Origin of the sequence: Herbaspirillum sp. C9C3 (assembly GCF_013359625.1) — a bacterium.
Classification (GTDB): Bacteria; Pseudomonadota; Gammaproteobacteria; order Burkholderiales; family Burkholderiaceae_D; genus Herbaspirillum.
In genome coordinates this window covers 1-55695 of sequence record NZ_JABFMQ010000009.1, presented here as the reverse complement: position 1 = coordinate 55695, position 55695 = coordinate 1, and the positions used below count along the sequence as shown (strand labels likewise).

Genomic DNA, 55695 nt, shown 5'->3' with positions numbered 1-55695 from the left:
GACCCTGCAGATCACCATCATCTGGTTCTCCCTGTTCACCTTCCTGAGCGCGTTCGCCCAGAGTTATCCGCAATTGCTGGTGCTCAAAGCCTTGCAGGGCTTCGGTTTCGGCGGCGAATGGGCGGCCGGTGCGGTGCTGATGGCCGAGACCATCCGCGCCGAACATCGCGGTCGTGCCATGGGTACCGTGCAGAGTGCCTGGGCCGTAGGCTGGGGCGGTGCAGTGCTGCTGTTCTCGGTGCTCTTCACCATGCTGCCGCAGGAAATGGCCTGGCGCGCGATGTTCATCATCGGCCTGCTGCCCGCGCTGCTGGTGGTCTACGTGCGGCGTTCGGTGCCCGAGACCGATGCCTTCCTGGCCGGTCGCAAGGCAGCTGCCGGCAAGCCCGCCGCCAGCACGCTGCTGGGTATCTTCCGCCCCGATGTGCTGCGCCTGACCCTCATCGGCAGCCTGCTGGGCGTGGGTGCGCACGGCGGCTACTACGCACTGATGACCTGGCTGCCGACCTACCTCAAGACCGAGAAGCACCTGTCGGTGCTCTCTACCGGCGGCTACCTGGCCGTCATCATCATCGCCTTCTGGTGCGGCTGCATCGTCAGTGCGCAATTGCTGGATCGCATCGGCCGTCGTCGTACCGTGGCCAGCTTCGCCCTGTGCTGCGTAGCCACTGTCCTGTGCTACATCTTCCTGCCCCTGAGCAACACCCAGATGCTGGTATGCGGCTTCCCGCTCGGCTTCTTCGCCGCCGGTATCCCGGCCAGCCTGGGGGCGCTCTTCAATGAGCTGTACCCCAGCGGCATTCGCGGTACCGGCGTGGGCTTCTGCTACAACTTCGGACGCGTGGCCTCGGCCGGTTTCCCGGTCCTGGTCGGCCACATGAGCGACTCCATGCCGCTGGGCCAGGCCATTGGCATCGATGCCGCCATCGCTTATTCGCTGGTCGTGATCGCCGTGCTGATGCTGCCGGAAACCCGGGGCCGCCAGATGGAAACCGGCGCATGAGTTTCCCCGCCGTGCCCCCAGCCGCGCTGCGCATCGATACTCACGCGCACGTCTTTGCGCGCGGCCTGCCGATGGCCGACGTACGCCGTTACACGCCGGCCTATGACGTCACGGTCGATGAATACCTGGCGCGGCTGGATGCACATGGCATGAGTCATGGCGTACTGGTGCAACCGAGTTTCCTGGGCAGCGACAACGATTATCTGCTGCAAGCCATCGCCCGCGCCCCGCAACGCCTGCGCGGCATCGCCATGGTCGACGCGGATGTCGGCCTGGCGCAGTTGCAGGCCCTGCAGCAGGGCGGCGTGGTCGGCATACGGCTGAACCTGGTGGGCGGTGCGCCGCTGCCGGATTTGCGCGGTGTCTGGCACGACACGCTCACGCATATTGCGGCCATGGGCTGGCAGGTCGAGATCCACCGCGAGGCCGCGGATTTGCCGCTGGTGCTGGAACCCTTGCTGGCACTGGGTTTGAACGTGGTGGTCGATCACTTCGGTCGGGTCGATGCGGCGCTGGGCGTGGATGACCCCGGCTTTGGCTACCTGCTGTCCATCGCCGCCTCGCGTCAGGTGTGGGTGAAATTGTCGGCGCAGTATCGCAACGGCGGCAGCGAGGGTGGTGCCCGTTTCGCGCGCCGGGCCTGGCCGCTGCTGCGCCGGCACTTCGGGGTCGATCGCCTGCTGTGGGGCAGCGACTGGCCGCATACCCAGCATGAAAGCGTGACCGACTACGGCGACAGCTGGCGACGCTTCGAGGCCCTGGTGAGTGATGAACAAGACCGCCGGCGCATCACCGGCGAGACGGCGGCGCAGTTATTCCGTTTCGGCTGAGCCTGTGCACCGCGGACAGGGAAGCAAAGAACCCGACGGGGATGGATGTACCGCTGCACTCACGCGGCAGCGGATCTGAGCCGGCATGGTTGGTGTTTTTCCTGCGGGATGCGATACTCTGCCGCGCCGCGCGGAAACAAATCATCGCCGAGCCTGTCCTATCGCGCAGGCCCGACAGCGTGTCGGCACCAGGGTGAACAAGCCGCCAGGGAAGCGGTGTCATGGACAATATTTCTTCGGGATAACATCTTGCCGGGTGGGGCGGCGGAAAGACTGCATTGAACAAACTGGTCAACCGACTTGGCCTGGGTCTCGTGGGCCTGGTCATCTTCTGGGCACTGGATCGCATCAGCACCAATGAACTGGCCAAGAGCGGCGTGCTCATGGCGACCGCCTTGCCGGGCATCGCCGGCCTGTTCCTGATATTGCCCTGGCTGCGCGAGCGGCCGCAGTGGTTCTCGCGCGCTACCCTGGCCGTGCTCGGGCTGTTCTTCCTCGATGCGGCCATCAAGGGTTTCCTGCGCGACTACTTCGGCCTGCGCCCCAATCCCATTCTGGTGCTGCAAGCCGTCTTCAACACCAACCCCGCCGAGAGCAGCGAATTCTTCCGTCATAACGGTGGCGACCTGGCCGAGGCGCTGGGCCTGCTGCTGCTGGCGTGGGGCGGCCTGTGGCTGGGCGAGCGCTGGCTGCGACGCCGCGAGCAGGCCCGGCCCGCCGCACCCTGGCGCTGGCGTGGCCGGGCCGCCGTGGGCGCCTTGCTGGCCGTGTTCGTGGCCCTGCATTTCAATCCCACCATGGCCAAGGAAAACCCGCTGCTGTTCTGGCCCATCCGCTATCTCGACTATCGCGACCAACTGGCCCAGGCCGCCAGCATGGAAGCCGATGTGGCGCGCAACATGGCGCATCGCTCCGACTGGCAGGTACGTTACACGGGACCGGAACGCAACACGGTCGTGTGGATCATCGGCGAGAGCCTCAACCGCACCAACATGTCCCTGTATGGCTACGAGCGCCCGACCTCGCCCACCCTGGAAGCGATGCGCCAGGAGCTCATCGTGTTTCGTGACGTGGTCTCCTCGGAACCGGCCACCATGGCCTCGCTGATGAAGATGTTGACGCCCGCCGACCTCAACGATCCGCAGGCCTGGAACCGCAAGCCGGATGTTCTGATGCTGGCGCGCGAGGCGGGGTTCCTCATTCACTGGCTGTCCAACCAGCCCCCCAATGACGGCTGGCTGGGCCTGGTCTCGCGCCGTGCCGACGAGCAGGTATTCATCAACAAGGGGGCCGGGCGCGGTGAAAACAATTTCGACGGCAACCTCTTGCCGGCGCTGGAAACCGCCTTGCAGGACCCGGCCCCGAAGAAGCTGATTGTGGTGCATCTGCTGGGCGCGCACCCTACCTATGACATGCGCTATCCCAGCGAGTACGCGCGTTTCGACACCGTGCGCGACGGCGTGACGGAGAAACTGGAAGGTGCCGACCGCTCGGCTTGGATACGCCAGCTGCGCAATGAATACGACAACGCCATGACCTACAACGACTACGTGGTCGGCAGCATGCTCAGACTCACCATGAACGCGGCGCGGCAGGACAATGCCAGCCTGCTCTTCAGTTCCGACCATGCGCAGGAGGTGGGCCATACGCGCAATCACGCCGGTCAGTCGGTGAGCGACGCCACCGGTTATGAAATCCCGATGCTGGTATGGACCCGCTCCTTCACCGGCAAGAGTCCGGAAGACAAGGCCCAGCTCGAGTACCGTCCCTACCAGACCGACCAGCTGGAGCATACGGTCATGGGCCTGCTGGGCGTGCAGTCACGCTATTACGATGCGCGCCATGACATCCTCAGCGTGCAATTCGGCAGTGGCCATTTTCATCAGCAGCGGCGCATCAATGGCCAGCCCTATCTGCCGCGCACGGTGCTCTACAACCAGGCGCGGTGATCCTGCACGCGCCTGACGTCTGCGACCAGTTCTCGTATCATGCAGCTTTGCGTCGCACATCCCGCCATGTCCAGCTCCCCTGAGATCATCTTTCCCCGCCATGCCGTGATCATCGGCAGCGGTGCCGTCGGCCTCATGAGCGCCATCCATGCGCTCGACCAGGGCTTGCAGGTCACCCTGCTTGATTTCAATGCAGCCGGTAGTGAAGAAGCCTCCAGCTACGGCAATGCCGGCTGGTTGTCCTCGCATTCGGTGATCCCCCCGGTGGAGCCGGGCATGTGGAAGAAGGTGCCGGCTTACCTCATGGATCCGCTGGGGCCCTTGTCGATTCGCTGGCGTTACCTGCCGCGCCTCACTCCATGGCTGGTGCGCAACCTTGCCAGTGCGCGGCGTGATCGCATCCGTAGCACGGCGCGCGCCTTGCGCACCCTGGTGGCCGACGCCCGCAGCCTGCATCTGGAGGTAGCGCAGCGCGCCGGCGTGGCCCACCTGATCGATACTTCCGGCGTCCTGCACGTCTATCGTTCGCGCCGGCATTTCGACAACGACGCCTTCGGCTGGGGTGTGCGCCGCGAGCTGGGCATCCAGTGGCAGGAAGTGGAGGGCGCCGCCCTGCGTGCGCGTGAACCGGACCTGGACCCGGCCTTCGGCTTTGCAGTGCAGGTCGACGAGGCTGGTCACTGTCGCCATCCCGCCGCCTACCTGCAGGCCTTGCAGGCCTATGCACTGGCGCGCGGTGCGCATCGTGTCGATGGGCGCGCCACCGGTTTTCGCGTGGAGCAGGGACGGCTCAAGGCGGTGCTGACCGAACAGGGCGAACTCGCTTGCGATGCCGCCGTCATCTGCGCCGGTGCGCGTTCCAAGGCACTGGCCGCCGCCGCCGGCGATCAGGTGCAACTGGAGAGCGAGCGCGGCTACCACGCCGTCATCGGTGGGCACGACCACCAGGCGCGCGCCCGTACGCCCATGATGGTGTCGGAATTCAAGGTCATTGCGACCCAGATGGAGACCGGCTTGCGCATTGCCGGGCAGGTCGAGTTCGCCTCCTTCGAGGCGGCGCCGGACTGGCGACGCGGCGAGATCATGCGCGACATCGCGCTCAAACTTTTCCCCGGCCTGCCGCGCACGCTGCCGGTGGAGGACGTGAAATACTGGCTGGGTCGCCGTCCCAGCACGCCCGACGGCATGCCCTGCATCGGCCCGGCCAGCGCCAGTGCCGACATCATCCACGCCTATGGCCACGGTCACATCGGACTGGGTTGTTCAGCTCGCACTGGACGCATCGCCGCACAGTTGCTGGCGGGGCAGGCGCCGGAAATCGATCTGACGCCGTTCAGCCCGCAGCGGTTCTGAACGCCCCGGGCAGGATCAGAAGGCGACATCGCAGGCCGCCGTGATGGTAGCGCGCACGCCATACGCCCCCAGATTGGCCAGCGTAGCCTGATGATGTGCCACCACCTCTGGTACCGACAACACGCCATTGGGCGCGGTGGTGTGCGCTCCGGCGGCCAGCGTCACCGCAAAGCCCAGCGCCAGCGCGCGGCGCACGGTGGATTCCACGCAGAACTCGGTCTGCATGCCGCAGATCACCAGGCGCGTCACGCCGCGTTCGCGCAGCAGGGATTCCAGCGCGGTCTGGTGGAAAGCGTCCGAGCCGCGCTTGCGCAGGTAGAGGTCATCGGCCTGGTGATGCAGTCCGTGTGCAAGTTGCCATCCGTCACTGTCGTGCTGCAAGGAGCCGCCGTCTTCGTGTTGTACGAAGATCACCGGCACGCCCGCCGCACGCGCATTTGCCCGCAGCAGGTTGATGTTGGCAATGGTGGCGTCGCCGTCGGCAACGGCCTGCGCACCGGTGCAAAGGGCGCGTTGGACATCGATGATGAGCAGGGCAGTGGTCATGATGGCGAGGCGGCAAGTAGCGAAGGAACAATGCGTCAGGGTAACAGAGTACCCCGCACGGTGCGATGCAGGGATATTGCCAGCGTGACACTGCGGCAATTTGTCCCATTTCATCGGGCCGGGGCCTTGGCTACAATGAGGTCTCCCAAGTTTTTCCATTTCTGCATCTATCTCCATGACCGCCCTGTTTGACCGCGTCGAAGGCTTCCTGCGCAAGGCATCCGGACTGCACATCGTGCTGGCTCTGCTGCTGGTGTGCAGCCTGCTGTGCTGGGCCGTATGGGTATGGGCTACCGGCGAGGGCCGCACACCCTTCGCGATGATGCTGGACTTCTGCATCACGCCACCCGCCCGGTAAGAGGTCCCGTCACTGCCCATGCGTAATGCGCATGCGCAGGATGTCCAGCGGTTTCATCCGCGCTCCTGCACGCCTGGCGCTGAAGCGCCCTACAATGACTGCTTCCCCGTTCTTGCCCCGGTCGCATGTCCGCTTCGCATTCCTCCAGCGCATTCCATCCCCGCCTGACCCTGCAGACGCTCACCCGTGGTGACGGCTTGTTGGGCATGCGTGCGCATGGGCTGTTCGGGCCACGTGGCGGCATGGTGACGGTGGCGCAGATCGACTGGGTCTATGGTCAAGGCGCGCAGCGCTGGAGCACGCCGGCGCCCGTGGGCCATCCTGATGACGAGCTCACGTACACGCCAGCCCATGTTGTGCGTGACCTTGTTGCCGAGTCCAACGCGCTGGAGATCCTTCGAGAGATGGGCCTGCTGCCCTTGCGGGAAGATGCCCTGCAATGGCGTGCCGACAATCCCCTGCACGACGCCGGTCCCTTGTGGACTCTGATGCTGGAAGAAAGCTTCGGCGATTTCTGGGCCGACCAGGCGCCACGTCTGCAGCAGATGGGCTGGACTTTGCGCGTGCGTCCCGGCTTTGCACATGAGAGCGTCCCGATCACGGCATGGCGCTTCATCGTCAGCAGCGAGACCGGGGAGGTCAGCGCGCGCGAAGTGGCCGCACCCTTGCTGCCGCGCCCCTTCTCCAGCGAGATCTTCGACGGCCTGGACCCCAGTGGTCGCTGGCTGCTGTCGATGGGTATCGAGGTCGATGGCCAGACCCTGGATGTGGCGCCGATGGTGGCCGACCTGCTGCGCCGCGATCCGCGCTGGGCCGATGCCCAACAGGTAGAGCGCATGGACCCGCACGCCGTGATCTCCCTGCGCGCTCCCGGTGGTCGTCGCATCGATGCCATGGCCGGTCCGCTCAAGGCAGTGGTGCTGGCCCTGCTGGACCTGCTGGTCGACCTCAAGCGCAAGGAAGGTCCGCTGCCACTTTCGCCCTGGGATGCGCATCGTCTGGAGAGCCTGCAGACCGGTCTGCAGACGCTGGACGGTGGCGCGCCCTGGCACCTGAGTGGTGCCGGTGGCGTGCTGCAACTGGCCCGGCGCCTGCGCGCCGCCGGCAGTGTGCCGCCGGTGGCCGCGCCCGGGGGATTGGGTCTGACCCTGCGCGCTTACCAGTTGCAGGGCGTGGCCTGGATGCAGTACCTGCGCCAGCATGGCCTGGCCGGTATCCTGGCCGACGACATGGGCCTGGGCAAGACTGCGCAGCTGCTGGCCCATCTGCTCATCGAGCAACAACAGGGACGGCTCGACCTGCCTGCGCTGGTGGTAGTGCCGACCTCGCTGTTGTTCAACTGGCAGCAGGAAGCGCAGCGCATCGCCCCCACCCTGCGCGTGAGGGTGCTGCATGGCCAGCAGCGTGCGCAGCATGTCAGCGCCGTTGCCCAAGGACAGGCTGACCTGGTCCTGACCACCTATCCCTTGCTGTGGCGCGACCTCGACCTGTTGCTGTCGCTGCGCTTTCATCTGCTGGTGCTGGACGAGGCGCAGACCATCAAGAATGCCTCCGCCCGCAACACCGCCGCCGCGCGTCGTCTGCATGCGCGCCATCGTCTGTGCATGACCGGCACACCACTGGAAAATCACCTGGGCGAATTGTGGAGCCAGTTCCATTTCCTCATGCCGGGCTTTCTCGGCGATGCACGCAGCTTTGCGCGACTGTGGCGCAAGCCCATCGAGCAACAGGGAGAAACCGTGCGCGCGCGCCTGCTGGCCCAGCGCGTACGTCCCTTCATCCTGCGTCGGCGCAAGCAGGATGTGTTGCAGGAGCTGCCCGCCCGCATCGAGATCGTCGAGCGCCTGCAATTGCAGGGGCGCCAGCGCGACTTGTACGAGAGCGTACGCATTGCCGCCGACAAGCAGGTACGTCGCGCGCTGGAGCGGCGCGGTCTGGGCAGTAGCCAGGTCACGGTGATGGATGCGCTGCTCAAGTTGCGGCAGGTCTGCTGCGATCCCTATCTGTTGAAGCAGGGCCGCATGCCGCGCGGACTGGAACGCGCCAAGATCGAGTGGCTGTGCGATACCCTGCCGTCCTTGGTGGAGCAGGGGCGGCGCATCCTGGTCTTCTCGCAATTCACCAGCATGCTGACGTTGATCGAGGCGCAACTGCAGACGCTGCAACTGCCTTGCCTGATGCTCACCGGTGACACCGAGCCGGCCGCCCGCAGCGGTGTGATCGCCCGCTTCCAGCGCGGTGAGGTGCCGCTGATGCTGGTGAGCCTGAAGGTCGGCGGGGTCGGCCTGAACCTGACTGCCGCCGATACGGTGGTGCTGGCCGATCCGTGGTGGAATCCTGCCGTCGAAGAGCAGGCCATTGCCCGCGCGCACCGGCTCGGGCAGACGCGCCAGGTCGTGGTCTACAAGCTGGTCATCGAGGGCAGCATCGAAGAACGCCTGCTCGAACTGCAAACGCGCAAGTCCGCCTTGGCCGATGGCATGCTGGGCCGCGATGACACCGCCACCATCAAGTTCGGTGAAGAGGAATTGCAGGCCTTGCTGGCACCGCTGGGAGCGGGCATTGCGGAAAAAATCCTGTCATAAGCCCGGCTGATGACAGGATGGTTGTCTCATCAGCTCAGGTTTTCCATTCCGCCACCTCTTCGAGCGTGCGCCTTTCCGCATCCACCGCAAAGCGCAGCGCGCACCCCCCGGCCAGCAGCGCCAGACATGCGCCCAGCGCATAGCCTGCGGCCACCGCATGGCGGTCTCCACTGGCGATGAGCCAGCCCAGCAGCACCGGGGCAAGGAATCCGCCTACGCCGGTGCCGATGGCGTAGAAGATCGAGATGGCCATGGCACGCATGCGCAGCGGGAATACCTCGCTGGCGGTGAGGTAGGCCGAACTGGCCGCCGCCGAGGCGACGAAAAACACCGCACTCCAGCACAGCGCCAGCGAGCGCGCATCCAGCAGCCCGGCATTGAAGGCCCAGGCCGTGGCGGCCAGTCCGGCACCGGAGAGCAGATAGGTGGCCGCGATCATGCGGCGACGGCCGATGCTGTCGAACAGATGGCCCAGCAACAGCGGCCCGAGCACATTGCCCAGCGCAAAGGGAAAGATGTAGAGCGCCACGCGATGGTCCGGCACCTGGAAGAAGCGCGTGAGCACCAGCGAATATGTAAAGAAAATGGCGTTGTAGACGAAGGCCTGGGCCACCATCATCAGCGCCACCATCACGCTGCGTTGGCGATAGCGATGCAGCAGCACGTGGGCGATCTCGCGCCAGGGCAGCATGCCGCTACCTGCCGCGCCACCTTGGGCTGCTGCGCCGGGCGCGTGGTCCACGGCGGGCAGGGCTCCGTGTTGCTGCTCGACCTGCGCTTCGATGCTGCGCACCACGGCTTCGGCTTCGGCGTGGCGGCCGTGCATGAGCAGCCAGCGCGGGCTTTCCGGGACATGCCGGCGCACCAGCAGTACCGCCACCGCCAGCACCGCGCCCAGCAGGAAGCAGGCGCGCCAGCCCAGTGCGGGGCCCATCACCTGCGGGTCCAGGATTACCAGCGACAAGCCTGCACCCAGCGCCGCCCCGATCCAGAAACTGGCGTTGATGATGAGGTTCACCCGTCCACGCACACGCGCGGGCACCAGCTCATCGATAGCCGAATTGATGGCCGCATATTCGCCGCCGATGCCCAGGCCGGTCACGAAGCGGCACAGTGCCAGGAACAGAAAATCCTGCGCAAAGGCGGTGGCCAGGGTGGCCGCCATGTACAGCATCAGCGTAAGCATGAAGAGCCGCTTGCGTCCCAGGCGGTCGGTGAGGCGGCCGAAGATGAGTGCTCCCAGCACGGTACCGGCGATGTAGAGCGAGCCGGTCCAGCCGACCTGGGCCGCATCCAGCGCCAGGGTATCGCTGCGCTCCAGCACGCTGCCCAGCGAGCCGACCAGGGTCACTTCCAGCCCGTCCAGCACCCAGGCCACACCCAGGGCGATGACCACGCGCCAGTGCCAGCGCGACCACGGCAGGCGGTCGAGGCGGGCAGGGATGTTGGCGGACGGGGTGGCAATCATCGGGGGCTCCGTGGACGGGGAATACGGGTCGGGTGCATCCTGCAGCCCGGGCCTGAACGGCAGACCGTGTGCCGGCGGCGCCGGTTCCTGTGGATGAGCTTGGCCGCCTGTCGCGCCGGGTGTCTCAGACATTTCCTGATGGGCGCCTGCGAGGCCGCGCGCTACCATCGCCGCATGACCTGAGACAACGACGACGGGGAGGACATGGACTGGTTCGACGACATCATGCAGTACGCCATCTATGCCGCCCTTGTGCTGTGTTCGCTCGGGCTGGTCGCGGCCATTGCGCTGTTCATCGCGCTGGAACGCCGCTGGCAGGAGCGCGTGACGCAGGATGTGGAGGACCTTGCCGCCCGCTTGCAGTCCGGGCCCCGCGATGACAACCTGCCCATTCATCCCTGGGAGGAGTTGCGCAACCGCATCGGCGAGATGCAGATCGTGGACGAAGAGGCTGACCGGCCCAGTCCCTACAAGAACGTCGCCTGACGCTCCCGCGCGTTCTTTCCCGGCACCGGCCGGGCCCTAAGGCGTCCCTTTCTGCTGGCGGTAAGCCAGCTGTGCCCGCGTGATTCCCAACAGACGTGCCGCCGCAGAGAGGTTGCCTCCGGCGCGGGCGATGGCCTCGGCGATCAGGGTTTGCTCCAGTGCGGGCAGGGACAGTGGCGCATCGGTCTCCTTCTGTGTGCCGCGCCATTGCTGCACCGTCTCCAGCAGGCTGCCTGCGGGAGACGCTGAGGTCGATGCCGGATCGCGGCCCCGGCCATGCCGTCCCGCCAGCGTGCCCCGCTCGCTTTCGCCCTCACCCTGCAGGGCCAGGGACAGCACCTCGTCATTGAGCGTTTCGCCGCTGATGAACATGTGCGGCAAATCCAGTGGATGCCCTTGGGCCAGGATCACGCCGCGCTCGATCAGGTTCTGCAATTCCCGGATGTTGCCGGGAAAGCTGTAGTTGAGCAGGGCCTGCACTGCGCGTTGCGTGAAACCGCGCACTGCCACGGCATGGCGCTGACCGTAGAACTTGAGGAAGTGATTCATCAACAGCGGAATGTCGTCGCGTCGCTCGCGCAGCGGGGGCAGGTGGATCGGGAACACGTTGAGCCGGAAGAACAGATCCTGGCGGAAGCGTCCCTCACGTACCGCCAGCGCCAGGTCTTCGTTGGTGGCGGCCACCACGCGCACCTTGACCTTGAGTGGACGGCTCGAGCCGACGCGCTCGAATTCTCCCTCCTGCAACACGCGCAACAGCTTGCCTTGCGCCACCAGGCTCAAGGTCCCCACTTCATCGAGGAAGAGCGTACCGCCATCGGCCAGTTCGAAGCGGCCAGCGCGTGACTGCGTGGCCCCGGTGTAGGCGCCGCGTTCCACACCGAACAGTTCGGTTTCGATCAGAGTCTCGGGAATGGCGGCGCAATTGATGGCGACGAAGGGTTGGCGTTCGCGGCGACCGATCTGGTGCAGCATGCGCGCAAAGCGTTCCTTGCCCACGCCCGACTCCCCCGTGAAGAGCACCGTGGCATCGGTGGCGGCTACGCGATTGAGCAGGTGGCAGGCGGCGTTGAAGGCCGAGGACGTGCCCACCAGCGCGCGGGTCAGATCAGCCTCCATGGCCTCGATATCGGGCCCGGCTGTACCTTCGCCAGCCATCTCGCCATCGGTGGCCAGCATCCCGCTGCCGACGAAGTCCTGGGCATTGAGGTAGCGCAGGTCATCCTCTGCATCGCTCCACAGTTCGGCCGATTTGCCGATCACGCGGCAATGCGGCGTGCCCATGGCGCGACATTCGACCTCCCGGAAGATCACCAGATGCCCCAGCAGCGTGCTGACGTAGCCGATGGCATAGCCGATCTGCTGCCAGCAGGAAGGTGCGGTGGCCACACCATAGGCGGCCAGGTGTTCATCGGCTTCGCTGGAGTTGTGCCAGAGGAACTGGCCCTCGTAGCGGCCAGTCTCGGGGTCGTAGCTGAAGCTGACCGGGACCACCTTCACCACGCCCTCCAGGGTATGCAGCCGCGTCCCGGCCATGAGGATGGTGGAGGGGTCAGCCTCGGGCCAGCGTTCGCGCACCAGTTGCGCATCCCGCGCCCCCGAGATGTAGCCGGCGCGGGTCAGCAGGCCGCGCGCCTTGTCGATGCCGAGATTGTCGATCAGCTCGCGCCGCAGCGTGCCCATGCTGCGACTGTGGATGAGCAGCATGCGCTGGTCATTGAGCCAGATGCGGCCATCGCCCGGAGAGAAGAACAGGCATTCGCTCAGGTCCGACAGGGTCGGATGGGCATCCACGCTCCAGCGGTCGGTACTGGCCGAACTCAGCTGGACCGGGGACGCTGCCGTGCCCTGGCTGCGCACCATCTCGGCAAGGGAAATACGCTGGGATGGCGGCATGGACGGGCTCCTGGCAAGGGTTCGGCAAGCGCGCGCCGCGATGGCGCAGTTCATCAAATGATGAAATTCAGTGGGCTGATGGTTGGTGAATTTGTGCAAATGCGCAAGCTGCAGTGCATCAAGAAACCGCTTCCGACGCAGCAATTTTCCGCCCCGAAAAACCCATCCGACAGCAAGGGGTGCGGATGGATGAGCTTGCTGCAAAGCCGCATGCAGTGGCGTATCGCGCGGTGGCACAGGCTTTGCAGAATGGCCGCTGATCCGGATTGACCGGCCATTACCAAGGAGACCTGCATGTCCAAGCCATCCACCCCTTTGCTTGATCCTGCCCGCTGGCAGCGCCACCTGTTTCGTGGTCGCTGGGAAGAAACCGCCCACGGCACCACCGTCATCGAACCCGCGACCGGCGCGCCGCTGACCGACGTCGGCCTGGCCGGTGCCGACGATGTGGCCGTCTCGGTGCAGGCTGCCGCGGCGGCCCAGGCCGACTGGCTGGCGCGGCCGCCACGTGAGCGCGCCGAGATCTTCCGGCGTGCCGCTGCGCTGTTCCAGCAGCACTTCGATGAGCTGGCGCGCATGGTCGCGCGCGAGACCGGCGGCGTGCTCTTCAAGGGCGAGCACGAGGTACGCGAGGCCATCACCCTGTGCCATCTTGCCGCCGCCATGCCCTTGCAGGCCCAGGGCCAGCTGCTGCCCGGCAGTCCCGGACGACTGAGCATCGCGCGGCGCGCGCCGCTGGGCGTGATCGGGGTGATCTCGCCCTTCAATTTCCCGCTGATCCTGACCTTGCGCACGGTCGCGCCGGCGCTGGCGGCGGGCAACGCGGTGGTGGTCAAGCCGGATGTGCGTACGCCGATTTCCGGCGGTTTCATGCTGGCCCGCGTCTTCGAGGAAGCGGGTTTGCCCGCCGGACTGCTGCACGTTCTGCCCGGTGGCGCACAGGCGGGCGAGGCGCTGGTGACGGCGCCCCAGGTGGCGATGATCGCCTTCACCGGTTCGCCCGCCGTGGGCCGTCGCATCGGCGAACTGGCGGGGCGACATCTCAAGAAGGTCTCGCTGGAACTGGGCGGCGCCAATGCGCTGGTGATCCTCGACGACGCCGACCTCGATATCGCAGCCAGCAACGCCGCCTGGGGCGCCTGGCTGCACCAGGGCCAGATCTGCATGGCGGCCAATCGCATCCTGGTCCATGCCTCGCTGGCCCCGGCTTTGCTGGAGCGACTGGTAGACAAGGCGTGCCACCTGCCCGTGGGCGATGGCGCCGGCGGCCAGGTGGCCCTGGGTCCGCTGATCGATGCGCGCCAGCTGCAGCGCGTGCATGGACTGGTGCAGGACAGCGTGGCGGCAGGCGCGCGCTTGCTGGCTGGAGGCGCATATGAAGGTTTGTTCTATCAACCGACCGTCCTCTCCGGCGTACGACCGGGCATGCGCGTATTTGATGAAGAAATCTTTGGTCCGGTGGCCAGCGTCATCACCGTCGGTTCCGAGGACGAGGCCATCACCCTGGCCAACCAGAACCAGGGCGGACTGGCCGCCGGCGTGATCTCCGGTTCGCTGGCGCGGGCCATGCGGGTGGCCGCGCGGCTGCGCCAGGGCATGGTCCACGTCAACGATCAGACCGTCAACGACGAATGCGTCAATCCCTTCGGTGGCCCCGGCATCGCCGGCAATGGCACCAGCGTGGGCGGCCCGGCGGACTGGGAAGAATACACGCAATGGAAGTGGATCACGGTCAAGGAGCAGGCCACGCCGTATCCCTTCTGAAGCCATTGCATGGATGCAGCAGCAAGAAGTTGAACGATATAAATCATTATCCAAGGAGACCAGCATGACACTGCAAGACAAGACCATCGTCGTCACCGGCGTTTCTTCCGGCATCGGTGCCGAGACCGCCCGGCTGCTGCGGGGACAGGGCGCCCGCGTGATCGGGGTAGATCGCAATGCGCCCATGATCAGCATGGCAGCCTTCGTGCAGGCCGATCTCTCCAGCGCCGATGCCATCCATGACGTCGTCGCGCAACTGCCCGAGCAGATCGATGGCCTGTGCAACGTGGCCGGCGTGCCCGGCACCGCGCCGGTGGACTTGGTTGCGCGCGTGAACTATCTCGGCTTGCGTCATTTCACCGAACTGCTGATCCGTCGCATGCCGCCCGGCAGTGCCATCGTCAACGTGGCCTCCATCCTTGGTGCCGAGTGGCCCAAGCGGCTGGAACAGCACAAGGCGCTGGCCCAGACCGCTGGTTTTGCGGCGGGTGCCGAATGGCTGGCGCAGCATCCGGTCGCGCAGGAGAACTGCTACCAGTATTTCAAGGAGGCGCTCATCGTCTGGAGCATGGCTCAGGCCCAGCCCTGGTTCCTCCAGCATGAGATCCGCATGAACAGTGTCGCCCCCGGTCCGGTGCTCACCCCCATCCTGGGTGACTTCGTGACCATGCTCGGGCAGGAGCGCGTGCAGAAGGATGCCCACCGCATGAAGCGCCCGGCCTATCCGGACGAGATCGCCGCGGCCATCGTCTGGCTGTGCGATGACGGCAGCCGCTGGATCAATGGCGTGAACCTGCCGGTCGATGGCGGGTTGGCGTCGACCTATCTGTGAGTCGCTGCAACGGGGCCCGAACGACAACAACACAACAACACAAGGAGACAACATGAGCAACAAGCGACAACCCGCCCGCCGACGTGCGGCGTGGCTGGCACTGACCTTGAGCCTGCTGCCCGCGCTGGCCAGCGCCTACGACCAGCCCGCCGTCAACCTGGGCGGCACCAGCTTCTTCGATGGCGCACCGCTGCCCGGCGGTCCCGGTTTTTATTTCGTCGAATACCTCACCTACACCAAGGCCACCAGACTGCTGGACAACAACGGCAAGCGGCTGGGCCTTCCTGCCACCCAGGACATCAGCGTCTTCGCGCCCATCAGCCAGTTCATCTACGTGCCACCGGGAGCGAAATTCGGCAACAAGCAACTGGGCTTCCAGGTACTGGTGCCGTGGGTGGCCCATGCCAAGGTCGACGATGGCGCCAGCAATGCCATCCTTCGCGGCAATACCGGCGTGGGCGACATCAGCGCCGGCGTGTCCGTGCAGTTCGACCCCGTCATGGGGGCGCAAGGGCCGCGCTATGCGCAGCGTTTCGAACTCCAGTTCATCTTGCCGACCGGTGCCTATGACCGCAATGCCTCCGTCAATCCGGGCAGCAATGCCTGGTCCTTCGATCCTTACTGGGCCGGCACGCTGTGGGCCAGCCAGAACCTGAGTTTCAGCTGGCGCCTGCACTATCTCTGGAACGCCCGCAACAATTCGCCCAATGCGGCCTTTGGCAACAACGTCAGTTCCACCCAGGCGGGGCAGGCGGTGCATGCCAACTTCTCCGCCGAGTACGTGCTCAATCCGAATCTGACCATCGGTGCGGCGGGCTACTGGCTGCAGCAGATCACCGATACCCAGGTCAACGGCAGCGATGTGGCGGGGCGTCGCGAGCGCGTAGTCGGACTGGGGCCGGCAGCGATGGTGAAATTGTCTGATCGCGATCTGCTGTTCTTCAACGTGTACCAGGAATTTGCCGTACGCAACCGGGCCGAGAACAGCAAGTTCCAGATCCGTTACGATCACCATTTCTGATCCGGCGCATCTGGCTCCCTGGTCCGCTGCGGCTCTGCCTGCTTTCCTACAGCAGGCAGAGCCGTTGTCCGCTTAACGGCAAGCCTTTCCGGCGTGATACTGGTCTCGACAATGACAACGCGGCACGCTTGCTTGCCGCGACAAGACGGGAGATCCGCACCATGCCAGCCACCACCCCATCCACTACCGACCAGCCCGCGCGCCTGCGCAAGTCTCTCGGGGGTGGACGCCTGCCGCCGGTGGAGCGTCCGCCGCAGCTGCCCATGCCCCCTGCGCGGATATCCTCGCAGCCTGGCTCACCGACGTCCCGTACTGCGGCCGAGGCCGATCATGCCAAGCCCGTAGTCAGGCAAGCGCAGCACGAGGAATACACCCCACCCGGCCCCTGCGCGCAAGCCAGCGTCAGTGGACCTGATGTCGCGGCTTTGTTTCATTTCCGGACTATCGCTCTGATAGGCAATGACGATTGTTCCAGAACCCGGAACACTCAATTCTCTCCAGCATGGTTTTTCTCCTTCGCGCTCTTCCGTAGACTTCAGTCCATCGATGAACGACATCGCAACGCAAGAAACGATGCGCTTCTAGAGAGTGGTATCGGCCGACCGACATCCCGGCCAGGTGCTCACTGAACTGTAATGAACCTGACTCAAGTCCACTTAACGCATTCAAGGAGAAACATCATGTCCGCAAAGACCATCATCGCCGCTGTCCTGGCCCTGTCCGCTTCGTCGGTCGCTTTCGCTGAAGCCCAATACCCGGTCGACCAGCCTTTCGTTTCGCACACCACCCGCGCTGCAGTGAAGGCTGACCTGGCCCGCGCCCAGGCACAAGGCATCGCCAACCAGCCTGACTCGGTGTTCCCGGTTCTTGGCAACGGTCCCGTCAAGAGTGAAGTGCAGACTGCTGACAGCACCGCCGATTCGACCTACGCTGGTGCCTGATGCAGGGCCATCCGATGCGTGGGCCGGCTTGATCGGCCACGCATCGCGGTTCGCTGCATCGTCACTGGTGTGACGCAGGAACCCCGGCACGTAAAACAAGAAAGAGGAATTCATCATGCTGCATCAACTGTTCTCGCGTAGCCTCTCCGTGTATCCACGGATCTACCTGCAATTTGCCGCTCTGGTCGGTTTGCTCATTGCCGCCGAGTTCAGCTTGAGTACGCTATCCATGATGCTGACCCAGCGCGCCGTCTATCGCGTCTCGCAGCGCGTGCGCCACCGCCGTGAATTGCAGCGTCGTGAACGCTGTGCCGATACCGGCGGCAATTGCTGTGCCTGAGCCTGGCTCAAGAATTTCGCTATGAAAAAAGCGGCGCACCTGTTGTGGGTGCGCCGCTTTGTTTTTTGGCGCCGATGCCGATGGCGGTTTTCGGGGGGAGGGCTGTTGTCGATGGATGGGTTCTGGACATTCGCTCAGTGTGATTCGTCCCAATGCGGAGGCGGCGGCATTGACGAATGGCTGCATGTTCAAGAATCGAGCAACTTTTCAATATCGATTCCCGCGAATGGCAGTTCCGGCTCTGCGAACTGGCGGAGAATCGTCAGGTGCACGTTGGCATTCACCTTGACCAAATTTTCGAGGAGGATTTTTCCTCCTAGCACGATGGCAGGCTCGAATCCATAGATCTCATGCGGCTCAAGCGGGCCTAATTTGGATCTGGCGCGTTCGAAGAGCGGCTGTCCGTTCTCGTCTTCCATTTCAAACCGATCTGGATCGCTGAACGCAAAAAAACAGCGGATCGAAAAATCCAGGTCCTCCTTGGTTTTTTCCTTCAATTCATGTTCTAAAGCAGAGATCATATTGACGGCACAATCAATCGTGACGCTACGCCCCGTCTTCTCACCGCATAAATAGAGACCACCAAATGCAGACCTTGCAATCACGTGGAATGCGTCAATCTCGTCCAACCCTGTGTCTGCAAGCCACTCATCAACGAGGTCTTCATAGTCATCAGGGTCAACTGTGAAAAATAGACCATTTGCGTATTCGCACCATCCTTCTTGCTCCCAGTATGTCAATAACTTATCTGGCAGCTTACCGCGCCACTTTTCAAGGCTTGCGGCGGGTACCGGGGAGGTTTTGGTTGCTTCGCCAAAGTTACTAATAAAATATTCGAAGTCTTCGTCTCTCATCATCATCGCCTTGGCTTGATTCACTTCACCGCGGGAGTGGCTACAGCTATGAATGGCTGGATGTTGGCTTGCTCTCTCACCACGGTACGTTTCAAGAGTCGAGCAACTTTTCGATATCGATCCCAGAGAGTGGCAGTGATGGTTCTGCGAACTGGCGGAGAATCGTCAGGTGCACATGAGCATTCACTTTTACCAAATTATCGAGACGTATTTTTCCTCCGAGTACAATGGCGGGCTCGAATCCATAGATTTCATTCGGTTCAAGAGGGCCTAGTTTGGCTCTTGCGCGTTCGAAGAGTGGCTGTCCATTCTCGTCTTCCATGTCAAACTCGTCCGGCTCACTGTCCCCAAAGAAAAAACGGACAGAAAAATCCAGTTCATCCTTAGTTTGAGCGATTAAATCTGCGGGTAGAGCAGCGATCGAGTTAATCGGACATGCAATCGTGGCGCTGCATCCGGTCTTCTCACCACACACATAAAGATCGCCAAATGCAGTTCTTGCAATCACGTGAAACGCATCAATCTCATCCAATCCCGTGTCGGCGAGCCACTCATCAACGAGGTCTTCATAATCATCAGGGTCAACGGTACAAAACAGACCATCCTTATATTCGCACCATCCTTCTTGCTGCCAGTATGTCAGTAACTGTTCTGGCAGCTTATCCCGCCATTTTTCAAGGCTTGCGGCGGGCACCGCGGTGCGCTTGGTCGCCTCACCAAAATTTCTAATAAAAAATTCAAAGTCTTCGTCTCTCATCTTATTCCCTTGCCTCGGCAAGGCTCCAGTTTGACATTCATTTTTTGATCCCCGCGACCATTATCGATCGCATTCTTGGCTTCCCTATCCATCTCCTGCACCCTTGTCAGGGGTTTCTCTCCCGAGTTCCGGCTTCCGGGCGGCGTATAAGCTTGGTTCCAGCTTGCTCCAATTGACTTGTTCACGTCAGCGCGGCCTATACTCGGGGTTTCGTGCCGCATCCAACCTCCAGCGACCATGTCTGGCTCATGCAGCGCGGCTAATTTGCTCATCAACGCTTTTGCTTGAGATCCGGCCTGCAGTTTTGCATCTGCTTGGCTCATCCCTCGCTTACGTAGACTCTTGGTGATATTTTTCGTCATTCGCGCCAAGGCAGTTTTCCGTTCGCGTTCTTGCGCCTCGCCAGCAGCCGGGTTCCGGTTCATTTTTTTAAACGCATCCCTGGCCATCGCGTATTCGCTCGCTGTCAGACTATTGATGGCCTCCTCTTGACGTCTGAGCTGCTCCGCCATTTCTTTCAGAAACGCCTTTTGTTCCTCCTTGCTCATCCGCATGAATTGTTTCTTGTCATACGGATGGAAGCAAGGCACTTTGAACGGACGGGCCTTGACGGTGACATCCTTCTTCGGGTCCTTGGGCTTTTGGGGTCCAGGCGCAGCTTCTCTGGCGACCTTGGCTTCGCGGGCAACCCTGGCGGCTTCCTCTGCTTCCTTTGCCGACTTGGCCGCTTTGGCAAGTTCTTCTGCCTCATGCGCCCCCTTTCCGACTCGGGATGCCGTTCCTGCACCCTTTGCCATGCCAACTGCGCGTTTGGCGACCTTGCCAACGGTGGTGACCACCTTCCCGCCCGGGATCATGCTCGCCGCAGCAATCCCCGCTTCAACGTAGTCCCCCTCGGCGGTATAGATGGCCGCATCAATTGCACCCGTGATGACCGACAAGCCCGGAACGAAACTGGCCACGCCCAGCACACCGTGCACCCACGGACTGGACTTCTGCCAAAACGTTTTCTCGGCCGCAGTCTCTGCCTTGATGGCTGCGTTGGCTCCGCCACCGTGCGGCTCGATGTGCGTGAACGACCTGTCAGCCTGTTCGAGGATGACGCCTTTGGTCGTCATGACACTGCAGCCCGCGTCTTATCGACCGGGTTGCAGGGCAAGTCGTTGAATTCAAGCCAGGTCTGATCGGCCAAGCGCGCAAGAGCAAGCGCGAAGTCGCGTGACAAGCCCTCGCCGTCGTCAAGCTGGTTGACTAACGGTTCATTTTGGGAGACGGGTTGATACGGAAAAGCCCGCCGCAGAATGCGGGCGTAAGGATGGTCCGGAAGCAGCTGTTCCAGACCCGGGGATGCTTTGGGCATGCGAAGATCCTGTGCTCATCAAGTATCCCTCCCTGATGCAACACTGGCCCGCATTGTAATGTTTCCTTGTGGAAACGAGCAACTCCCGAATGATGACTGCGGCTACGAACTGCTGAAGATACGACCAATGAGCAGTCCACCCAGCGATGTCCCTGGGCCGCTCACGTTGCGGCTTGCCATCCTCAAAGCCCGCGCTCCAGCAACTGCAACTGTTCACGGAAGGCGGGCTTCAGGCGATACAGCTGCGCCGGACGATGCGCCCCGCTCTCGAACTGGCCATCGACCGGTTCGAGCATGTCCATCTCGGTCATCTTGCGGCGGAAGCTCACCTTGTTGATGCTCTCGCCCATCAGCACTTCATAGACCCGCTGCAACTGCGGCAAGCTGAAGACATCGCCCAGCAGATGGCAGGGCAGGGACGAGTACTGGCTCTTGCTGCGCAGGCGCGAGACCGCCATCTCGATGATGTCCCCATGATCAAAGGGCAGGGGCGGCAGCCGGTCCACGCTGTGCAGGCGAATCTCGTCCCGCTCGGCCTGGGCGATGGTGCTGGCCGGCACCAGCGCGTAATACGCGATCGATATCGACCAGCCACGCGGATCACGCGCCGCGCCGGAGAAGGTGGCCAGTTGTTCCAGATAGGGCGCGGCGATGCCGGTTTTGTCCAGCAGCACGCGGCGCGCGGCATCGCGCGCATCAACATCGGTACGCGCATGGATATAGCCGCCGGGCAGCGCCGCCACCCCCTTGAAGGGGGCATGTTCGCGCTTGAGCAGCGCCACTTCCAGCCCCTCGGCTGTGAGCGTGAGCAACGCCACATCGACTGTGCAGATCACCGGATCCATTTTTATCCTCGCCTTGTCCAAGTGGGGGAAGTCTAAAGGTACTTAGTGTCATTGTGAATCTATTTGTTGTAATTCGAATCATGGATGGCCTGTAAAGGCCATTTAGAGGGCAAATAAAGAAAATTCACGAAATCTTTGTTAGTTGCAAAAGTAAATTAAGTGGTCTACACTGGCCTCACCGTAACCCGACGCACTCCGAAAGGTGGACACCATGAAGCGCTCCCTGCATCTCCTCGTGATCGATCCGCAAAACGATTTCTGCGATCTGCCGGCGCACTGGTTGCCGGTGGACCCGGCCACCGGCGGGGTATTGCAACCAGCGCTGCCGGTGGCAGGCAGCCATGCCGACCTGCAACGCGTGGCGCGTCTGATCGACCAGGGCGGTGAGGGCCTCTCGGCCATCAGCATCACCCTCGATGCGCACCACAGGCTGGACATCGCCCACCCCACGTTCTGGCAGCAAGCCGATGGCGCGGCGGTCACGCCCTTCACCCAGATCGAGGCCGCGCAGGTGCGTGCCGGTACTTTCCTGCCACGCGATCCGCAAGCGCTGCCGCGCGCACTGGCCTATCTCGATGCACTGGAAACCGCCGGACGCTACCGCCTCATGGTCTGGCCGGTGCACTGCGAGATCGGCAGCTGGGGCGGTGCGGTCCACGCCGGTGTGCGCGCCGCCTACAACGGCTGGGAAGAGCGCACGCTGGGCGTGGTCACCAAGCTGGGCAAGGGCAGCAATCCGTGGACCGAGCACTATTCGGCCGTGATGGCCGAAGTACCGGATGAGGACGATCCCGCCACCCAGCTCAACCGTGGCTTCATCGCCACCCTGGGCGAGGCCGATACCGTCTACATCACCGGCGAGGCGGGCAGCCACTGCGTGCGCGCCACCACCGAGCACATCGCCGCCAACCTCGATGCCGCCGGCCGTGCCCGGCTGGTGCTGGTGACCGATTGCATGAGCCCGGTGGCCGGCTTCGAGGCGCAGTACCAGGATTTCCTGGCCGCCATGTCACAGGCCGGTGTGCGCCTGGCCACTTCCGAGCAGGTGCTGCAGGAACTGCAAGCCAACGCCTGATCCATTCACGTCTGAAAGGAGTGCCCATCATGGCACCCGTCGTTCGCAGTCTGCTGGAAACCGATCTCTACAAGTTCACCATGTGGCAGGCGCTGCTGCACAGCCATCCCGGTGCCCAGGCCGAGTACACCTTCGTGTGCCGCAACCAGCCGCAATTCCCGCTGGCCGAACTCAAGGCGGACGTGGAGCGCGAGCTGGATCACCTCTGCAGCCTGCGCTTTGGCAGCGATGAACTGGACTACCTCGCCCAGCTGCGCTACATGAAAAGTGACTTCATCGATTTCCTCGCCCTGTTTCGTTTCCAGCGCAAGTTCATCGAGGTCAGCACCGAGGGCGAGCGCCTGTGCATCGTGGCGCGCGGTCCGCAGGTGCATGTGATGGGCTTCGAGATCTTCGTGCTCTACATCGTCAACGAGCTGTATTTCCGCCGCGTCGGATCGGCTGCGGCGCTCGGGGAAGCAAGCCGCCGCCTGCGGGACAAGATCGGGCTGCTGCGGGCCTTCGCTGCCGAGCCGCCTCGCCGTCATCCCTTCGAGTTCTTCGACTTCGGCGTGCGCCGCCGCTACAGCGCTGCGTGGCAGGAGGAAGTGGTGGCCACGCTGGCGCGCGAGCTGCCGCAGTATTTCAAGGGCACTTCCAATGTCTGGCTCGCCAAAAAATATCAGCTGGTGCCCATCGGCACCATGGCCCACGAATACCTGCAGTCCTATCAGTCCTTCGGCGTGCGCTTGCGCGATTTCCAGAAGGCTGCGCTGGAAGACTGGGTGCAGGAATACCGCGGCGACCTCGGCGTGGCCCTGACCGACGTGGTCGGCATGGATGCCTTCCTGGCCGACTTCGACCTGTACTTCGCCAAGCTCTTCGACGGCCTGCGGCACGACTCCGGCGATCCCTTCGAATGGGGCGAGAAGGCGCTGGCGCACTATCGCAAGCTACGCCTGGATGCCAATACCAAGCGTCTGGTGTTCTCCGATGGTCTGGACCTGCCGCAGGCGCTGCGTTTGTATCGTCACTTTTCCGACCGTGCCATGACCGGTTTCGGCATCGGCACCAACTTGAGCAACGACACCGGCATCGCGCCGCTGAACATCGTCATGAAGCTCTCGTCCTGCAACGGCCAGTCCGTGGCCAAGCTGTCCGATTCGCCGGGCAAGACCCTGTGCAAGGACGAAACCTTCCTGGCCTATCTGCGCCAGCTGTTCGGCATCGCCGTGCCGGCCACCCCTGCCTGAGCCGCTGCGGCGGCAGAAAGGACACATCATGCTTCGCATTGCCATCGCCCAATGCAATCCCACCATCGGTGACTTCACCGGCAACCTGGCGCTCCATCTCGATGGCCTGCAACGGGCCGCCCAGACCGGTGCCGACCTGCTGGTCTTTCCCGAACTCTCGATCTGCGGCTACTACCCCGGCGACCTGCTGGAAGAACCGCGCTTTCTGGCGCAAGCCGAACTGGCGCTGCAAGAGCTGATAGACGCTACACGCCAGCTGCCGGGACTGACTGTCGTCATCGGCGCGCCGCGCCGCAATCCCGGCCCCGGCAAGCCGCTCTTCAATGCCTTGCTGGCCGTGCGCGAGGGTGCCATCGTGGCCGAGTATCACAAGCAATTGCTGCCCGTGTATGGCGTCTTCGATGATGGCCGCCATTTCGAGGCCGGTCCCGAGACCGCCTGTGTTTTGCCCATCAAGGGCCTGCGGGTCGGCTTCCTGATCTGTGAAGATGGCTGGAACGACGACCTGCGCAGCTACCGCGTCAATCCCTTCGAAAAGCTGGCCCAGGCCGATGCGCAACTGGTGGTCTCCATCAATGCCAGCCCGTCGGACGTGGGCAAGCGCAGCCAGCGCCACGCCCTGTTCCAGGCCGCCTGCCTGCGCCGTCAGATGGCGCTGCTCTACGTCAACCAGGTCGGCGGGCAGGACCAGCTGGTGTATGACGGCGGCTCCTTCGCCATGTCGCCGCTGCAGGGGCTGGCCTTCGAGGCGGCGCGCCTGGCCGAGGATTTCCAGATCATCGCCTTCGAGAGCGGACGCTTCCTGCGCAGCGACGGTGTGGGCGAACCGGTCCGGGAAGACCAGACCCTGGCCACGCCCGAATTCCAGCGCCGCCAGATCCTGCTGGGCCTGCGCGACTATGCGCGCCGCTGCGGCTTCGGCAAGGTAGTGGTGGGTTCTTCTGGGGGCATCGATTCGGCGCTCACCATCGCGCTGGCGGTTGAGGCACTGGGTGCGCAGAACGTGGTGGCGGTGACCATGCCGTCGATGTTCTCCAGCACCGGTTCGGTCGATGACTCCGAAGCGCTGTGCCAGGCCCTGGGCGTGACCCTGTTCCGCCACCCCATTGCCGACCTGGTGCGCGAATTCGAGGATGGCTTCGCCCGGGCCTTCGGCGCACCCCTGCGCGGGCTGCCGCTGGAAAACCTGCAGGCGCGCGTGCGCGGTGCCATCCTGATGGAATACTCCAACGGCTATGACGCCCTGCTGCTGACCACCGGCAACAAGAGCGAGATCTCGGTAGGCTACTGCACCCTGTACGGCGATACCAACGGTGGCCTGGGCCTGATCGGCGATCTCTACAAGACCGAGGTCTATGCCCTGGCGCGCCACCTCAACGCGCAGGCCGGTCGCGAGCTTATCCCTGCTGCCATCATCGACAAGGCGCCCTCGGCAGAACTGGCACCGGACCAGCGCGATACCGACAGCCTGCCGCCTTACGAGGTGCTCGACGAGATCCTCAAGTGGCACATCGAAGGCAGCCGCCTCCCTGTCGAGCAAGCGCAGGCCGCCGCCAGCGCGGTAGAACAGATCAGGGGAACCGACACCGGGGCGGCGCTGGTCGAACGCATCTGTCGCATGGTGGCGCGCAACGAATACAAGCGCCGCCAGTCGCCGCCGGTGATCCGCCTGCGCGCACGGGCCTTTGGCAGCGGGCGGCAGATTCCCATCGCGGTGCGCTATTGACTCGCACCGGCTGCGACGATGATCGGCAGCCTTTGATCCTGTTGTCAGCATCATCAAGGAAAGCACATGCCCATCCTGAATCCGCAATACGACGCCGCCGTGGTCATCGGTCGCTTCCAGCCCGTGCACAACGGCCACCTGCATCTGCTGCATCACGCGCTGGAGTGCGCTGCCACGGTCATCGTGGTACTGGGCTCGGCCTTCCATGCGCGCAACACCAAGAATCCCTTTACCTGGGAGGAACGCGCCGCCATGATCGCCGGGGCCATGCCGCCCGGGCAACGTGAACGCCTGCGCTTTGTCGCCACCCGTGATTACTACGACGACCGCCGCTGGTCAGCCGAGGTGCGCCGCCTGGTCGCCACCCGGACCGATCCCCAGGCCAGGGTGTTGCTGGTCGGTCATTTCAAGGATGCCTCCAGCTACTACCTGTACCACTTCCCGCAATGGCAGCTGGAAACCCTGCCACGCGCCGGTGACATCGATGCCACCGATATCCGCAAGGTCTGGTTCGAAGCCGAGGACCTGGAGGTCAGCCTCGACGTGCTGGCCCCGCTGGTACCGTCCAGCGTGCGCCACTATCTGCGTGCCTGGTCGCTGCTGCCGCATTACGCGGCGCTGGTGGAAGAACATCGCCAGCTGCGCAAGTATCATGCGGCCTGGGCGGCGGCACCCTATCCACCGGTCTTCACTACAGTCGATGCGGTCATCCGGGCGGCGGACCATGTACTGCTGGTGCAGCGCAAGGGCTTTCCGGGGCGCGGCCTGTGGGCCATTCCCGGTGGCTTCCTGGACCAGCGCGAGCGCCTGATGCAGGCGGCCCTGCGCGAACTGGCCGAGGAAACCAACCTGGCCGTGCTGGACGTGACGCTGGAAGAGGCGCTGGTGGACGTCAAGATCTTCGACCATCCTGACCGCAGCGCGCGCGGGCGCACCATCACCCACGCCTACTATTTCGACCTGCGGCTGGAGCACTTGCCGGAAGTGGAGGCCGCCGATGATGCAGCCCAGGCGGTGTGGACGCCCATCGACCAGCTGGCCGCGATGGAGGCGAGCTTCTTCGATGATCACTTCCATATCCTCGATACCTTCCTGGACCTGACCGGCGGGCATTGACCCTGGCGCTCGCTGCGGCAGCTGTTGCGCAGAGGAAAGCATTGCCTTTGCATCTTCATTTTCATCCTGTCGTGGCAGGCTCCATGCCAAAATGGCATGGGGCGCTGTCGATGCCGTTTCGGTATAGTGGCTGGCGTTCCAAGGGAGGGCGACCGCCACGCACAACATGGCCGGCGCCATAGACAAGCCGCCGGACCAGCGCGGCAAGCCAACGGGGTAGGGAAGATGGAAATCAAATGGGTGGAGGACTTCCTCTCGGTCGTCGATACGCTGAACTTCAGCCGTTCAGCCAAGCTGCGCAATGTCACGCAACCGGCCTTTGGCCGCCGCATCCGCTCGCTGGAGACCTGGCTGGGCGCAGAACTGTTCGACCGCTCGTCCTATCCCTGCACGCTCACGCCGGCCGGCGAGTCCTTCGTACCGATCGCCAAGGAAATGCTCAACCAGTCCATGCAGGCGCGGCTGGTACTGCGCGGCCAGCTGGCCGGTGCGCAGTCCTCGGTGCGTTTTGCCATGCCGCATACGCTGCTGCTGACGGTCTTCCCCAAGCTGCTGTCGGAAATCGAAAAGACCATCGGCGCCATCGCCACCACCGTCATGGCGGGCAATGTGCACGATGCGGTCATGGCACTGGTGGAGCGCAACTGCGACCTGCTGCTGTGCTATGACCATCGCCAGCAGGGCATCGCCCTCGATACCGAGCGCTATGACGTGCTCTCGCTGGGCAAGGAGCCGCTGCGCCCCTACGTCAAGACGCTGCCCGGCGGATTGCCCAAGTACGTCTTGCCGGGCACGCCCAATGATCCGCAACCCTTCCTGAGCTATTCCCCGTATTCCTCGCTCTCGCGCATCGTCGAGAAGGCCCTGCATTCCAGCCCGCGCCGCGTGCATCTGTTCCGTCGCTTCGAGACCGATCTCGCCGAGGGTTTGAAGAGCATGGCCGTCGAAGGCCATGGCATCGCCTGGCTGCCGGCCAGCGCGGTCGCGCGCGAGATCGCCGAGGGCAAGCTGACCCTGGCCATCGCCCCGAACGACAGTGAGGCGCTGGAACAAGGGCTGTGGTGCGACGAGATGGATATCCGCGTCTATCGCCGCCTCGATGGCGCCAATCCGGACATAGACCGGATTTGGAACTATCTCAAGGCCGAGCACGGTACGCCGTAATTACTCCTGCATTTTTTGAAGCCAAGGTCCCCAATGAAATTTCTTGCCAACCAGCAGGTCAGCGAACTGCTGACCACCGAAGACGCCATCGCCTCCATGCGCGAGGCCTTTGCCCACGCCGCCGAGGGCGCGCACCAGGGGCGCGTACGCACCAGTGCCGCCAATGGCGTGATGCTGTCGATGATGGGCGCGGTCATCCCCTCCGCCGGGATTGCCGGGGCCAAGGTCTACACCACCATCAAGGGTCAGTTCAAGTTCGTCATCCAGCTGTTCTCCAGCCAGACCGGCGCACCGCTGTGCACGCTGGAAGGCGATGCCATGACCGGCCTGCGCACTGCGGCCGCCACGGCGGTGGCCTGCGACGCGCTGGCCCGCAAGGATGCCGTCACCCTGGCCGTGATCGGTACCGGTGTGCAGGCGCGCTCGCACATTCCGGCGCTGCTGCAGGTGCGGCCCTTCAAGGAAGTGCTCATTGCCGGCTTGTCCGGCCGCGAAGCCCTGGCCGAGGAGGTCACGCGCAACCACGGTGTGTCGGCGCGCGTGGTGAGCATTGACGAAGCTGCGGCGGCAGCGGACGTGCTGGTCACCGTGACCCGCTCGGCCACGCCGCTCTTTGATGGCAAGCTGCTGCGCCCGGGCGCCTTCGTGGCGGCTGTCGGCGCCTCCAAGGCCAACGTGCGCGAGCTGGACGATACCGCCATCGGTCGTGCCGCCGCCCTGTTCGTGGAATGGAAGCCGCAGGCGCAGCAGGAGGCCGGCGACCTGGTGCAGTGTGCGCCGGGCGTGTTCGACTGGGAGCAGGTGATGGAACTGGCGCAGGCCGTCGATGGCAGCCTGCCGTACCAGCGCCGGGAAGAGGACATCGTCATTTACAAGGCCATCGGTATCGGCCTGGAAGATGTGGCGCTGGCGGGACTGGCGTATCGCAAGGCGTGCGCGCAGTACGGCTGGTAAGCCGGACCCGGGTGGCATGAAAAAAAGGCGCTGCGGATTTCCCCGCAGCGCCTTTTTATTTGGCCCAGCCTGGAATCAGGCCGCCACTTTCTTGTCACTGGCGGCGGCTGCCGGCTTGGCCCGCAAGGCGGTGGCGGTGGCGATGAGCACGATGGCGATGCCCGCCACGGTACCCGGGGTGACCGGTTCGTTCAGCAGCAGCCAGGCCCACAGTGAGGCCGTCATCGGCACCAGGAAGGTCACGGTGATGGCCTTGGTGGCACCTTCGGCGGCAATCAGTTGGAAGAACAGTGCATAAGCGATACCGGTACAGACCACGCCCAGCACCAGTACAGAGAGCAGGGCCGGCAGCGTACCCGCTTGCAAGGCATGCGGCATCGAGGGTGCGGCCAGCGGCAACAGACAGAGGGCTGCGGCGAACTGGCTGCCGGTGGCCATGGCGATGGGCGGGATGCCACCGGCGCGCATGCGCGTGAAGGTGGCGGCGAAACCATAGCTGACCGCCGCCCCCATGGCCGCCAGCACACCGGCGACCACCAGCGCGTCGACTGGCGCCGGACCGATGCCGACCAGCACTGCCACACCCACCAGACCCAGCACGAAGGCGCCGGTACGCAGCAGGCTCAGACGCTCGCCCAGCAGCAGGAAACCGAACATGGCCGTGAAGATCGGTGCCAGCGAATTCATGGTGGCCATGTAGGCCGAGGGAATGTGCAAGGCCGACCAGGCAAAGAGTGCAAAGGGCAGGGCGGTATTGAAGATGCCGATGACCAGGTAGGGCAGCCAGTTGCGCCGCCATTGCAGCGATACCCCGCGCATGCGCGCAAAGGCCAGCAGCGAGAGCGTGGCCAGCGAGGCGCGGCCGAAGGTGGTCAGCATGGGACCGAAGACCGGCGCGGCAATGCGCATGAGCATGAAGCTGGTGCCCCAGATGGCAGCCAGCAGCAACAGCTTGGCGATGTTGGAGGAGGACATGGAAGTGGGCGGTACCGCAATGCGGTGTCGGGATGGCCAGTCGGATGATGATTGTACGGCCACTTCCGAAAGCCGTCCCGGTACAGTTGGCAGCTTTGTACCGGGCCACTTGGCTGCAGCGCAACAGACACCGGGGAGAATGAGGAAGAACTGTGCATGGCACCGTACCGGGCCACTTGCTAGACTTGCCAGCCTGACACTTACTGTACAGGAGCCTGCATGCTGACGATTTACGGCCGTGACAATTCCATCAACGTACGCAAGGTCCTGTGGGCCTGTAGCGAGCTGGGCATTGCCTTTGAGCGGCAGGACTGGGGCATCGGTTTCAGGGCGACCAGCGAGCCGTCCTTCGTTGCCATGAATCCCAATGCGATGGTGCCGGTGATTGATGATGATGGCTTCGTGCTGTGGGAGTCCAACAGCATCTTGCGCTATCTCGCCGGGCAGTACGGCGGCACCGCGCTGTATCCGCAGGCGCCGCGCCTGCGTGCGCGCATCGACCAGTGGATGGACTGGCAGGCCAGTGACCTCAATCGCAGCTGGAGTTATGCCTTCATGGCGCTGGTGCGCAAGTCGCCCGAGCATGGCGACGCGCAGCAACTGGCGGCCTCCATCGCTGGCTGGACGCGCTTCATGCAGGTGCTGGAGCAACAGTTGCAGCACAGCGGCGCTTTCGTGGCGGGGCCGACATTCACGCTGGCCGATATTCCGGTCGGGTTGTCGGTCAATCGCTGGTTCGGCACGCCCTTGGACCATGCGCCCTTGCCGGCCGTGGCGGCGTATTACGAGCGCCTCAGCGAGCGGCCGGGCTTCCGTGCCTACGGCCGCAACGGCATGGCCTGATGGCGGCGGGCGCGGTACACTGCGGCCTTGCGCATGCGCCCATTTCCGTCTTGCAGGTTCACCATGGCCACCCGAAAGAAAAAACTGCTCTTCCTTGCCGCCTTCCTTGGCTGTCTGCTGCTGGCCAGCGTTCCCTTGTGGACTTTGCTGTTTTACTGATCTGTTTTGATCGCTTGCGCCTGCCTCGAAAAGGTATCAGGCGTTACTAAAAATACTTCCATAATTCGCTCTTCTTTTCTGCCCCATGCGGGCCGACGCGTCTTGCCCCGGCATGATGTGCGGCCTTGCTGCGGCACCGGCTGAAGGTTTTTCCGGATTCTCTTCTTCGCGCTGCGGCTGACGTCATCACTGCAGAGGAGGAGCGTATGCCACAAGCCTTCATCACCATCGGGGACAAGACCAGCCACGGCGGCACGGTCATCTCCGGCGATCTCACTTTCATGGTTCATGGCAAGCCGGTGGCACGCGTGGGCGACCAAACGGTCTGCCCCCGGTGCGAGGGGACCTTTGCCATCACTACCGGCGCAGGCGACATGTTCTCGCTCGGCGCGGCCGTTGCACGCCACGGTGACCGCACCGCCTGTGGCGCCACACTCATCGCCAGCCAGGCTACCAGCACGCATGCCGAGGGCCGGATCGCCAGTCCGGAATTCATGGCCGCTGCGGCCGAGCTGGCCAAGGCCGGTGCCGGGAATGCCGCATCCGTCGACTCCGGCATCTGCCTGAGCTGCATGCGCGATGCTGCCATCAGCGGCGCCACCCTGCTGGTGCGCAGCTGATGGCCGCCGACATCATGAAGCGACTGGCCGAGGCCAGGAAGACCATGCCGGCACTGAAGCTGTACGCCCTCGTGGACGGACTGCACTACGAGTCCTGCACGAATGCGGCGCTACGGGCGGCGCCGGGCGTCATTTCACTTTTTGCCGAGACTGTCGATGCGCATCTGGCCCCCGCCGGGCCCTGGCTGCTGGCGGCCGAGAAGCTGTCTCCAGCGTTGCTGGATCAGATCAGCCGTCTGGAAGCCATTGCTCCTGCGGTTTCCTGGATCATCGGCCCGCAGGATCTGCAGGGCCTGGCGCAACTATTGCGCTTGTGCATGCAGATGAGTTTGCCCGACGGACGCACTGCACTGCTGCGTTTTTGGGATCCGCGTGTGTTGGCCGCAGCAGCGCGTGACCTGAAGGCAGCGCAGCGCCATACGCTCTTCGGCCAGCTGTTTGAATGGCACCTGCTGCTCGACGGCCGCCGGGTTCACATCGGGAGGCCGACATGATCCGCCTCGATGAAGACGACCTGGCGCGCTTGCGTGCACGCGATACCGCACATTTCATTGCTGCCGTGGCCGACCAGTTTCTGGCCGAGCGTGCCGACCTGCAGCGCGTGCCGGGCCGCAGCGAGGTAATCCGGCGCATGCGCGAGGCCTATGAGCATGGTTTGTCGCTGGGCTTCGGTGCGCTGTCCCACCTGATCTACATGATGTATCTGTCGGCCGATTGGCCGGGTCTGTTCCGTCGTCCGGGCACCGTGCGCTATCTTCGCCGTCCGGGCGCCACGCCCGAACAAAGGCTCGATGACATGATCGCCGTCCTGCACAAGCTGGCTGCGCCGCAAGATGGGGAGCGCAAATCATGATCGCTCCCGTCGTGGCGGTACCGCTGCTCAGCAGCGAGATTCTTGGATGGATAGGGCTGGGTGCATCGGCGGCTGCAGCCGGTGCCGGGGCGGCCATTTACAGCAGTTCGCGCAGGGCTGAAGAGGCCAAGTCTTCTCCTTTGAGCCAGGCCGATGTGTTGAAGAAAGATCAGTCCTGCAAGCGCTGTCCGCCCGCAGCGGGGAGCCTGGTGCCACGCAACTGGCACATGTCTGAAGAGGCGCGGGCCTATCAGGCGCGCGTGACCGGGTTTGCGCCCTATACCGAGTGGGCCTTCGATGACATTGATTTCGATGGATTCCAGCTCGGCCCGTGTCTGCTGCAAGAGGCCAAGGCACGGTATGCGCAGTTTTTTGACCAGAAGACCAGCCGGCCAAAGTTTTTTTACCTCAACAAGGGATACCAGAACCTGCTCAGGCAGGCCAAGGCGCAGAGTGGCACCGTCTTGAAGTCGCCGCCGGCCCGTTTGCACTGGTATGTGCAAGACGAATTGGTCTTTCGTCACCTAAGCGAGGTGTTCATCCTTAACAGATTTCCCATCCACATTGTCCACTTACCCTGACCGTGAATCTCGATATCAAATTTGCTTTTGTTTCAGCACTGCATACGCTGCCGGACGGCTCGGAGCATTTTTCCATGCTGTGGAAAGTTGCACTTCTGCTCGAACCCATCGGCATGCCACTGGAAGATTGGTGCCCGCCTGCTGATACGCCAGAAGACGCTCGTCGTATCCAGGCATTTGAAAGAGAGGGCCCTACGCGCGCCGCACTGGCCATCGTCGCAGAGAATGAACGGCAAGAACCCGCCAGCCATTTCCGCTACCTGGGGACGTGGAACGGCTATGAGGAAGACGGCGGTGCGGCGATCCTTCTTGGCTTGACGCTGGCCGATGATCCTGGCAATTCGACGTTCCTCTTGCAGACGCAAGCGGTTCCTGCGCTTTGTCGGAAGGACAATCTGATCAAGGTGCTGACGGGGCTCTCGCTGCAATGGCAGCCTCCTTTTATCGCGGTCGATCCTGGCAACTATGGCACGCGCCACAAGGTCTTCGCCGATCGCCCCGGCGCCGGATGGCTGCTGTATCTGCCAGGCAGGATCACGCGTGCCCAGGTCCCCGAGGCCGCCGAGCTGCTGCCGGTATTGAACGAGGACGGACAGCAACGCGGCACCATCATCGTCTCAGTGGCGGGCGATGCGTTTGATGATGAAAATCCCGATCACATCCAGGCCGCCAACGCCATTGAAATTCGCCTGGCCGACCAGGACCTGTTGCCGCGCTACTCTGCCCTGTAAGGCCGGCGCAAAAAAAAATCCCCCGGGTCCGACGACCAGGGGGCCAACATCATTTCATCGCGATTCAGGCAGACACACACCAGGCGGCATCCACAGAGGAACCGTCCCGCTCGCTCAATACGGCAGCCGCCGGGGCGGCAGGCTGGCGCTGCGGGCCAGCGGATGATGCCGCCAGCGGGCTTCGGCCAACAGATAGATCCCCGTCGCCGATATCGCGACGACGACCAGGGTAGAGAGAACGGCAGTCAGCAGGAAGGTGGTGAACATGATGATCTCCTCAAGACGACTTCATCTTAGGAGAAAGCACCTTGCCTGGCTCTAGTGATTTTCCCTAGAAAACACACAAGCCGCTCAGGCAATCCCTGAGCGGCTTGCAGGCCGGCAATGCTGTCATGCTGCCAAGGCAGCGAGTCGCCGCATCAGCCCATCAATAACGTTCCAGCCAGTGCGCGTAAGGTGCCGGCAGCGTCCAGGAGGGGCGCTCCACGCCCAGTTCCTTGGCGGCCTGGTAAGTCCAGTGCGGATTGACCAGGTGCGAGCGGCCCACCATCACCAGGTCGAGCTGGCCCTCCTTGACGGCGCGCTCGGCCAGTTCCGGCGTGCCGAAGCCCCAGGCCGACGACACCGGCACGCCAGCTTCCTCGCGTACGCGCTTGGCGATTGGGCCGAGGAAGGCCGGCCCCCAGGGGATCTGCACTTCCGGGATCGTGAAGCCCATGGTCACGCTGATCATGTCCATGCCGATCTCCTTGAACTGGCGCACCACGCCGATGGAGTCAACCAGCGTCTGCTCGTCGCGGCCATCGTATTCCAGCACGCCGAAACGCACCGTCAGGGCCAGGTGTTCCGGCCACACTTCACGCACGGCACGCAGGGTTTCCAGCAGGAAGCGGGCACGGTTTTCGACGCTGCCGCCATAGATGTCGTCACGCTGGTTGGAATGCGCCGAGAAGAAACTCTGGCCCAGGTAGCCATGGGCGAAGTGCAGCTCCAGCCATTCGAAGCCGGCGTCGCGGGCGCGGATGGCGGCATCGACGAAGTTCTGGCGCACACGTGCGATGTCGTCCAGGCTCATGGCCTTGGGGACCTTGGGCAAGCCCTTGCCGAAAGCAATCGCGGAGGGGGCGATGGTGTCCCAGCCGCGGGCATCGTCGGCAGCGATATGGTCGTCGCCTTCCCAGGGACGATTGGCGCTGGCCTTGCGGCCGGCGTGACCGATCTGGATGCCCGGCGCGGCACCGGCTGCCTTGATGGCTTGCACGACCGGCACGAAGGCTTGCGCCAGTTCGTCCGACCAGATGCCGGTGCAGCCCGGCGTGATGCGGCCTTCCGGGGCAACGGCAGTGGCTTCCACAATCACCAGACCGGCACCGCCACGGGCGATGCTGGCGTAGTGCGACAGATGCCATTCGTTGGCCTTGCCATCCACTGCCATGTACTGGCACATGGGCGGGACGGCGATGCGGTTGCGCAGGTTCAGGTCCTTGAGCTTGAAGGGAGTAAAGAGAGCAGACATGGGTGGCTTCTTGTCAATGATGAAGATGAAATCAACAAGCGCTGCACTGGCACAGCACTCGCTTCGGTTGTTCGTAAATATTCGAACTATGGAAGGAGTATAACCCAAGGTGTATCATTCTGCAGATGCGTCCCTACAAACATCCCGAGATTGCCGAGTTCGTGCTGGAGCGCGTGCTCTACGCGCTGAGCGATTCGATCCGCCTGGAGATCGTGCGCCACCTGGCGCGCGTGGAATGTGCGACCTGCGGCGAGCTCGATGGCGGTCGTCCCAAGTCCACCGTCTCGCATCACTTCAAGGTCTTGCGCGAAGCCGGCCTGGTGCGCACCGAGAGCAATGGCACCACCCACATCAACACCTTGCGCAGCGCCGATATCGAGCAACGCTTTCCGGGTTTGCTGTCGGCCATCCTGGCCCAGCACGACAAGCTGCCGAGCCGCCGCAAGAAAGTGGCCTGAAGCTGGGCCATCCGCTCAGAGCTTGCCGGCCTTGACGTCGGCGTCCACTGCCACGAAGGCCGTGGCCATCGCATACTGTTCTGCCTCTACCGGGGTATTGCCGCGAAAGTCCTCACACACCACGCGCCGGAAAGCGACCGGGTTGTCATTGCGATGCAGCTGGTAACTACCGACCCAGGTGCCGTCGATCTGTTCCCTGCTGCTGACCCGGATGAAATAGCCGTGATGCTCGGCCACGTCATTGTCGAGCTGGGTATCGATCATCGCCCGTGCGTAACCCACGCCGGCCACTTGTGCCGATGCCACCGAAGCGAAGGGATTGCCGCGCAGGCCGGGGGCCGGTTCGCCGTCGATCTGCACGGTGCAAAGGACGTCGCCATCACGTTGCTGCGTGCAGGAGACGCTGATGTGCTTGCCGCGATAGGTGGCGCCATAAGTGGGGAGCATGCGTGCTTTCAAGAAGAAGTGCCTGGGCGCTATAGTGGCGCGATCGTTCATCGTGGTCAATCGTCGTGCGGCCGGCATGGCGTGAGCGCGGCGTAAAAAAGGCCCGCATGTTGCCATGCGAGCCTTCTCCTTCACAGCGGCAATGGGCTCAGGAAATCAGGACCCGTGCTTGGCGAGGCCTTCCCGCATCCGCTTCACTTCCTTCTCCGACACCGCCCCTGCCTGGTTGCTCCAGCCCTGGCGCACGAAGCTGGCCAGTTCTGCCGCTTCCTTGTCCGAGAGGCGATGGGCAAAGCCCGGCATGACCAGGATCGACGGTGCCTTCTCGGTGGAGGGCGTGCGCGCGCCAGCCAGGATCACGTGCAGCAATGCGCTGGGATTGTCGGCATTGACCACGGTCGCGCCATCGAGCACCGGGAAGATGCCCGGCGCGCCCTTGCCGTTGACGAAGTGGCAGGCCGCGCAATTGTCCAGGTACAGGCGCTCGCCCAGGCTCAGGTCCTTGGCGGCCGTGAGTTTCTTCGTGGTCGCCTCGGCCCCTTGCGGCGTGACGCGACCGCTGCTGGCGGAGGCCACCGGCGAGAGCGTCTTCAGATACGCCGCGATGGACTGCAGGTCTTCCGGCTTCAGGTGCGCGGTGCTGTGTTCCACCACCAGGCTCATCTCGCCGGCCACCGAGGCGGTCTTGTTGCGACCGGTCTGCAGGTAGTCGACGATGTCCTGCGCGCTCCAGTGCGGCATGCCGCGCAGCGACGGTACCGCCCAGCCGTTGAGGTCGCCGCCCGAGAGGAATTGCGCCTGACTGCTGTCGCTGGCCTTCTCGTTCATGGCGAACCCGCGCGGGGTGTGGCAGCTGCCGCAGTGGCCCAGGCCCTCGACCAGATAGGCACCACGCTTGATCTCGGCGCTCCAGCCGTCCTGCTCCTTGAAGGGTTTGTCATTGGCGAAGAAGACATTCCACAGCTTCATCCCCCAGCGGATGTTGAAGGGGAAGCTCATGCTGCTGGCCGGCGGCGTGGAGGCCACCGGCTTCACCCCTTGCATGAAGTAGGTGTAAAGGGCATGGATGTCCTCGTCACTCACCTTGGCATAGCTGGGGTAGGGCATGGCCGGATAGAGCTGCGTACCATCGGCACGCACGCCATGGCGCACGGCAGCGGCGAACTGTGCCTCGCTGTAGTTGCCGATGCCGTGTTCCTTGTCCGGCGTGATGTTGGTGGAATAGATGATGCCGTGGCCGCTGTCGATGGCCAGTCCGCCCGAATAGGCCGGCTTGCCGGCGGCGCTGTGGCAGGCCATGCAGTCGCCGGCGCGGGCCAGGTACTGGCCGCGCGCCACCGCGTCCTGGTCGGCCGCGTGCGCCGGATTGAGCGCACCCAGCGTACCCAGCGCAGCCAGCGACAGGACCAGGGCGGCAAACGATGAAGTCAGTTTTTTCATGTTCTCTCCCCCCTTACACCTGGACCAGCGGGCCGGGGTTCTTCAGGTACTGCGTCTTGATGGCTTGCGCCGCCATGAGCGTGATGGCGCCGATGGTGTCGGTCGGATTGGCCTGGAAGTTCTGCGGGAAGGCATTGCCGCCGGGGACGAAGACGTTGTGCACGTCCCAGGATTGCAGGTACTTGTTCAGGGCCGAGTCGCGCGGCGAATCACCCATGATGGCGCCGCCCACGTTGTGGGTGGAGACGTACTTGGTGATGTCCCAGTGCGAATCCAGGGCCAGGAAGCTTTCCGACATGTGATCGGGATTGAGCTCCTTGGCGATCTTGAGCACGATGTCGCGCAGGTAGCGCTGCAGCTTCAGTTCGTTCTGGCGCCAGTCGAAGGTCATGCGCAAGAGCGGCTGGCCCCAGGGGTCCTTGTAGTTCGGATCGAGGTCCAGGAAGTGGCCACGATAGGACATGCAGGTGGTGGTGATGCTGATCTTCATGGAATGGTCGTACCAGTCGATCATGCCCTCCTTCCAGCCGCGCCCCCAGCTCGGCGTACCCGGTGGCAGCGCCGTGCCGATCGGCGCGCCCGAGGCTTGCGAGCTGTGGATCTTGGCGCCGCCGATGAAGCCCAGCTTGATGCCATCGTCGAAGTTGCCCGGGGAGATATCGTTGAACATTTCGCCGCTGGCGCCGGCCGTGGCGAAGGAATTGAAGTGCTTGTCCTTGAAGAACAGCGTCGCGCCACCGTTGGAGAGGAAGGCATAGTTGCGGCCGATGACGCCGGTCTCGGTGATCGGGTCATAGGGCTTGCCGATCCCCGAGAGCAGCATCAGGCGCACGTTGGCAAACTGGAAGCCGGAGAGAATCACGATCTTGGCCGGCTGGAACACTTCCTTCATGTTCTCGTCGATGTAGGTCACCCCGCGCGCGGTCTTCTTGTCGGCGTGCAGATCCACGCGGATGACGTTGGCGTTGACCTTGTAGTCGAAGTTGGGCATGCGCTTGACCACATCCAGGATGGTGGTCTGCGGCGACGCCTTGGAGTAGTTCAGGCAGGGATACTTGCTGCAGAAGCCGCAGTAGTTGCAGGGGGCGATCTGCGCGCCATATGGATTGGTCCAGGCCTGCGAAACATTGGCCGAGGGATTGGGGAAGGGGTGGTAACCCATCTTGCGCGCCACGTCGGCGAACAGGCTGCTGTTGTAGGTGTCGTGCAGCGGTGGCAGCGGATAAGGGTTCGAGCGCGGTCCTTCGAAGGGATCACCGCCCGGCTGGATCTGGCCGCGCAGGTTGCCGGTCTTGCCCGACTGGCCGCACACCTTCTCGAAGAAATCGAAGTGCGGCTCGATCTCGTTCCAGGTGAACGGGAAATCCTTGATGCGCATCTCCGGATCGAGCTGGCCGTGCTTGTAGGCCTGGTCGGCGTAGGTCTTGAGCTTGAGGTCGGTGGGCGTGGGACGGATCAATACCGCCGTCCAGTGCAGGCCCGAGCCGCCCACGCCGGTGCCGGGCGCAAAGGCGCCCCACTTGCGGGTCGGCAGCGCCTGTTGCGCGGTGTTGTAGCGCACTGTCAGGGCAGCATCGCGCGGCATGGCGAAGACTTTGTTGCGGGTTGCGTAGCCATACTGGTCGGCTGGCTTGGGATAGGCGAAGTCCTCGGGCGGACGGTCCGGGCCGCGTTCGAGGGCGCGTACCTTCAGGCCGGCCTGGGCCAGTTCGATGGCCATGAGGGAGCCGGCCCAGCCGAGGCCGACGATGACGACGTCGACGTTGTCGTTGGTGATGTCAGGCATGGAGATCAATCAGTAAGAGGTTGCAGGCGAGGGCGTTGAGATGGCTGGCCGCACGCATCAGGCGCGCTTGCCCGACAGGCTCACGGGGCCCAGCGGATATTTCACGTTGTGCTGGTCCACCCATTCGGTATAGGCCGCACGCGCGCCTGGGAAGCCGATGGCGACCCAGGCTTTCATGTCCTTGTTGCCGCCATACATGGGATCGGCCAGATAGCCGTTCTTGGTATCGCCCAGCAACTGACCAAAGAATTGCGATGGCTTCATCGCCTTTTCGCCCAGCGCGCCAAAATCGACAGCGTTCTTTTGCAGTGCCGTCAGCAGGGCATCCTTGTCCCTGGCGTCCAGCTGCTCGAAGCGCTTGCCGTGCTGCTGCTGGCTGAGTTGCTGGGTCAGGTCGATGCCGATGCGATAGACCTGCTGCGGTGTGTAGGGAATCTGGAAACCCAGCGTTGCAGGCGCGTCCGTCTGATGCGGACCTTGCTGGTAGATGTCGTTGCCCAGGCCGGCGTGCAGTTGCTGGTCGATGAAGACCGGCACATTGGTTTCCAGCGCGCCCGGTCCACGCCCTTCGGCGGGGATCAGGCGGTCGCAGGCGGCCAGGATGAAGAGCCATTGCGCGGCATTGAAGAACACCGGCTGGTAGTGCTGCAGCTCGATGCCTTCCAGGCCATCGGCCCGGGCCTGCTTGAGTATTGGCAGCGAGACTAGCGGCACTGCCGCTGCGGTGGCCGCAAGGACGGCACGCCGCGAGGGACTGAACTTGGTGGTCATTATGGGAGCAAAGTGGAGTGGGTGGAAAACAGGCTGCACAAGGCGCCGGAGTCTGCGCGCACCGTGCAGGACCGCGCCCGCCGCCACCGAGGCCACCCCCGCGCGCAGGCACCGGCAGCGCCGGAAGCGGCTTGCGCAAGGTGTGATGTCGGGGCAATGGAATCGGTCATGGGTCGCAATCTCAGAGTGGGTCAACTCGTCTCCGATCTTGCGTCCAGCCTGCGGGGCTGGCATTTCTTGTCATTCCCGGTCCTGGCCATCATCAATCAGGCAAGGCGGGCGCTCTATGGATGAGCGCACGCATTCTAACACTTCTAGTTGTCAGATGTCTTAAGACGCTGCCGCAGGGCAAGATCATCCCGTCGCCGTCTTCGGCTACACTGCTCACCCTGATCGTTGTTGCCGTTGAACTTCATAACCGAGACCTGAGACCCGAGACACCATGCAGATTCGCGACGCCACTCCCGCCGACATCCCCGCCATCACCCTGATCTTCAACGACGCCGTGGTCAACACCACCGCCATCTGGAGCGACACGCTGGTGGACGACAAGAACCGCCAGGACTGGCTCGCTGCGCGGCGCCAGCTGGGCTATCCGGTACTGGTGGCCGTGGAGGATGACAAAGTGCTGGGTTATGCCAGCTTCGGTGACTGGCGGCCCTTCGATGGCTTCCGTCATTCGGTGGAGCATTCGGTCTATGTCCACAAGGATCATCGTGGCGCCGGACTGGGCATCGCCTTGATGGAGGCCCTGATCCCGCGTGCCCGCGCTGTCGGCAAGCACGTCATGGTGGCCGCCATCGATGCCAGCAATGTCGGCTCCATCGCCTTGCACAAGAAGCTGGGTTTCGAGCAGGTCGGCCACATGCCGCAGGTCGGTACCAAGTTCGGCAAGTGGCTGGATCTGGTCTTCCTGCAGCTGACGCTGGACCAGCGTACCGATCCGGATCGCATCGGTCGCTGATGGCCGTAGCGTCAAACACCAAGGGCCGCATTGCAGCGGCCCTTGGTGTTGGTGCTCAGCGATGACAGGGGGAGGGGTGACTTCAGCCGTTGTGCTTTTCTCGCTCTTGCTTCTCGCCTTCGTGTTTCTCGTTGGCATGCTTGTCCTGTTCGTGCCTGGCGGGCTCGTGCCTGGGTTCTGCGTGGGCTTGCTGTGCATGCGCCGCCGCTTTTTGCTCGTGCTGCTGCTGTTGCGCGCGGTCTTCATGCCGCGCTGTTGCAGGGGAATGCGCCGGCAGCGGAGGATGCGCATTTTCGTGCTTCATCGCCTCTGCCTTTCTTTCTTCGGCCTGCTCACGTTCATGCGCGGCCTGCTGTTCCTTCTGCACGTGCTGCTCCTGCTGTTGCTGCTGTTCGCGCCGGGCCTGCTGCGCCGCTTCCTGATGCTGGCGGGCGGCCTCGTCCTGCACGGCTTGCTGGTGCGCAGCGGCCCGGTTGGTCACCTCCATTTTTTGCTGCGCGGGCTGCGCGGGCTGCGCGTGCGGTGAGGGCATCGCACCGGGGCGGGCGTCGCTGGTCGTGAAGTACGGCATGCTCATGGCAGCGGGGGCTACCGCTTCGCGGTGATTGTCGATGCGGGTCTGGTTGTTGACATTGTGTTCGTCGACATTGCGCACGTTATTGACGTTATTGACGTTGTTCACATTGTTGTTCACCACCCGCGTATTGTTGACCGTCACATTGTTGTTGGTCACGCGATTGATCACCGTCGTCGAGCGGGAGACATAGGTGGTGTTCTTGTACACCACGGCTGGCCGCTGCCAGTTGCCCGAGGAGCCACCGTCACCACCGGAACCGCCCCAGTGCATGCCCCAGTCATGCCAGCCCCAGCCGGCATGGTGGCTGACGGCTTCACCCACGAACACGCCCACACCGAAGGACAGGGCGCCGACCACGACTTCATTGGCCACCGGGCTGGGCGGACGGTACGCATAGCCCGGATAGACCGGCACCGGCGGACCATAGACCACCGCCGGATTGTAGGCCGGCACATAGACCGTATCGGGCTGGCTGGATTCGATCACGATGGTCTGCGGCGGCGGCGGGATCACCGGAGCGCCGGCATAGACAGTGCGTGGCGCGGGTGCATTCTCCACGCGGACCGTCTCGCTGCTGCGTGCGGTACTCACCACCTTCAGCTGCGAGGACGTCTTGAGATTGCCGGCCTGCTGCGCGCGCAGACGCAGGGCCTGGATGGCATTGAACACATCGTTCGGGTCATTGACGAAGGCCTCGCCCAGCGAGCGGGTCCAGTCCACATTGGTGGCCATCTGCGAGAGCACCGTCGGGAACAGGGTGAGCGACTTCACGCTGACATCCCAGGGCTGCTTGTCCTCGGCCGCCTGCAGGATGTCGCCCTTGAGCGCGCCATTCTGACCCAGCCACTGGTTGGCCGCGACGATCTGGTCCGGATAGGTGGCCCCGGCCAATACCTGCGCCACCAACTTGTCCGGGAAGAGAGCGATGGGTGCCACCATCTGTGAGAGTTGTTGGGCCGTGGGCGGCGTATAGGGTGGGGTGGCCGGCGCCGCCGGCGCGGCCGCTGCCGTGGACGGAGCGGCATCCTGCTTCTGGCAGGCGGAGAGGGCCAGCACTGCACCCAGCAGCGAGGCGGAGAGGATGATGGCGGAAGATCTGTTTCTTGTTGTCATGATGTAAGTCCTCGATGCGTAGCGCAGCAGGGAAACGACGTGGCGATAGTCTGGCTAACGGCACATCGCGCTGCCCAGTTGACGTCGGAATTGTGATGGGATGTAACTGCGCGATGACTGGCTAGACGTCGTACAGTATTAGGATTCGAGCACGGACCTGCTGAAAGGTTCGAAACGGATGATCCGGCAGTGCGCACATCGCGGTATGCGGGAAGCTGACAAAGTACTGACCGGAAGTCCGCACCACAAAAGCCCATGCGGGCGATAGCCCTTGTCAGCAATTTGCAAGAAAGCGGTGCGCCGTCCGGAAAAGGAGCGCAGAGATTGATCGTCATGAAAAGAAAAAAACTTAGTTTTTAATGCGATGGAGAATGGCCTGACGATCATCCGAATCGACTTGCCAAGGCAAGATGTCGTCCAGATGCACACATGACATAAAATGATGGAATCACCACAAACCATGAGTTTGATTCAACATCATGCTGGACCGCATCCATCTCTCCATCGTGCAGGAAGTCGAGCGTCAGGGCTCGCTCACGGCTGCGGCCGGCGTACTGCATGTCACTCAATCTGCCCTGAGCCATAGCATGAAGAAGCTGGAGCAGCAGCTGGGCACCGACATCTGGCTGCGCGAAGGGCGCCACCTGCGTCTCACGCAGGCGGGCCAATACCTGCTGGCCGTGGCCAACCGCGTGCTGCCGCAACTGAGCCTGGCCGAGGAACGCCTGCGCCAGTTCGCCCAGGGCGAGCGCGGCGCGCTGCGCATCGGCATGGAATGTCACCCCTGTTACCAATGGCTGCTCAAAGTGGTGTCGCCCTATCTGGCTGCGTGGCCGGACGTGGATGTGGACGTGAAGCAGAAATTCCAGTTCGGTGGCATTGGCGCGTTGTTCGGTTACGAGATCGACCTGCTGGTCACGCCCGATCCGCTGGACAAGCCGGGCCTGGTCTTCGAGCCGGTGTTCGATTATGAACAGGTGCTGGTGGTGGCCGCCGATCATCCGCTGGCGCAGGCCGATTACGTCAAGCCCAGGCAGTTGAACAATGAAGTGCTGGTGACCTATCCGGTGCCGGTGGACCGACTGGACATCTATACCCAGTTCCTGGCCCCGGCAGGCGTCGTCCCCCGTCGCCACAAGACCATCGAGACGACCGACATCATGTTGCAGATGGTGGCCAGCGGACGCGGCGTGGCAGCGTTGCCGCGCTGGCTGGTACTGGAATACGCCGAGCAGATGGCGATCGTGCCGGTACGGCTGGGCAAGCACGGCATCGCCAAGCACATCTATCTGGGCGCGCGAGAAAGCGACGTGGAAACTGATTACCTGCGGGCTTTCATCGAAGAGGCGCGCCGGGCGCAGGCATGAGAGCTGCTCGGGCCGCACCGGCGTCAGGATGCCCGTTGCGTCACCACGTCTGTGGACAAGACAGGCAGGCCCAGGCGCAGTCCAGTCGCAAATTGCACAATGACAGTCACCCGGCTATAGTCTGTTCCGGTTTGGAGACAGCATCCCCCATGATAAAAACGAAACGGTCCGCGAATGTACGTGTCGGTCCGGCCCGCTGCGGGCTGGCCGTGCTGTGCCTGTTCGCGCTGACGCTGTGGCTGGGATTGCTGCCGGCCCGCGCGCAGTCGCAGTCGTCGTCGCCGGTGCCGCCCCCCGGTGGCGGCGGGTCGCTGCAGGTGCTGCACTGGTGGACCTCGGCCAGCGAACGCGAGGCCATCAACGTGGTGGTCAATCAGCTGGCCAGACAGGATATCCAGTGGCGCGACGTGGCCATTCCGGGCGGTGCCGGCATGGGGGCGGCCAAGGTCTTGAAGAGCATGGTGCTGGCCAATCGTGCACCCGAAGTGACGCAGTTGAATGGCGTGGTCTTCGGTGAATGGGCCGACCTCGGTCTGTTGCTGGCGCTGGACAATGTGGCCGCGCAGGGCAACTGGGAAAAGCTGATGTTCCCTACAGTCTGGTCGCTGCTCAACAATCACGGTCACGTGGTCGCTGCGCCTCTGGGTATCCACCGCATCAACTCGCTGTTCTACAACACGGCCATCTTCAAGCGCTACAAGCTCACACCGCCCAAGACCTGGGATGATTTCGACCAGATCGTCAAGAAGCTCCAGGGCACCGGCATCGTCCCGCTGGCACAGAGCGCCGAAGCCTGGCAACTGGCGTCCCTGTTCGAGAACCTGACGCTGGCCGAGAGCGGCCCCGCCTATTACCGCCGCCTGTTCGTGGACATGAACCCGGACGCCTATCTCGATGCGCGCATGCTGCACATCCTCCAGCGCCTGCGCAGCCTGGCCGCAGCCATGCCGCAACCCCTGCGCGAGCGACCCTGGACCGAAATGGCGCGCAGCATGGTCAGCGGCGAGGCGGCCATGCTCATCATGGGGGACTGGGCCAAGGGCGAGCTCAATGCCTGGGGCATGGAGGTGGACCAGCAGTTCGGCTGTGCGCCGGCACCGGGCACGGGCGAGTTCCACCTCTACAGTACCGATACCCTGGCCATGTTCGCCGGCAACCATGCGCACCAGTCGATGCAGGAAACGCTGGCGCGGCTGACCATGTCGCCGGCGGTGCAGTCCGAATACAATAGAATCAAGGGCTCGATTTCCGTGTTGCGCGCAGCCGATCCGCACATGGACCGCTGCGCACGCGATTCCTGGCGCACCTTCAGCAAGGGCCCGGCCTGGCAGGCCCCCAGCCTGGTGCATCGCATGGCCACCGACGATACGACCAAGGACGCCATCGTGGCCGAGGTGCAGCGCTTCTTCCTCGACCGCAACATCAGCGAAGAACAGACCCAGAAACGACTTGCGGCGATTGCGCGTACACTCGCCCGCAATCGTAACGATTAAGAATTTCGGAGATGGAGCAGCAACATGACGCGCAAGATATTGATCGTCGACGATGACCTGAAGACCCGTACCCTCTTGAAAGCCTATCTGGAGAAGAACCAGTACGAAGTGCGTCTGGCCGAGGATGGCGCGGCCTTCCTGAGCGAATTCCAGCGCTTTGCCGATGAGCTCTCGCTGGTCATCCTCGACGTGATGCTGCCCGACACCGACGGCTTCGCCCTGTGCAAGGCGGTGCGGCGCAAATCCAACGTCCCCGTCATCATGCTCACGGCCAGTTCGGACGAGACCGACCGGGTGGTGGGGCTGGAGCTGGGCGCGGACGACTACATCGCCAAGCCCTACAGCCCGCGCGAACTGCTGGCGCGGATCAAGGCCATCCATCGCCGCACCGGCATCGACAACAGCGCTGCACCGCGCTACTACCGCTTCGCCGGGTTCGCGCTCGATACGGTCGAACGCACCCTGACCGACAGCGCCGGCCAGATCGTGCCCCTGACCGGCATGGACTATCAGTTGCTGAAGTATTTCGTCGAACATCCCGGCGACGTGCTCGATCGCAACGTGCTCTGTGAAGAAACCCGCGGCCGCGACGCCGGTCCGCTGGACCGCTCGCTGGATGTGCAGATCAGCAAGCTGCGCCTGCGCCTCAATGACGGCGGTCGCCAGCCGCACCTGATCAAGACCGTGCGCGGTGCCGGTTATGTCTTCTCGGCCGACGTCAGTGCCGCAGCCGCCTGATACCGCGGCGCCGCCGCCGGCCCAGGCTGAGGCCAGCCGTCCATCCGGCCTGCGCCATCGCCTGGCGGCCCTGCTGGACTGGATGTTGCCGGATTCCCTGCTGGGTCGCCTGTCGGTGGTGATGATCTTCGGCGTGCTGGTCACGCAGGTGGCCGGTGGCCTGATCTGGTCCGTGCAGCTGCGCATCAAGTCCGAGGCCGAGACCCGCGTGGCCGCGCAGCATCTGGCCCATAGCGCCGCCTCGGCAATCCGCTACTTCATGACCCTGCCGCCCAACTATCGTCCGCTGATGATCCAGCAACTGCGCGAGATGGGCGGGACGCGCTTCTTCATCAACGCCAACAGCAGCGCCGTACCGGTCCGCTCCATCGGCGCCAGTCACCTGGCTGACCTGGCCATCGACGTGACCGCCCAGACCCTGCGCGAAGACCTGCCCTTCCTGCCGCAAGCGCGGCTCGCCTTCGCCTGGCCGGATGGCCTGCCGGTGGCCAGCGACGGTCTCACCGTCAACGACCTGCCCGACAACTGGGTGCAGCACATCCTGCTGACCAAGCCCAACTCGGCCCCGGTCCTGGTGATTCAGATGCCTGTCGAAAGCGGCCGCTGGATCTACCTGGCCGCGCTCATGCCCAACCCGTATTTCCTCGACAGTGACAATCCGTTGTGGCTGGACCGCCTGGTGCTGCAGGGCATGTCGCTGGCCGCCATTCTCTTGCTGACCATCCTCGTGGTGCGCTGGACCACCCGTCCCCTGGCCGCCCTGGCCGATGCCGCCGAAGCCTTCGGCAAGGGCGAGACCGTGCCCAGCCTGCCCGAGACCGGCAGCCGCGAATACGTCAAGACCGCGCGCGCCTTCTCCGGCATGCGCGAGCGCATCAAGCGTTATCTGGAAGATCGCGAGCGCCTCTTCGTCTCCATCTCGCATGACCTGCGTACGCCCATCACGCGCCTGAAATTGCGCACCGAGCTCATGGATGACGATGCCATGCGCACCGATTTCCATGACGATCTCGATGAGCTCGACATGATGGTCAAGGGCGCCCTGCAATCGGTGAAGGACAGCGACATCCACGAGAACCGTACCGAAGTGCGGCTCGATGCGCTGGTGCTGCGCATGATCCGCGATGCCCGCCTGGCCGGCCACGAGATCGCCTTCACGCCCTGCGGCATCAACGTCATGGCCAAGCCGCTGGCCTTGAAGCGCGCCATCGGCAACCTCTTCGACAACGCCCTCCATTACGGGCAGAAGGTCGAGATCAGTATCCGTCCCTCGGCCGGTGCCGGCGGCGACCTGGTGGAAATCGAGATCCGCGACCACGGCCCCGGTGTGCCCGAAGACGCCATGCGTACGCTGTTCCAGCCCTACGTGCGACTGGAACATGGTCGTGCCAGCAATAGCGGTGGCATGGGCCTGGGGCTGGGCATCTCGCGCAACATCGTGCAAGCCCACGGCGGCGAGCTGCTGTTGCGCAACCATCCGGAAGGCGGCCTGATCGCCACCATCATCCTGCCGGCACGATAAGCCAGTACCGGGAACGGGCCTGACGATTCATCTGTCAGACAGATCAATCGCATCAAAATTTTGCATTTAATGAATCAATGAGAGAAGCGTAGACTTCAGCACACCACCCAGGAAGTGGCTGTTCCAGCAGTTCCCCCTCGATTCTTCCCGCAGAACACTTCTCCAAGGAGACCCATGAGCTATATCGCCGAACCCTCCCGCTACGATGGCCGCATGCCGTATCGCCGCACCGGTCGCAGCGGCCTCTTGCTGCCCGCCGTCTCGCTGGGACTGTGGCAGAACTTCGGTGGCGTCGACAACTTCGAGACCGGCCGCGCCGTCCTGCGCCGCGCCTTCGACCGTGGCGTGACCCACTTTGACCTGGCCAACAACTACGGCCCGCCGGCCGGCTCGGCCGAGGAAAACTTCGGCCGCTGGATGGCCAAGGATTTCCTGCCTTACCGTGACGAGCTGGTCATCTCCAGCAAGGCCGGCTGGCAGATGTGGCCCGGTCCCTATGGCGGCCCCAGCGGCGCGCGCAAGCATCTCATCGCCAGCTGCGAGCAAAGCTTGAAGCGCATGGGCCTGGACTATGTGGATATCTTCTACTCGCACCGCGTCGATGCCGATACCCCGCTGGAAGAAACCATGGGCGCGCTGGCCCACCTGCATCGCCAGGGCAAGGCGCTGTACGTGGGGATCTCTTCCTACTCGCCCGAACTGACGCGCAAGGCGGCGGCCATCCTCAAGAGCGAGGGTGTGCCGCTGCTGATTCACCAGCCCAACTATTCCATGCTCAACCGTGCCATCGAAGGCGGCCTGCTGCCCGCGCTGGAAGAACTCGGTGTGGGCTGCATCGGCTTCTCGCCGCTGGCGCAGGGCCTCCTGACCAGCAAGTACCTGGGCGGCGTACCGGAAGGTACGCGCGTGACACGGGCGCCGTCGCTGCCGCAGCGCATGCTGTCGGACGACAATCTGGCACGCATCCGTGCATTGAACGAGATTGCCACCCGGCGTGGCCAGACGCTGGCACAGATGGCCATCGCCTGGGTACTGCGCGATGCCCGCGTGACGTCGGCGCTGATCGGTGCGCGCACCGTCGAGCAGCTCGATGATTCGCTGGATGCGGTCAGGAAGCTGGACTTCACGCAGGAGGAACTGGCCAGCATCGACAAGTACGCCACCGATGGTGATGTCGATCTGTGGAAGGTGTCATCCTCGATTACCTGAGGTCGCATGGAGGAGAAAGAGCCTGTACCGTGGTTGCCGGTACAGGCTTTTTTCATGAGCGCTCGCCCGGCTCGGCGTCTTCCACCCGTTCCGGGCGCGACCACATCCAGGCCGCACCGGCGGCCATGCCCAGCGTTGCCAGCACGATCACCCAGTGGCGCTTGACGGTAAAGAGCATGATGACCAGGCACAGGCTCATCATGAGGGAGGCACTGATCTTGGCGCGTCGTGCCACGACCCTGCCATGGCGCCAGTTGTGGATCATGGGGCCGAACAGGCGGTGCTGTTCCAGCCAGCGCTGCAGGCGCGGCGATCCCTTGCCGGCGGCCCAGGCGGAGAGCAGCACGAATTCGGTCGTGGGCAGGCCGGGAATGAAGATTGCCAGGATGCCGATGCCCAGGCTCGCATAGGCCAGCAGCAGCCACAGCCAGCGCGTGCGGCGCGGCGCCAGGCGGCTGGCTGGCACGTCATTGCACGGGCTCGCCAGGGGCGGCTTGCGTGGACCGTCCGTCATGGTTTCAGTCCAGAGCGAAGTGCCGTTTCAACAGCACCCCGAAGCGATGGAAGGCCGCGCTCGCACCGGCCACTACGGCATCCTGTTCCTGTGTCGACAGGCCGGGAGCGTCGAGGAAGCTGACGAAGCGGCGCCAGACCAGCGCGCGTCCTTCCGGATAGGCCGCCAGGTTGCGCGCACCGAAGGTTTCGGTCAGACCCAGCTTCTCCTTGACCTCCTTGAGCAGGAAGGCCGCGCCCAGCGTTGAGCCTTCCGACACGTAGAGCCAGCCCAGCGCCGCAGGCATGACGACGTCATGGGTCGCGACGGCGATGTCGCCCGGCACCGCATCGAGATCGGCGAAATCAGCGAGATCAGCGAGATCAGCCAGGGCAGCGGCTTCGCGGCCACGCACCTGCAGATCGGGCACGGCGGCCTGGATGGCCGGATCGTCGAAGAGATGTTCGACATCGCGCTGGAAGTGATACTGGGCCGTCACGAAGCGCAGGTATTGTGCGCGGCTGGCAAAGGGTTGCGCCTGTTCCATCAGGGCGTGCATCTGCTCGTGCAGGGGCGCCGTCTCATTCTTGAGGCGGGTCGAGAGCAGGGCGGGGGGATGGGGCAGAGGATTCATCATGGTCGGGACGGGTCATCGGGTTGCCACCCTGGAGATCCGGTGGACGCATCATGCAGATGGTCCAGGGGCGGCGCGGCTGGCAGACCCGTCCTGCGGGAGGACGGAAGAGGCTGACTGCGTCGGCCATTTTAACGCAAACGGCCCGGCCCGCTTGCGCGCGGCCGGGCCGTGAAGGTGCGGGGGAGGCCGACTACATCTTGAAGCCGCCGACCAGCACCGACAGGCGGTGTGCCTCGTCCTGCAAGGACTTGGCGGCCGCCGCCGCCTGTTCGACCAGCGCTGCATTCTGTTGCGTGCCTTCGTCGATATGCGTGATGGCCAGGTTCACTTCCTGGATGCCGCCATTCTGTTCGCCACTGGCGTGGGCGATCTCGCTGACGATGACGCTCACGTCACGGATGCTGGAGACGATCTGTTCCATGGTCTGCCCGGCCTTGGCCACCAGCACGCCGCCATCGGCCACCTTGGTGACCGAGTTGTCGATGAGCTGCTTGATTTCCTTGGCGGCCTGGGCGCTGCGCTGGGCCAGCGAACGCACTTCGGAGGCCACCACCGCGAAGCCGCGTCCCTGTTCGCCCGCGCGCGCCGCTTCCACGGCCGCGTTCAGGGCCAGAATGTTGGTCTGGAAGGCGATGCCGTCGATGACCGTGATGATGTCGGCGATCTGGCGCGACGAGGCATTGATGGCTTCCATGGTCGAGACCACGTTGCCCACCACTTCACCGCCCTGGGCCGCGATCCTGGAGGCGTTGCCGGCCAGTTCGTTGGCACGGCGCGCATTTTCCGAGTTCTGCTGCACGGTCGAGGTCAGCTGTTCCATGGCCGAGGCAGTCTCTTCCAGGGCACCGGCCTGCTGCTCGGTACGGGCCGAGAGGTCCTGGTTGCCGGTGGCGATCTCGGTGGACGAGATCTTGACGGTATCGCTGCTGCGGCGCACGTCCTGCAGGATGCCGGTGATCTGGTTGACGAACTGGTTGAAGGAGCGCGAGATCTGGGTCACTTCGTCGTGACCGTCCTCGGCCAGGCGCAGGGTCAGGTCGCCATTGCCGGAGGACAGGCTGTCCATGGCCCGACGCACCCGCGAGAGGCGCTGGAACACGGCCGTGGTGATCACGCTCATGATGCCTGCGGCCACCAGTGCCACCAGCACCAGGGCGATGAGCGCCGAGCGGGTGGCATTGCGCATGCCGGCGGTGACGTCGGCCTTGTCCATGGCCAGCATCAGGGTCCACTCGGTACCCTTGATGGGGATGCCCTTGATGAGCTTGGCTGCACCATCGAGTTCCAGTGCGCTGACCTTGTCATCGGCGCCCAGCGCTTGCAGGCGTTCCGGGGTCAGCTCGGCATTCCACTCCCGGGCCGGCTTGTTGACCCACTTGCCGTCGGGGTGAGCCAGCATCAGGCCGTCACGGTCCACCAGGAAGGCGTAGCTGGCCGGGGTCGGGTGAATGGCACGCACCACGTCGGAGACGCCGTCCAGAAACATGGCCGCCGCCACCACGCCCGCGCGCTGGCCGTTCTGCATCACCGGAGCGGTAAAGGACACCATCGGCTTCTTGGTGGCCACATCGGTATAGGGCTTGGTCAGCACCGGCTTGCCGGCCGCCACCGCCTGCTTGTACCAGGGCCGTGCGGTCGGGTCATAACCGGCCGGCAGACCCTGGGGGTCGGAGGTGAAGGCAGTCTTGTCCTCGCGCCCCAGGGTGGTGACGTAGAAGCCGCCACTCTGTTGCAGCATCTTGATGACGAATACCGGATCGGCACCCTGCACGCCTTCAGCGGCAGCGACCGTCATCGCCGTGCGGGTCGCCACCCATTCATCGATGGTGGAGCCGAAACCGCTTGCCACCGCCTGGGCGTTGCGCTCGATGGTGCTGTCGTTGTCGGTCTTGATGATGAAGAAGGAGACCGTCCCGACCACCGCCAGGCTGGCGACGAGCAGGAGGATCGTATAGAACAGGATGCGGGCCTTGATGGAGTTGAGCATGTGGAATCCCTGAAATCATTCTTGTTGGTGTTCTGTTCCAGCCCTGTTGACCCTGTGTGGACGGCATCCGGACCGGTGCATGAGTGTGGACCGCGCGGGCGTGTGGGAAACCGTCGAATACAGCGGGATTTCACCGTCTGATGCGGGCTTGGCCAATACCTGGGCGGTGGCGGGCCGACATGAAGAAAACTTAGTCCATGTCCGATCAGACCGCCCGCTATCCCTTGCAGACAGCAGCTTGATGTGAATGAAAATGAATTTTTACTAAGTTTTTCAAGATCCGGTCAGCGCTTCCTGACGAATTCATGACAGCAGTTCGTGCAGCAGATCCTTGCGCGGGCCGGCCTTGGGTTCGAAGGCCAGCGCCTGTTCCACATGCAGCAGGTGGTGCTCCATCAGTTCCACCGCCCGTTCGACATCACCGGCCCGGGCGGCGGCGATGAAGGCGCCGTGTTCCTCGCTGGAGCAGGCGGCGTCCCGGGTGGACTGGTAGAGCATGGTGATGAGGGCGCTGCGGCCGGCCAGCTTTTCCAGGATGTCGGTGAGCACGTCGTTGCCCACGATGCGCGCCAGCAGGATGTGGAAGTCGCTCAGCAGCGAAGAGCGCATCTGCATGTTGTCGTCCTTGACGGCCTGGCGTTCCTGTTCCAGATGCGCTTCCAGGCGGGCATAGTCCTCTTCGGTGGCACAGGCCACGAACTGGCGCACCATGGCCGCTTCCAGCGCGCGGCGCACGAAGAACAGGTTGCGCGTTTCTTCCACCGTGGGTTTGCTGACGAAGGCGCCCTTGTCGGGGACCAGGTCCACCAGCTTGTCCTTGGCCAGCATCACCAGCGCTGCACGGATCTTGGTGCGGCTGACCTGGTAGACCCGCGCCAGCGCTTCCTCGGGCAGCTTGGCGCCGGGCGGCAGGCGCTGCGCGGCGATATTGGCCGCGATATCGCTGGCGATGGCGTCGGAACTGTCGGGGGCGGGCGCGGAATCGGTCATGGTGTTGGGGGACGAGTGGCCAGGAAGCCGCCATGCGGCGGCGCCCTATTGTAACCAGTAGCCAGCTCAGCCATCGCCGTTTCCCGCGCGCCAGTCCTGCCGGTCAGGCCCGCCCCGGCTTGCCGGGCACGCCCAGCAGGTCCAGCGTGGGCAATTCCTCCACCAGCGGTGCCACGTGTTCACCATTGAGCACGGCGCGGGCACGTTGCTTGTCGATATCCTTTTCCCAACTGGCGATGACCACCGTGGCCACGCAATTGCCCAGCAGATTGCCCAGCGCGCGGGCGATGCCGATGAACCAGTCGATGGACAGCACCAGTACCAGCCCCACGACCGGAATGGCCGGAATGGTGGTCAGCGTGGCCGCCAGGATCACGATGGCCGACCCCGGCACCCCGTGCGCACCCTTGGAGGTGACCAGGGCGATGGCCAGGATCGCCGCCAGGTCGCCCCAGGACAGATGGGTATTGGTGGCCTGGGCGATGAACAGCGCCGCCATGGTCAGGTAGATCGAGAAGGCATCCAGGTTGAAGGAATAGCCGGTCGGGATCACCAGGCCGACCGTGGATTTCTTGATGCCCATGTGCTCGAGCTTGCGCATGATCTGCGGCAGCACGCTGTCCGAGGAAGTCGTGGCCAGCACCACCACCAGCTCTTCACGCAGGTAGCGGATCAGCTTGAAGATGGACAAGCCGCTGGCGCGCAGGATGCTGCCCAGCACGACCAGTACGAAGAACACCACCGCACCGTAGAACAGCAGTACCAGCAGGGCCAGTTGCTTCAAGGAGCCGATGCCGTACTTGCCGACCGTGAAGGCGATGGCGCCCAGCACGCCCAGCGGCGCCAGGCGGATGAAGAAGGACATGCACTTGAAGAAGGCATCCGACAGCGACGACACCAGCGCCACGACCGGCGCGCCTTTCTCGCCGATGAGCAACAGGGCGCAGCCGAAGGTCACAGAGATCAGCAGTACCTGCAGCACATCCCCGGAGGTAAAGGCGCTCACGGCGGTGGCCGGGATCAGCTTCATGATGAATTCGGCAAAGCCGGCTTCCCTGACCTTGCCGGCATTGGCCATGTAGCCCGACAGACTGCTGGCGTCCAGATTGCTGGGGTCGATGTTCATGCCCGCGCCGGGATGCACCACGATGGCCAGCACCAGGCCCAGCAGCAGGGCGATGGTGGTCACCACCTCGAAATAGATGATCGCCTTCACCCCCACGCTGCCGACCTTCTTGAGGTCGCTGGCCCCGCAGATGCCCTGCACCACCACGCAAAAGACGATGACCGGAATGATCATCTTGATCAGCTTGATAAAGCCGTCGCCCAAGGGCTTCAAGCTCTGGCCGAAGTCGGGCCACAGCAGGCCGATGACGATGCCGGCCACCAGCGCCAGTACCACCTGCCCGAACAGGGATTTGAATAGTTTGCTCACCGTTGTCTCCTTGACTTGTCTTATTGAAATGTTGCCAACGCTGGTGATCTTTTTTGTCGCGGTGGCGCCAGATCACTATATTGCATACAATTTTTGAATACAATAAAAAAGACGAAATTTTTCGAGTCCTGCTCCATCCCGGAGCCGGTCGAGCAGAGGAGACGCGATGAAAGCCATGGACCCGTCCAGCCAGCAGGCCGGCCAGCAAGCGATGCAGTGGGCCGAACTGCTGGCGCAGCACAGCGAGGCGCCCGGCATGCTGACCCGGACCTATCTCACGCCCACGCACCAGGCCGCCGCCGCCGAGCTGATGCGCTGGATGGAGCAATCCGGTCTGCGCGTGCGGCGTGACAACGCCGGCAACGTGATCGGGCGTTACGAGGCCGCGCCCGGCCATGAGCACCGACCGGCCCTGGTGACCGGTTCGCACTTCGATACCGTGCGCAATGCCGGCAAGTACGACGGCAACCTGGGCATCGTGCTGCCGCTGGCCTGCATTGCCCAATGGCATCGCGCGGGGCGGCGCTTTGCGTTTCCCATCGAGGTGATCGGTTTTGCCGAGGAGGAAGGTGTGCGCTTCAAGGCCACCTTGCTGGGCAGCCGCACCGTGGCCGGCACCTTTGACCAGGCCGTGCTGGAGAATCTTGATGCCGGGGGCATCAGCATGCGCCAGGCGATTGCGGCCGCCGGGCTGGACCCGGCGCGCATCGCCGGGGATGCGTGGTCGCCCGCCTCGGTGGCGGCCTTCGTCGAGGTCCATATCGAACAGGGGCCGCTATTGCTCAATGAGGGCTTGCCCGTGGGCGTGGTCACGGCGATTTCGGGTGCCAGTCGCTTCATGGCCGAGGTGCGCGGCCTGGCCGGACATGCCGGGACAGTGCCCATGCACCTGCGGCGTGACGCCGCCATGGCGGCCGCCGAGGTCGGTTTGTACATCGAGCGTCGCTGCGGCATCAAGCCGGGGCTGGTCGGCACCATGGGCATGCTGGAAGTGAACCAGGGCGCAGCGAACGTCGTGCCGGGGCTGGCGACCTTCTCCATCGACATCCGCGCCGAGGAAGATGCAGACCGCCTGGCCGCCGTGGCCGACGTGCGCGCCGAGATCGCGCGCATTGCCGCGCGACGTCAGGTGGAGATCGACCTGCGCCAGACCCACGAGGCCGCCAGCGTCCCCTGTGCCCCGCGTCTGCAGGCGGCGCTGGCCAAGGCCATCGAGACGGCCGGTTTGCCGGTACGCCACCTGCCTTCCGGAGCCGGTCACGACGCCATGGCCATGGCGCCGCTGGGCGAAGTGGCGATGCTCTTCGTCCGTTGTGGCAACGGCGGCATCAGCCATCACCCCGACGAAACCATGACCGTCGAAGACGCCTGCATCGCCGCCCGGGTCTTCGGCCATCTGGTCGAACAATTCCAGCCCTGAGTCCGCGCTCAGGCTTCTCACTGAAGGCTCATTGAAGGATTACGGAGTTTCCATGTCACTCATCACCATCGACGGCTTCAACCTCACCGCCGCGCAAGTCCTCAGCGTGGCCCGC

At 63.8% G+C, this 55695-nt stretch carries 55 protein-coding genes (1 of these 55 only partly in view); 33 read left to right on the top strand and 22 right to left on the bottom strand.

Annotated elements, in window-relative coordinates; genetic code table 11:
- From HNO82_RS11060 to HNO82_RS11045, 4 genes are all read left to right on the top strand, one after another.
- On the top strand, window positions 1–1003 hold the 3' portion of the coding sequence (locus tag HNO82_RS11060; RefSeq protein WP_008333429.1) for an MFS transporter. 239 nt of this gene lie to the left of the window's left edge; only the last 1003 of its 1242 coding nucleotides appear in the window; the start codon falls outside the window, past its left edge; it ends in the stop codon at window positions 1001–1003.
- On the top strand, window positions 1000–1833 hold the full coding sequence (locus tag HNO82_RS11055; RefSeq protein WP_175343740.1) for an amidohydrolase family protein: 834 nt from the start codon (window positions 1000–1002) through the stop codon (window positions 1831–1833). The genes HNO82_RS11060 and HNO82_RS11055 overlap by 4 nt, the downstream gene beginning before the upstream one ends.
- A gap of 278 nt (window positions 1834–2111) precedes the next feature.
- The gene (locus tag HNO82_RS11050; RefSeq protein WP_175343739.1) at window positions 2112–3782 is read left to right on the top strand and encodes a phosphoethanolamine transferase; all 1671 of its coding nucleotides are present in this window, start codon (window positions 2112–2114) and stop codon (window positions 3780–3782) included.
- 66 nt (window positions 3783–3848) lie between these two features.
- Complete coding sequence (locus tag HNO82_RS11045; protein WP_175343738.1) at window positions 3849–5135, top strand: NAD(P)/FAD-dependent oxidoreductase; 1287 nt, start codon at window positions 3849–3851, stop codon at window positions 5133–5135.
- A gap of 15 nt (window positions 5136–5150) precedes the next feature.
- On the opposite strand, the gene HNO82_RS11040 is transcribed toward HNO82_RS11045, so the two are convergent.
- On the bottom strand, window positions 5151–5681 hold the full coding sequence (locus HNO82_RS11040) for a cysteine hydrolase family protein (protein ID WP_175343737.1): 531 nt from the start codon (window positions 5679–5681) through the stop codon (window positions 5151–5153).
- Between the two features lie 175 nt (window positions 5682–5856).
- Between HNO82_RS11040 and HNO82_RS11035 the strand changes: the two genes are divergently transcribed.
- Both HNO82_RS11035 and HNO82_RS11030 read left to right on the top strand, forming a co-directional pair.
- The gene (locus tag HNO82_RS11035; RefSeq protein WP_008333409.1) at window positions 5857–6039 is read left to right on the top strand and encodes a hypothetical protein; all 183 of its coding nucleotides are present in this window, start codon (window positions 5857–5859) and stop codon (window positions 6037–6039) included.
- A 125-nt stretch (window positions 6040–6164) separates the two neighbouring features.
- Entirely contained in the window at window positions 6165–8624 is a 2460-nt protein-coding gene (locus tag HNO82_RS11030) for a DEAD/DEAH box helicase (RefSeq protein ID WP_175343736.1), read from the top strand.
- A 34-nt stretch (window positions 8625–8658) separates the two neighbouring features.
- On the opposite strand, the gene HNO82_RS11025 is transcribed toward HNO82_RS11030, so the two are convergent.
- Window positions 8659–10092: an MFS transporter gene (locus tag HNO82_RS11025; RefSeq protein WP_175343735.1), complete on the bottom strand. Its 1434-nt coding sequence runs from the start codon at window positions 10090–10092 to the stop codon at window positions 8659–8661.
- Window positions 10093–10296: 204 nt separating this feature from the next.
- On the opposite strand from HNO82_RS11025, the gene HNO82_RS11020 reads away from it, so the two are divergent.
- A complete protein-coding gene (locus tag HNO82_RS11020; protein WP_175343734.1) occupies window positions 10297–10578 on the top strand; it encodes a hypothetical protein in 282 nt (93 codons plus the stop codon).
- 36 nt (window positions 10579–10614) lie between these two features.
- On the opposite strand, the gene HNO82_RS11015 is transcribed toward HNO82_RS11020, so the two are convergent.
- Window positions 10615–12474, bottom strand: a complete 1860-nt coding sequence (locus HNO82_RS11015) for a sigma-54-dependent Fis family transcriptional regulator (RefSeq protein ID WP_175343733.1) — start codon at window positions 12472–12474, stop codon at window positions 10615–10617.
- A 57-nt stretch (window positions 12475–12531) separates the two neighbouring features.
- On the opposite strand from HNO82_RS11015, the gene HNO82_RS11010 reads away from it, so the two are divergent.
- From HNO82_RS11010 to HNO82_RS10995, 4 genes are all read left to right on the top strand, one after another.
- Window positions 12532–12744 (top strand): hypothetical protein, encoded by a 213-nt coding sequence (locus tag HNO82_RS11010; protein ID WP_175343732.1) that lies wholly within the window; start codon window positions 12532–12534, stop codon window positions 12742–12744.
- A gap of 24 nt (window positions 12745–12768) precedes the next feature.
- Window positions 12769–14238 (top strand): benzaldehyde dehydrogenase, encoded by a 1470-nt coding sequence (locus tag HNO82_RS11005; protein WP_175343731.1) that lies wholly within the window; start codon window positions 12769–12771, stop codon window positions 14236–14238.
- Window positions 14239–14302: 64 nt separating this feature from the next.
- Entirely contained in the window at window positions 14303–15070 is a 768-nt protein-coding gene (locus HNO82_RS11000; RefSeq protein WP_175343730.1) for a coniferyl-alcohol dehydrogenase, read from the top strand.
- Window positions 15071–15122: 52 nt separating this feature from the next.
- Window positions 15123–16091 carry a SphA family protein gene (locus HNO82_RS10995; RefSeq protein ID WP_175343729.1) on the top strand — a complete coding sequence of 323 codons (969 nt, stop codon included), beginning with the start codon at window positions 15123–15125 and terminating at the stop codon, window positions 16089–16091.
- 296 nt (window positions 16092–16387) lie between these two features.
- On the opposite strand, the gene HNO82_RS10990 is transcribed toward HNO82_RS10995, so the two are convergent.
- Window positions 16388–16648 (bottom strand): hypothetical protein, encoded by a 261-nt coding sequence (locus HNO82_RS10990; RefSeq protein WP_175343728.1) that lies wholly within the window; start codon window positions 16646–16648, stop codon window positions 16388–16390.
- A gap of 123 nt (window positions 16649–16771) precedes the next feature.
- On the opposite strand from HNO82_RS10990, the gene HNO82_RS10985 reads away from it, so the two are divergent.
- Together HNO82_RS10985 and HNO82_RS10980 are read left to right on the top strand one after the other, a co-directional pair.
- Complete coding sequence (locus tag HNO82_RS10985; RefSeq protein WP_008333395.1) at window positions 16772–17032, top strand: DUF4148 domain-containing protein; 261 nt, start codon at window positions 16772–16774, stop codon at window positions 17030–17032.
- Between the two features lie 115 nt (window positions 17033–17147).
- Window positions 17148–17372, top strand: coding sequence for a hypothetical protein (locus tag HNO82_RS10980; protein ID WP_154135013.1), 225 nt, complete (start codon window positions 17148–17150; stop codon window positions 17370–17372).
- Window positions 17373–17560: 188 nt separating this feature from the next.
- Here the strand turns inward: HNO82_RS10980 and HNO82_RS10975 are convergent, their stop codons facing one another.
- From HNO82_RS10975 to HNO82_RS10955, 5 genes are all read right to left on the bottom strand, one after another.
- Window positions 17561–18250 carry a GAD-like domain-containing protein gene (locus HNO82_RS10975; RefSeq protein WP_349627558.1) on the bottom strand — a complete coding sequence of 230 codons (690 nt, stop codon included), beginning with the start codon at window positions 18248–18250 and terminating at the stop codon, window positions 17561–17563.
- A gap of 67 nt (window positions 18251–18317) precedes the next feature.
- Window positions 18318–18983: a GAD-like domain-containing protein gene (locus HNO82_RS10970; RefSeq protein ID WP_175343727.1), complete on the bottom strand. Its 666-nt coding sequence runs from the start codon at window positions 18981–18983 to the stop codon at window positions 18318–18320.
- The gene (locus HNO82_RS10965) at window positions 18980–20101 is read right to left on the bottom strand and encodes a polymorphic toxin type 15 domain-containing protein (RefSeq protein ID WP_175343726.1); all 1122 of its coding nucleotides are present in this window, start codon (window positions 20099–20101) and stop codon (window positions 18980–18982) included. The genes HNO82_RS10970 and HNO82_RS10965 overlap by 4 nt, the downstream gene beginning before the upstream one ends.
- Window positions 20098–20343: a hypothetical protein gene (locus tag HNO82_RS10960; protein WP_175343725.1), complete on the bottom strand. Its 246-nt coding sequence runs from the start codon at window positions 20341–20343 to the stop codon at window positions 20098–20100. The genes HNO82_RS10965 and HNO82_RS10960 overlap by 4 nt, the downstream gene beginning before the upstream one ends.
- A 182-nt stretch (window positions 20344–20525) precedes the next feature.
- Complete coding sequence (locus tag HNO82_RS10955; RefSeq protein ID WP_008333388.1) at window positions 20526–21188, bottom strand: NUDIX hydrolase; 663 nt, start codon at window positions 21186–21188, stop codon at window positions 20526–20528.
- A 211-nt stretch (window positions 21189–21399) separates the two neighbouring features.
- Between HNO82_RS10955 and HNO82_RS10950 the strand changes: the two genes are divergently transcribed.
- The 6 genes from HNO82_RS10950 (at window position 21400) to HNO82_RS10925 (ending at window position 28455) form a co-directional block, all read left to right on the top strand.
- Window positions 21400–22263 (top strand): cysteine hydrolase family protein, encoded by an 864-nt coding sequence (locus tag HNO82_RS10950; RefSeq protein ID WP_175343724.1) that lies wholly within the window; start codon window positions 21400–21402, stop codon window positions 22261–22263.
- A gap of 29 nt (window positions 22264–22292) precedes the next feature.
- Window positions 22293–23495, top strand: a complete 1203-nt coding sequence (gene pncB / locus HNO82_RS10945; RefSeq protein ID WP_175343723.1) for a nicotinate phosphoribosyltransferase — start codon at window positions 22293–22295, stop codon at window positions 23493–23495.
- Window positions 23496–23523: 28 nt separating this feature from the next.
- Window positions 23524–25221: an NAD+ synthase gene (locus HNO82_RS10940; RefSeq protein ID WP_175343722.1), complete on the top strand. Its 1698-nt coding sequence runs from the start codon at window positions 23524–23526 to the stop codon at window positions 25219–25221.
- Window positions 25222–25287: 66 nt separating this feature from the next.
- Window positions 25288–26337 (top strand): bifunctional nicotinamide-nucleotide adenylyltransferase/Nudix hydroxylase, encoded by a 1050-nt coding sequence (locus HNO82_RS10935; RefSeq protein ID WP_175343721.1) that lies wholly within the window; start codon window positions 25288–25290, stop codon window positions 26335–26337.
- 225 nt (window positions 26338–26562) lie between these two features.
- Window positions 26563–27501 carry a LysR family transcriptional regulator gene (locus HNO82_RS10930; protein WP_008333379.1) on the top strand — a complete coding sequence of 313 codons (939 nt, stop codon included), beginning with the start codon at window positions 26563–26565 and terminating at the stop codon, window positions 27499–27501.
- A 33-nt stretch (window positions 27502–27534) separates the two neighbouring features.
- Complete coding sequence (locus tag HNO82_RS10925; protein WP_175343720.1) at window positions 27535–28455, top strand: ornithine cyclodeaminase family protein; 921 nt, start codon at window positions 27535–27537, stop codon at window positions 28453–28455.
- 75 nt (window positions 28456–28530) lie between these two features.
- Here the strand turns inward: HNO82_RS10925 and HNO82_RS10920 are convergent, their stop codons facing one another.
- Window positions 28531–29430 carry a DMT family transporter gene (locus HNO82_RS10920; protein ID WP_175343719.1) on the bottom strand — a complete coding sequence of 300 codons (900 nt, stop codon included), beginning with the start codon at window positions 29428–29430 and terminating at the stop codon, window positions 28531–28533.
- A gap of 219 nt (window positions 29431–29649) precedes the next feature.
- On the opposite strand from HNO82_RS10920, the gene HNO82_RS10915 reads away from it, so the two are divergent.
- From HNO82_RS10915 to HNO82_RS10890, 6 genes are all read left to right on the top strand, one after another.
- On the top strand, window positions 29650–30273 hold the full coding sequence (locus HNO82_RS10915; protein ID WP_175343718.1) for a glutathione S-transferase family protein: 624 nt from the start codon (window positions 29650–29652) through the stop codon (window positions 30271–30273).
- 365 nt (window positions 30274–30638) lie between these two features.
- On the top strand, window positions 30639–31052 hold the full coding sequence (locus HNO82_RS10910; protein WP_175343717.1) for a PAAR domain-containing protein: 414 nt from the start codon (window positions 30639–30641) through the stop codon (window positions 31050–31052).
- A complete protein-coding gene (locus HNO82_RS10905; RefSeq protein WP_175343716.1) occupies window positions 31052–31546 on the top strand; it encodes a DUF4123 domain-containing protein in 495 nt (164 codons plus the stop codon). The genes HNO82_RS10910 and HNO82_RS10905 overlap by 1 nt, the downstream gene beginning before the upstream one ends.
- Window positions 31543–31905 (top strand): hypothetical protein, encoded by a 363-nt coding sequence (locus HNO82_RS10900; protein ID WP_175343715.1) that lies wholly within the window; start codon window positions 31543–31545, stop codon window positions 31903–31905. The genes HNO82_RS10905 and HNO82_RS10900 overlap by 4 nt, the downstream gene beginning before the upstream one ends.
- A complete protein-coding gene (locus HNO82_RS10895; protein ID WP_175343714.1) occupies window positions 31902–32486 on the top strand; it encodes a restriction endonuclease fold toxin 5 domain-containing protein in 585 nt (194 codons plus the stop codon). The genes HNO82_RS10900 and HNO82_RS10895 overlap by 4 nt, the downstream gene beginning before the upstream one ends.
- A 2-nt stretch (window positions 32487–32488) precedes the next feature.
- Window positions 32489–33217, top strand: a complete 729-nt coding sequence (locus HNO82_RS10890; protein WP_349627557.1) for an Imm52 family immunity protein — start codon at window positions 32489–32491, stop codon at window positions 33215–33217.
- A 114-nt stretch (window positions 33218–33331) separates the two neighbouring features.
- Here the strand turns inward: HNO82_RS10890 and HNO82_RS10885 are convergent, their stop codons facing one another.
- The gene (locus tag HNO82_RS10885) at window positions 33332–33484 is read right to left on the bottom strand and encodes a hypothetical protein (protein WP_008333357.1); all 153 of its coding nucleotides are present in this window, start codon (window positions 33482–33484) and stop codon (window positions 33332–33334) included.
- Between the two features lie 160 nt (window positions 33485–33644).
- The gene (locus HNO82_RS10880; protein ID WP_175343713.1) at window positions 33645–34733 is read right to left on the bottom strand and encodes an NADH:flavin oxidoreductase/NADH oxidase; all 1089 of its coding nucleotides are present in this window, start codon (window positions 34731–34733) and stop codon (window positions 33645–33647) included.
- Between the two features lie 125 nt (window positions 34734–34858).
- Between HNO82_RS10880 and HNO82_RS10875 the strand changes: the two genes are divergently transcribed.
- Window positions 34859–35191 carry an ArsR/SmtB family transcription factor gene (locus HNO82_RS10875; protein WP_175343712.1) on the top strand — a complete coding sequence of 111 codons (333 nt, stop codon included), beginning with the start codon at window positions 34859–34861 and terminating at the stop codon, window positions 35189–35191.
- Window positions 35192–35206: 15 nt separating this feature from the next.
- Here the strand turns inward: HNO82_RS10875 and HNO82_RS22255 are convergent, their stop codons facing one another.
- From HNO82_RS22255 to HNO82_RS10855, 4 genes are all read right to left on the bottom strand, one after another.
- The gene (locus tag HNO82_RS22255) at window positions 35207–35638 is read right to left on the bottom strand and encodes a hypothetical protein (protein WP_008333348.1); all 432 of its coding nucleotides are present in this window, start codon (window positions 35636–35638) and stop codon (window positions 35207–35209) included.
- A gap of 156 nt (window positions 35639–35794) precedes the next feature.
- Window positions 35795–37078 carry a c-type cytochrome gene (locus HNO82_RS10865; RefSeq protein WP_175343711.1) on the bottom strand — a complete coding sequence of 428 codons (1284 nt, stop codon included), beginning with the start codon at window positions 37076–37078 and terminating at the stop codon, window positions 35795–35797.
- 13 nt (window positions 37079–37091) lie between these two features.
- Entirely contained in the window at window positions 37092–38864 is a 1773-nt protein-coding gene (locus HNO82_RS10860; RefSeq protein ID WP_008333344.1) for a GMC family oxidoreductase, read from the bottom strand.
- A 57-nt stretch (window positions 38865–38921) separates the two neighbouring features.
- Window positions 38922–39635, bottom strand: a complete 714-nt coding sequence (locus tag HNO82_RS10855) for a gluconate 2-dehydrogenase subunit 3 family protein (protein ID WP_008333343.1) — start codon at window positions 39633–39635, stop codon at window positions 38922–38924.
- A 442-nt stretch (window positions 39636–40077) separates the two neighbouring features.
- On the opposite strand from HNO82_RS10855, the gene HNO82_RS10850 reads away from it, so the two are divergent.
- The gene (locus HNO82_RS10850; RefSeq protein ID WP_008333341.1) at window positions 40078–40599 is read left to right on the top strand and encodes a GNAT family N-acetyltransferase; all 522 of its coding nucleotides are present in this window, start codon (window positions 40078–40080) and stop codon (window positions 40597–40599) included.
- Window positions 40600–40681: 82 nt separating this feature from the next.
- On the opposite strand, the gene HNO82_RS10845 is transcribed toward HNO82_RS10850, so the two are convergent.
- Window positions 40682–42289, bottom strand: a complete 1608-nt coding sequence (locus HNO82_RS10845; RefSeq protein ID WP_175343710.1) for a DUF3300 domain-containing protein — start codon at window positions 42287–42289, stop codon at window positions 40682–40684.
- A 479-nt stretch (window positions 42290–42768) separates the two neighbouring features.
- On the opposite strand from HNO82_RS10845, the gene HNO82_RS10840 reads away from it, so the two are divergent.
- The 5 genes from HNO82_RS10840 (at window position 42769) to mgrA (ending at window position 48618) form a co-directional block, all read left to right on the top strand.
- Window positions 42769–43656, top strand: a complete 888-nt coding sequence (locus tag HNO82_RS10840) for a LysR family transcriptional regulator (RefSeq protein ID WP_175343709.1) — start codon at window positions 42769–42771, stop codon at window positions 43654–43656.
- 149 nt (window positions 43657–43805) lie between these two features.
- Window positions 43806–45149 carry an ABC transporter substrate-binding protein gene (locus tag HNO82_RS10835; protein ID WP_175343708.1) on the top strand — a complete coding sequence of 448 codons (1344 nt, stop codon included), beginning with the start codon at window positions 43806–43808 and terminating at the stop codon, window positions 45147–45149.
- A gap of 24 nt (window positions 45150–45173) precedes the next feature.
- A complete protein-coding gene (locus HNO82_RS10830; RefSeq protein WP_008333332.1) occupies window positions 45174–45887 on the top strand; it encodes a response regulator in 714 nt (237 codons plus the stop codon).
- Entirely contained in the window at window positions 45850–47409 is a 1560-nt protein-coding gene (locus tag HNO82_RS10825) for an ATP-binding protein (RefSeq protein WP_217509882.1), read from the top strand. Before HNO82_RS10830 ends, HNO82_RS10825 begins: the two co-directional genes overlap by 38 nt.
- Window positions 47410–47583: 174 nt before the next feature.
- On the top strand, window positions 47584–48618 hold the full coding sequence (gene mgrA, locus HNO82_RS10820) for an L-glyceraldehyde 3-phosphate reductase (RefSeq protein ID WP_175343707.1): 1035 nt from the start codon (window positions 47584–47586) through the stop codon (window positions 48616–48618).
- 52 nt (window positions 48619–48670) lie between these two features.
- On the opposite strand, the gene HNO82_RS10815 is transcribed toward mgrA, so the two are convergent.
- From HNO82_RS10815 to HNO82_RS10795, 5 genes are all read right to left on the bottom strand, one after another.
- On the bottom strand, window positions 48671–49132 hold the full coding sequence (locus HNO82_RS10815; protein ID WP_034351473.1) for a YbaN family protein: 462 nt from the start codon (window positions 49130–49132) through the stop codon (window positions 48671–48673).
- 4 nt (window positions 49133–49136) lie between these two features.
- Window positions 49137–49748, bottom strand: coding sequence for a biliverdin-producing heme oxygenase (locus HNO82_RS10810; RefSeq protein WP_502709274.1), 612 nt, complete (start codon window positions 49746–49748; stop codon window positions 49137–49139).
- Window positions 49749–49938: 190 nt separating this feature from the next.
- Window positions 49939–51735 (bottom strand): methyl-accepting chemotaxis protein, encoded by a 1797-nt coding sequence (locus HNO82_RS10805; RefSeq protein WP_175343706.1) that lies wholly within the window; start codon window positions 51733–51735, stop codon window positions 49939–49941.
- Between the two features lie 303 nt (window positions 51736–52038).
- Window positions 52039–52725 carry a GntR family transcriptional regulator gene (locus HNO82_RS10800; protein WP_175343705.1) on the bottom strand — a complete coding sequence of 229 codons (687 nt, stop codon included), beginning with the start codon at window positions 52723–52725 and terminating at the stop codon, window positions 52039–52041.
- Between the two features lie 103 nt (window positions 52726–52828).
- Complete coding sequence (locus HNO82_RS10795) at window positions 52829–54160, bottom strand: C4-dicarboxylate transporter DctA (RefSeq protein ID WP_008333315.1); 1332 nt, start codon at window positions 54158–54160, stop codon at window positions 52829–52831.
- A 166-nt stretch (window positions 54161–54326) separates the two neighbouring features.
- Here HNO82_RS10795 and HNO82_RS10790 point away from each other — a divergent pair, with 166 nt between their 5' ends.
- Window positions 54327–55580: an allantoate amidohydrolase gene (locus HNO82_RS10790; RefSeq protein ID WP_175343704.1), complete on the top strand. Its 1254-nt coding sequence runs from the start codon at window positions 54327–54329 to the stop codon at window positions 55578–55580.
- The last annotated feature ends 115 nt before the right edge of the window (window positions 55581–55695 follow it).

Excerpts from the sequence above, each read along its gene's own strand:
- HNO82_RS11055 (WP_175343740.1), top strand. The coding sequence starts at position 1,000 with ATGAGTTTCCCCGCCGTGCCCCCAGCCGCGCTGCGCATCGATACTCAC.
- HNO82_RS11045 (WP_175343738.1), top strand. The coding sequence starts at position 3,849 with ATGTCCAGCTCCCCTGAGATCATCTTTCCCCGCCATGCCGTGATCATC.
- HNO82_RS11040 (WP_175343737.1), bottom strand. The coding sequence starts at position 5,681 with ATGACCACTGCCCTGCTCATCATCGATGTCCAACGCGCCCTTTGCACC.
- HNO82_RS11035 (WP_008333409.1), top strand. The coding sequence starts at position 5,857 with ATGACCGCCCTGTTTGACCGCGTCGAAGGCTTCCTGCGCAAGGCATCC.
- HNO82_RS11030 (WP_175343736.1), top strand. The coding sequence starts at position 6,165 with ATGTCCGCTTCGCATTCCTCCAGCGCATTCCATCCCCGCCTGACCCTG.
- HNO82_RS11025 (WP_175343735.1), bottom strand. The coding sequence starts at position 10,092 with ATGATTGCCACCCCGTCCGCCAACATCCCTGCCCGCCTCGACCGCCTG.
- HNO82_RS11020 (WP_175343734.1), top strand. The coding sequence starts at position 10,297 with ATGGACTGGTTCGACGACATCATGCAGTACGCCATCTATGCCGCCCTT.
- HNO82_RS11015 (WP_175343733.1), bottom strand. The coding sequence starts at position 12,474 with ATGCCGCCATCCCAGCGTATTTCCCTTGCCGAGATGGTGCGCAGCCAG.
- HNO82_RS11010 (WP_175343732.1), top strand. The coding sequence starts at position 12,532 with ATGATGAAATTCAGTGGGCTGATGGTTGGTGAATTTGTGCAAATGCGC.
- HNO82_RS11005 (WP_175343731.1), top strand. The coding sequence starts at position 12,769 with ATGTCCAAGCCATCCACCCCTTTGCTTGATCCTGCCCGCTGGCAGCGC.
- HNO82_RS11000 (WP_175343730.1), top strand. The coding sequence starts at position 14,303 with ATGACACTGCAAGACAAGACCATCGTCGTCACCGGCGTTTCTTCCGGC.
- HNO82_RS10995 (WP_175343729.1), top strand. The coding sequence starts at position 15,123 with ATGAGCAACAAGCGACAACCCGCCCGCCGACGTGCGGCGTGGCTGGCA.
- HNO82_RS10990 (WP_175343728.1), bottom strand. The coding sequence starts at position 16,648 with ATGTCGTTCATCGATGGACTGAAGTCTACGGAAGAGCGCGAAGGAGAA.
- HNO82_RS10985 (WP_008333395.1), top strand. The coding sequence starts at position 16,772 with ATGTCCGCAAAGACCATCATCGCCGCTGTCCTGGCCCTGTCCGCTTCG.
- HNO82_RS10980 (WP_154135013.1), top strand. The coding sequence starts at position 17,148 with ATGCTGCATCAACTGTTCTCGCGTAGCCTCTCCGTGTATCCACGGATC.
- HNO82_RS10970 (WP_175343727.1), bottom strand. The coding sequence starts at position 18,983 with ATGAGAGACGAAGACTTTGAATTTTTTATTAGAAATTTTGGTGAGGCG.
- HNO82_RS10965 (WP_175343726.1), bottom strand. The coding sequence starts at position 20,101 with ATGACGACCAAAGGCGTCATCCTCGAACAGGCTGACAGGTCGTTCACG.
- HNO82_RS10960 (WP_175343725.1), bottom strand. The coding sequence starts at position 20,343 with ATGCCCAAAGCATCCCCGGGTCTGGAACAGCTGCTTCCGGACCATCCT.
- HNO82_RS10955 (WP_008333388.1), bottom strand. The coding sequence starts at position 21,188 with ATGGATCCGGTGATCTGCACAGTCGATGTGGCGTTGCTCACGCTCACA.
- HNO82_RS10950 (WP_175343724.1), top strand. The coding sequence starts at position 21,400 with ATGAAGCGCTCCCTGCATCTCCTCGTGATCGATCCGCAAAACGATTTC.
- pncB (WP_175343723.1), top strand. The coding sequence starts at position 22,293 with ATGGCACCCGTCGTTCGCAGTCTGCTGGAAACCGATCTCTACAAGTTC.
- HNO82_RS10940 (WP_175343722.1), top strand. The coding sequence starts at position 23,524 with ATGCTTCGCATTGCCATCGCCCAATGCAATCCCACCATCGGTGACTTC.
- HNO82_RS10935 (WP_175343721.1), top strand. The coding sequence starts at position 25,288 with ATGCCCATCCTGAATCCGCAATACGACGCCGCCGTGGTCATCGGTCGC.
- HNO82_RS10930 (WP_008333379.1), top strand. The coding sequence starts at position 26,563 with ATGGAAATCAAATGGGTGGAGGACTTCCTCTCGGTCGTCGATACGCTG.
- HNO82_RS10925 (WP_175343720.1), top strand. The coding sequence starts at position 27,535 with ATGAAATTTCTTGCCAACCAGCAGGTCAGCGAACTGCTGACCACCGAA.
- HNO82_RS10920 (WP_175343719.1), bottom strand. The coding sequence starts at position 29,430 with ATGTCCTCCTCCAACATCGCCAAGCTGTTGCTGCTGGCTGCCATCTGG.
- HNO82_RS10915 (WP_175343718.1), top strand. The coding sequence starts at position 29,650 with ATGCTGACGATTTACGGCCGTGACAATTCCATCAACGTACGCAAGGTC.
- HNO82_RS10910 (WP_175343717.1), top strand. The coding sequence starts at position 30,639 with ATGCCACAAGCCTTCATCACCATCGGGGACAAGACCAGCCACGGCGGC.
- HNO82_RS10905 (WP_175343716.1), top strand. The coding sequence starts at position 31,052 with ATGGCCGCCGACATCATGAAGCGACTGGCCGAGGCCAGGAAGACCATG.
- HNO82_RS10900 (WP_175343715.1), top strand. The coding sequence starts at position 31,543 with ATGATCCGCCTCGATGAAGACGACCTGGCGCGCTTGCGTGCACGCGAT.
- HNO82_RS10895 (WP_175343714.1), top strand. The coding sequence starts at position 31,902 with ATGATCGCTCCCGTCGTGGCGGTACCGCTGCTCAGCAGCGAGATTCTT.
- HNO82_RS10885 (WP_008333357.1), bottom strand. The coding sequence starts at position 33,484 with ATGTTCACCACCTTCCTGCTGACTGCCGTTCTCTCTACCCTGGTCGTC.
- HNO82_RS10880 (WP_175343713.1), bottom strand. The coding sequence starts at position 34,733 with ATGTCTGCTCTCTTTACTCCCTTCAAGCTCAAGGACCTGAACCTGCGC.
- HNO82_RS10875 (WP_175343712.1), top strand. The coding sequence starts at position 34,859 with ATGCGTCCCTACAAACATCCCGAGATTGCCGAGTTCGTGCTGGAGCGC.
- HNO82_RS22255 (WP_008333348.1), bottom strand. The coding sequence starts at position 35,638 with ATGCTCCCCACTTATGGCGCCACCTATCGCGGCAAGCACATCAGCGTC.
- HNO82_RS10865 (WP_175343711.1), bottom strand. The coding sequence starts at position 37,078 with ATGAAAAAACTGACTTCATCGTTTGCCGCCCTGGTCCTGTCGCTGGCT.
- HNO82_RS10860 (WP_008333344.1), bottom strand. The coding sequence starts at position 38,864 with ATGCCTGACATCACCAACGACAACGTCGACGTCGTCATCGTCGGCCTC.
- HNO82_RS10855 (WP_008333343.1), bottom strand. The coding sequence starts at position 39,635 with ATGACCACCAAGTTCAGTCCCTCGCGGCGTGCCGTCCTTGCGGCCACC.
- HNO82_RS10850 (WP_008333341.1), top strand. The coding sequence starts at position 40,078 with ATGCAGATTCGCGACGCCACTCCCGCCGACATCCCCGCCATCACCCTG.
- HNO82_RS10845 (WP_175343710.1), bottom strand. The coding sequence starts at position 42,289 with ATGACAACAAGAAACAGATCTTCCGCCATCATCCTCTCCGCCTCGCTG.
- HNO82_RS10840 (WP_175343709.1), top strand. The coding sequence starts at position 42,769 with ATGCTGGACCGCATCCATCTCTCCATCGTGCAGGAAGTCGAGCGTCAG.
- HNO82_RS10835 (WP_175343708.1), top strand. The coding sequence starts at position 43,806 with ATGATAAAAACGAAACGGTCCGCGAATGTACGTGTCGGTCCGGCCCGC.
- HNO82_RS10830 (WP_008333332.1), top strand. The coding sequence starts at position 45,174 with ATGACGCGCAAGATATTGATCGTCGACGATGACCTGAAGACCCGTACC.
- HNO82_RS10825 (WP_217509882.1), top strand. The coding sequence starts at position 45,850 with ATGTCTTCTCGGCCGACGTCAGTGCCGCAGCCGCCTGATACCGCGGCG.
- mgrA (WP_175343707.1), top strand. The coding sequence starts at position 47,584 with ATGAGCTATATCGCCGAACCCTCCCGCTACGATGGCCGCATGCCGTAT.
- HNO82_RS10815 (WP_034351473.1), bottom strand. The coding sequence starts at position 49,132 with ATGACGGACGGTCCACGCAAGCCGCCCCTGGCGAGCCCGTGCAATGAC.
- HNO82_RS10810 (WP_502709274.1), bottom strand. The coding sequence starts at position 49,748 with ATGATGAATCCTCTGCCCCATCCCCCCGCCCTGCTCTCGACCCGCCTC.
- HNO82_RS10805 (WP_175343706.1), bottom strand. The coding sequence starts at position 51,735 with ATGCTCAACTCCATCAAGGCCCGCATCCTGTTCTATACGATCCTCCTG.
- HNO82_RS10800 (WP_175343705.1), bottom strand. The coding sequence starts at position 52,725 with ATGACCGATTCCGCGCCCGCCCCCGACAGTTCCGACGCCATCGCCAGC.
- HNO82_RS10790 (WP_175343704.1), top strand. The coding sequence starts at position 54,327 with ATGAAAGCCATGGACCCGTCCAGCCAGCAGGCCGGCCAGCAAGCGATG.